55 protein-coding genes and 1 riboswitch (2 of these 56 cut by a window edge) are annotated in these 56,885 nt (G+C 53.1%); of the genes, 31 read left to right on the top strand and 24 right to left on the bottom strand.

What is annotated here, in order from left to right; genetic code table 11:
• On the bottom strand, positions 1–371 hold the 5' portion of the coding sequence (locus tag CRO57_RS21600) for an IclR family transcriptional regulator (protein ID WP_097155602.1). Its footprint begins 313 nt before the window's first position; only the first 371 of its 684 coding nucleotides appear in the window; it begins with the start codon at positions 369–371; the stop codon falls past the left edge of the window.
• Positions 372–627: 256 nt separating this feature from the next.
• On the opposite strand from CRO57_RS21600, the gene CRO57_RS21595 reads away from it, so the two are divergent.
• Together CRO57_RS21595 and CRO57_RS21590 are read left to right on the top strand one after the other, a co-directional pair.
• Positions 628–1,821 (top strand): CaiB/BaiF CoA transferase family protein, encoded by a 1,194-nt coding sequence (locus CRO57_RS21595; protein WP_097155601.1) that lies wholly within the window; start codon positions 628–630, stop codon positions 1,819–1,821.
• Entirely contained in the window at positions 1,818–2,651 is an 834-nt protein-coding gene (locus CRO57_RS21590) for a citryl-CoA lyase (protein ID WP_097155600.1), read from the top strand. Before CRO57_RS21595 ends, CRO57_RS21590 begins: the two co-directional genes overlap by 4 nt.
• Positions 2,652–2,653: 2 nt before the next feature.
• On the opposite strand, the gene CRO57_RS21585 is transcribed toward CRO57_RS21590, so the two are convergent.
• From CRO57_RS21585 to CRO57_RS21570, 4 genes are all read right to left on the bottom strand, one after another.
• The gene (locus CRO57_RS21585) at positions 2,654–3,316 is read right to left on the bottom strand and encodes an HAD family hydrolase (RefSeq protein WP_097155599.1); all 663 of its coding nucleotides are present in this window, start codon (positions 3,314–3,316) and stop codon (positions 2,654–2,656) included.
• A 17-nt stretch (positions 3,317–3,333) separates the two neighbouring features.
• Entirely contained in the window at positions 3,334–4,401 is a 1,068-nt protein-coding gene (locus tag CRO57_RS21580) for an ABC transporter ATP-binding protein (protein ID WP_097155598.1), read from the bottom strand.
• A 22-nt stretch (positions 4,402–4,423) separates the two neighbouring features.
• Positions 4,424–6,601, bottom strand: coding sequence for an ABC transporter permease (locus CRO57_RS21575; RefSeq protein ID WP_097155597.1), 2,178 nt, complete (start codon positions 6,599–6,601; stop codon positions 4,424–4,426).
• A gap of 112 nt (positions 6,602–6,713) precedes the next feature.
• Complete coding sequence (locus CRO57_RS21570) at positions 6,714–7,733, bottom strand: ABC transporter substrate-binding protein (RefSeq protein ID WP_097155596.1); 1,020 nt, start codon at positions 7,731–7,733, stop codon at positions 6,714–6,716.
• 277 nt (positions 7,734–8,010) lie between these two features.
• Here CRO57_RS21570 and CRO57_RS21565 point away from each other — a divergent pair, with 277 nt between their 5' ends.
• Together CRO57_RS21565 and CRO57_RS21560 are read left to right on the top strand one after the other, a co-directional pair.
• The gene (locus tag CRO57_RS21565; RefSeq protein WP_097155595.1) at positions 8,011–8,748 is read left to right on the top strand and encodes a response regulator; all 738 of its coding nucleotides are present in this window, start codon (positions 8,011–8,013) and stop codon (positions 8,746–8,748) included.
• A 2-nt stretch (positions 8,749–8,750) separates the two neighbouring features.
• Positions 8,751–11,324: an ATP-binding protein gene (locus tag CRO57_RS21560; protein ID WP_097155594.1), complete on the top strand. Its 2,574-nt coding sequence runs from the start codon at positions 8,751–8,753 to the stop codon at positions 11,322–11,324.
• A 66-nt stretch (positions 11,325–11,390) separates the two neighbouring features.
• On the opposite strand, the gene CRO57_RS21555 is transcribed toward CRO57_RS21560, so the two are convergent.
• The 5 genes from CRO57_RS21555 to CRO57_RS21535 all read right to left on the bottom strand — a co-directional run bounded on the left by CRO57_RS21555 (position 11,391) and on the right by CRO57_RS21535 (position 15,736).
• Positions 11,391–13,364, bottom strand: coding sequence for a methyl-accepting chemotaxis protein (locus tag CRO57_RS21555; protein WP_097155593.1), 1,974 nt, complete (start codon positions 13,362–13,364; stop codon positions 11,391–11,393).
• 620 nt (positions 13,365–13,984) lie between these two features.
• Positions 13,985–14,311 carry a hypothetical protein gene (locus CRO57_RS21550; protein WP_097155592.1) on the bottom strand — a complete coding sequence of 109 codons (327 nt, stop codon included), beginning with the start codon at positions 14,309–14,311 and terminating at the stop codon, positions 13,985–13,987.
• Positions 14,308–14,541, bottom strand: a complete 234-nt coding sequence (locus CRO57_RS21545; protein ID WP_097155591.1) for a helix-turn-helix domain-containing protein — start codon at positions 14,539–14,541, stop codon at positions 14,308–14,310. Before CRO57_RS21545 ends, CRO57_RS21550 begins: the two co-directional genes overlap by 4 nt.
• Positions 14,542–14,548: 7 nt before the next feature.
• Positions 14,549–15,058 carry a hypothetical protein gene (locus CRO57_RS21540; RefSeq protein ID WP_141401309.1) on the bottom strand — a complete coding sequence of 170 codons (510 nt, stop codon included), beginning with the start codon at positions 15,056–15,058 and terminating at the stop codon, positions 14,549–14,551.
• A gap of 261 nt (positions 15,059–15,319) precedes the next feature.
• Positions 15,320–15,736 (bottom strand): nuclear transport factor 2 family protein, encoded by a 417-nt coding sequence (locus tag CRO57_RS21535; protein WP_097155589.1) that lies wholly within the window; start codon positions 15,734–15,736, stop codon positions 15,320–15,322.
• Positions 15,737–16,250: 514 nt separating this feature from the next.
• A riboswitch (cobalamin riboswitch) is annotated at positions 16,251–16,581 on the top strand.
• A 111-nt stretch (positions 16,582–16,692) separates the two neighbouring features.
• Here CRO57_RS21535 and CRO57_RS21525 point away from each other — a divergent pair.
• The 6 genes from CRO57_RS21525 to CRO57_RS21500 all read left to right on the top strand — a co-directional run bounded on the left by CRO57_RS21525 (position 16,693) and on the right by CRO57_RS21500 (position 21,478).
• Positions 16,693–17,085: a hypothetical protein gene (locus CRO57_RS21525; protein ID WP_097155587.1), complete on the top strand. Its 393-nt coding sequence runs from the start codon at positions 16,693–16,695 to the stop codon at positions 17,083–17,085.
• Complete coding sequence (locus CRO57_RS21520; RefSeq protein WP_097155586.1) at positions 17,082–17,864, top strand: ABC transporter ATP-binding protein; 783 nt, start codon at positions 17,082–17,084, stop codon at positions 17,862–17,864. Before CRO57_RS21525 ends, CRO57_RS21520 begins: the two co-directional genes overlap by 4 nt.
• A 116-nt stretch (positions 17,865–17,980) precedes the next feature.
• Positions 17,981–18,919, top strand: coding sequence for an ABC transporter substrate-binding protein (locus CRO57_RS21515; protein ID WP_097155585.1), 939 nt, complete (start codon positions 17,981–17,983; stop codon positions 18,917–18,919).
• A gap of 3 nt (positions 18,920–18,922) precedes the next feature.
• Entirely contained in the window at positions 18,923–19,981 is a 1,059-nt protein-coding gene (locus tag CRO57_RS21510) for a FecCD family ABC transporter permease (RefSeq protein WP_097155584.1), read from the top strand.
• A 135-nt stretch (positions 19,982–20,116) separates the two neighbouring features.
• Positions 20,117–20,932, top strand: a complete 816-nt coding sequence (locus CRO57_RS21505; protein ID WP_141401308.1) for a hypothetical protein — start codon at positions 20,117–20,119, stop codon at positions 20,930–20,932.
• 3 nt (positions 20,933–20,935) lie between these two features.
• Positions 20,936–21,478 carry a hypothetical protein gene (locus CRO57_RS21500; protein WP_097155582.1) on the top strand — a complete coding sequence of 181 codons (543 nt, stop codon included), beginning with the start codon at positions 20,936–20,938 and terminating at the stop codon, positions 21,476–21,478.
• A 10-nt stretch (positions 21,479–21,488) separates the two neighbouring features.
• Here CRO57_RS21500 and CRO57_RS21495 read toward each other — a convergent pair whose 3' ends face one another.
• Entirely contained in the window at positions 21,489–21,938 is a 450-nt protein-coding gene (locus CRO57_RS21495; RefSeq protein WP_425291295.1) for a helix-turn-helix domain-containing protein, read from the bottom strand.
• Between the two features lie 229 nt (positions 21,939–22,167).
• Here CRO57_RS21495 and CRO57_RS21485 point away from each other — a divergent pair, with 229 nt between their 5' ends.
• Positions 22,168–23,601 carry an MFS transporter gene (locus tag CRO57_RS21485; RefSeq protein ID WP_097155580.1) on the top strand — a complete coding sequence of 478 codons (1,434 nt, stop codon included), beginning with the start codon at positions 22,168–22,170 and terminating at the stop codon, positions 23,599–23,601.
• A 21-nt stretch (positions 23,602–23,622) separates the two neighbouring features.
• Here the strand turns inward: CRO57_RS21485 and CRO57_RS21480 are convergent, their stop codons facing one another.
• Genes CRO57_RS21480 through CRO57_RS21465 form a run of 4 tightly spaced genes read right to left on the bottom strand, consistent with a single transcriptional unit; the run spans position 23,623 to position 27,023 of the window.
• Positions 23,623–25,200, bottom strand: a complete 1,578-nt coding sequence (locus CRO57_RS21480; protein ID WP_097155579.1) for a DUF4153 domain-containing protein — start codon at positions 25,198–25,200, stop codon at positions 23,623–23,625.
• 35 nt (positions 25,201–25,235) lie between these two features.
• Positions 25,236–25,985: a polyprenyl diphosphate synthase gene (uppS, locus tag CRO57_RS21475; protein WP_097155578.1), complete on the bottom strand. Its 750-nt coding sequence runs from the start codon at positions 25,983–25,985 to the stop codon at positions 25,236–25,238.
• Positions 25,986–26,023: 38 nt separating this feature from the next.
• Positions 26,024–26,416 carry a transcriptional regulator gene (locus CRO57_RS21470; RefSeq protein WP_097155577.1) on the bottom strand — a complete coding sequence of 131 codons (393 nt, stop codon included), beginning with the start codon at positions 26,414–26,416 and terminating at the stop codon, positions 26,024–26,026.
• The gene (locus CRO57_RS21465) at positions 26,409–27,023 is read right to left on the bottom strand and encodes a hypothetical protein (protein ID WP_097155576.1); all 615 of its coding nucleotides are present in this window, start codon (positions 27,021–27,023) and stop codon (positions 26,409–26,411) included. The genes CRO57_RS21470 and CRO57_RS21465 overlap by 8 nt, the downstream gene beginning before the upstream one ends.
• Positions 27,024–27,313: 290 nt before the next feature.
• Here CRO57_RS21465 and CRO57_RS21460 point away from each other — a divergent pair, with 290 nt between their 5' ends.
• Together CRO57_RS21460 and CRO57_RS21455 are read left to right on the top strand one after the other, a co-directional pair.
• Positions 27,314–27,859, top strand: a complete 546-nt coding sequence (locus CRO57_RS21460) for a dihydrofolate reductase family protein (RefSeq protein ID WP_097155575.1) — start codon at positions 27,314–27,316, stop codon at positions 27,857–27,859.
• A 2-nt stretch (positions 27,860–27,861) separates the two neighbouring features.
• On the top strand, positions 27,862–28,407 hold the full coding sequence (locus CRO57_RS21455) for a TetR/AcrR family transcriptional regulator (protein ID WP_097155574.1): 546 nt from the start codon (positions 27,862–27,864) through the stop codon (positions 28,405–28,407).
• A 29-nt stretch (positions 28,408–28,436) separates the two neighbouring features.
• Here the strand turns inward: CRO57_RS21455 and CRO57_RS21450 are convergent, their stop codons facing one another.
• Complete coding sequence (locus CRO57_RS21450; RefSeq protein WP_097155573.1) at positions 28,437–29,498, bottom strand: LacI family DNA-binding transcriptional regulator; 1,062 nt, start codon at positions 29,496–29,498, stop codon at positions 28,437–28,439.
• A gap of 186 nt (positions 29,499–29,684) precedes the next feature.
• Between CRO57_RS21450 and CRO57_RS21445 the strand changes: the two genes are divergently transcribed.
• The 12 genes from CRO57_RS21445 to CRO57_RS21390 all read left to right on the top strand — a co-directional run bounded on the left by CRO57_RS21445 (position 29,685) and on the right by CRO57_RS21390 (position 40,113).
• On the top strand, positions 29,685–29,867 hold the full coding sequence (locus CRO57_RS21445; protein WP_097155572.1) for a hypothetical protein: 183 nt from the start codon (positions 29,685–29,687) through the stop codon (positions 29,865–29,867).
• Positions 29,868–29,889: 22 nt separating this feature from the next.
• A complete protein-coding gene (locus CRO57_RS21440; protein WP_097155709.1) occupies positions 29,890–31,035 on the top strand; it encodes a TRAP transporter substrate-binding protein in 1,146 nt (381 codons plus the stop codon).
• Positions 31,036–31,149: 114 nt separating this feature from the next.
• Complete coding sequence (locus CRO57_RS21435; protein WP_097155571.1) at positions 31,150–31,665, top strand: TRAP transporter small permease; 516 nt, start codon at positions 31,150–31,152, stop codon at positions 31,663–31,665.
• A gap of 12 nt (positions 31,666–31,677) precedes the next feature.
• Complete coding sequence (locus CRO57_RS21430) at positions 31,678–33,006, top strand: TRAP transporter large permease (RefSeq protein WP_097155570.1); 1,329 nt, start codon at positions 31,678–31,680, stop codon at positions 33,004–33,006.
• A 10-nt stretch (positions 33,007–33,016) separates the two neighbouring features.
• Complete coding sequence (gene hisD, locus CRO57_RS21425) at positions 33,017–34,324, top strand: histidinol dehydrogenase (RefSeq protein ID WP_097155569.1); 1,308 nt, start codon at positions 33,017–33,019, stop codon at positions 34,322–34,324.
• Positions 34,325–34,328: 4 nt separating this feature from the next.
• On the top strand, positions 34,329–35,087 hold the full coding sequence (locus tag CRO57_RS21420; RefSeq protein WP_097155568.1) for an SDR family NAD(P)-dependent oxidoreductase: 759 nt from the start codon (positions 34,329–34,331) through the stop codon (positions 35,085–35,087).
• Complete coding sequence (locus tag CRO57_RS21415) at positions 35,084–36,073, top strand: alcohol dehydrogenase catalytic domain-containing protein (RefSeq protein WP_097155567.1); 990 nt, start codon at positions 35,084–35,086, stop codon at positions 36,071–36,073. Before CRO57_RS21420 ends, CRO57_RS21415 begins: the two co-directional genes overlap by 4 nt.
• A 3-nt stretch (positions 36,074–36,076) precedes the next feature.
• The gene (locus tag CRO57_RS21410) at positions 36,077–36,367 is read left to right on the top strand and encodes a UxaA family hydrolase (protein WP_097155566.1); all 291 of its coding nucleotides are present in this window, start codon (positions 36,077–36,079) and stop codon (positions 36,365–36,367) included.
• 12 nt (positions 36,368–36,379) lie between these two features.
• Positions 36,380–37,561 (top strand): UxaA family hydrolase, encoded by a 1,182-nt coding sequence (locus CRO57_RS21405; protein WP_097155565.1) that lies wholly within the window; start codon positions 36,380–36,382, stop codon positions 37,559–37,561.
• 51 nt (positions 37,562–37,612) lie between these two features.
• Complete coding sequence (locus tag CRO57_RS21400) at positions 37,613–38,623, top strand: Ldh family oxidoreductase (RefSeq protein ID WP_097155564.1); 1,011 nt, start codon at positions 37,613–37,615, stop codon at positions 38,621–38,623.
• Entirely contained in the window at positions 38,616–39,671 is a 1,056-nt protein-coding gene (locus CRO57_RS21395) for a YeiH family protein (protein ID WP_210200966.1), read from the top strand. Before CRO57_RS21400 ends, CRO57_RS21395 begins: the two co-directional genes overlap by 8 nt.
• A 22-nt stretch (positions 39,672–39,693) precedes the next feature.
• A complete protein-coding gene (locus CRO57_RS21390) occupies positions 39,694–40,113 on the top strand; it encodes a universal stress protein (RefSeq protein WP_097155562.1) in 420 nt (139 codons plus the stop codon).
• Between the two features lie 69 nt (positions 40,114–40,182).
• Here CRO57_RS21390 and CRO57_RS21385 read toward each other — a convergent pair whose 3' ends face one another.
• The 4 genes from CRO57_RS21385 to CRO57_RS21370 all read right to left on the bottom strand — a co-directional run bounded on the left by CRO57_RS21385 (position 40,183) and on the right by CRO57_RS21370 (position 43,847).
• The gene (locus CRO57_RS21385) at positions 40,183–41,445 is read right to left on the bottom strand and encodes a TRAP transporter large permease (protein WP_097155561.1); all 1,263 of its coding nucleotides are present in this window, start codon (positions 41,443–41,445) and stop codon (positions 40,183–40,185) included.
• A 2-nt stretch (positions 41,446–41,447) separates the two neighbouring features.
• Complete coding sequence (locus CRO57_RS21380; protein WP_097155560.1) at positions 41,448–41,990, bottom strand: TRAP transporter small permease; 543 nt, start codon at positions 41,988–41,990, stop codon at positions 41,448–41,450.
• A gap of 2 nt (positions 41,991–41,992) precedes the next feature.
• Positions 41,993–42,967: a TRAP transporter substrate-binding protein gene (locus CRO57_RS21375; protein ID WP_097155559.1), complete on the bottom strand. Its 975-nt coding sequence runs from the start codon at positions 42,965–42,967 to the stop codon at positions 41,993–41,995.
• Positions 42,968–43,109: 142 nt separating this feature from the next.
• Positions 43,110–43,847 carry a GntR family transcriptional regulator gene (locus CRO57_RS21370; RefSeq protein WP_097155558.1) on the bottom strand — a complete coding sequence of 246 codons (738 nt, stop codon included), beginning with the start codon at positions 43,845–43,847 and terminating at the stop codon, positions 43,110–43,112.
• 94 nt (positions 43,848–43,941) lie between these two features.
• Between CRO57_RS21370 and CRO57_RS21365 the strand changes: the two genes are divergently transcribed.
• Positions 43,942–44,781 carry an amidohydrolase family protein gene (locus CRO57_RS21365; protein ID WP_097155557.1) on the top strand — a complete coding sequence of 280 codons (840 nt, stop codon included), beginning with the start codon at positions 43,942–43,944 and terminating at the stop codon, positions 44,779–44,781.
• Positions 44,782–44,801: 20 nt separating this feature from the next.
• Here the strand turns inward: CRO57_RS21365 and CRO57_RS21360 are convergent, their stop codons facing one another.
• Positions 44,802–45,488 carry an alpha/beta fold hydrolase gene (locus CRO57_RS21360; RefSeq protein WP_097155556.1) on the bottom strand — a complete coding sequence of 229 codons (687 nt, stop codon included), beginning with the start codon at positions 45,486–45,488 and terminating at the stop codon, positions 44,802–44,804.
• 115 nt (positions 45,489–45,603) lie between these two features.
• Here CRO57_RS21360 and CRO57_RS21355 point away from each other — a divergent pair, with 115 nt between their 5' ends.
• Both CRO57_RS21355 and CRO57_RS21350 read left to right on the top strand, forming a co-directional pair.
• Positions 45,604–45,894 (top strand): hypothetical protein, encoded by a 291-nt coding sequence (locus tag CRO57_RS21355; protein ID WP_097155555.1) that lies wholly within the window; start codon positions 45,604–45,606, stop codon positions 45,892–45,894.
• 406 nt (positions 45,895–46,300) lie between these two features.
• Positions 46,301–49,861, top strand: coding sequence for an Ig-like domain-containing protein (locus CRO57_RS21350; protein WP_097155554.1), 3,561 nt, complete (start codon positions 46,301–46,303; stop codon positions 49,859–49,861).
• Positions 49,862–50,047: 186 nt separating this feature from the next.
• Here the strand turns inward: CRO57_RS21350 and CRO57_RS21345 are convergent, their stop codons facing one another.
• Positions 50,048–50,788 (bottom strand): hypothetical protein, encoded by a 741-nt coding sequence (locus CRO57_RS21345; RefSeq protein WP_141401307.1) that lies wholly within the window; start codon positions 50,786–50,788, stop codon positions 50,048–50,050.
• Positions 50,789–50,896: 108 nt separating this feature from the next.
• The gene (locus tag CRO57_RS21340; protein WP_097155552.1) at positions 50,897–52,417 is read right to left on the bottom strand and encodes a cryptochrome/photolyase family protein; all 1,521 of its coding nucleotides are present in this window, start codon (positions 52,415–52,417) and stop codon (positions 50,897–50,899) included.
• A gap of 103 nt (positions 52,418–52,520) precedes the next feature.
• Here CRO57_RS21340 and CRO57_RS21335 point away from each other — a divergent pair, with 103 nt between their 5' ends.
• A complete protein-coding gene (locus CRO57_RS21335; protein WP_097155551.1) occupies positions 52,521–53,240 on the top strand; it encodes an SDR family NAD(P)-dependent oxidoreductase in 720 nt (239 codons plus the stop codon).
• A 29-nt stretch (positions 53,241–53,269) separates the two neighbouring features.
• On the opposite strand, the gene CRO57_RS21330 is transcribed toward CRO57_RS21335, so the two are convergent.
• Positions 53,270–54,163 carry a LysR family transcriptional regulator gene (locus CRO57_RS21330; protein ID WP_170956205.1) on the bottom strand — a complete coding sequence of 298 codons (894 nt, stop codon included), beginning with the start codon at positions 54,161–54,163 and terminating at the stop codon, positions 53,270–53,272.
• Between the two features lie 194 nt (positions 54,164–54,357).
• Here CRO57_RS21330 and CRO57_RS21325 point away from each other — a divergent pair, with 194 nt between their 5' ends.
• Positions 54,358–55,755 carry an aspartate ammonia-lyase gene (locus CRO57_RS21325; protein WP_097155549.1) on the top strand — a complete coding sequence of 466 codons (1,398 nt, stop codon included), beginning with the start codon at positions 54,358–54,360 and terminating at the stop codon, positions 55,753–55,755.
• Positions 55,752–56,885: the 5' portion of a cysteate racemase gene (gene cuyB, locus CRO57_RS21320; protein WP_097155548.1), read on the top strand. 297 nt of this gene lie beyond the right edge of the window; the window shows 1,134 of its 1,431 coding nt (coding positions 1–1,134); it begins with the start codon at positions 55,752–55,754; its stop codon lies beyond the right edge, outside the window. Before CRO57_RS21325 ends, cuyB begins: the two co-directional genes overlap by 4 nt.

The following is a 56,885-nucleotide window of genomic DNA, read 5'->3' as shown; positions in this document are numbered from 1 at the left end:
ATGGCGCGGATGGGTTCGCTGCGAAACAGGCAGATGCGGGCATTGCCTTCGCGCACATAATAGGATGCGGTCTCAAAGGTGGCTTCCGACAAACGCTTCAGCTCCGGTCGCAACAGGGTGCTGAGATCAAATCCCTGGCGATAGATGGCCCCGAGATGCCATGCGGATGGGCCAAGGCGAAAACGGCTGCCTTCGCTGCGGATCACATATCCATATTTTTCCAATGAGACGCCAAGACGCAGGATGGTGCTTTTGTAAAGCCCTGTTGTCTTTGAGATTTCTGCCAGGCTGAGCTCGGTCTTGTCTGTTCGAAAACAATCCAGAATGGATAACGCGCGTTCCACGGCCTCGACGCCCTTGCTTTCAGACATGCGTGATTGCTCCTACCGCGCATTCGAAGAAAAGTTGCAGACTTTTCGGACAAGAATTCGCGTCAAAATAAAGAACGAAAGCGCTGTCCTTGATTCAGTGATCATGTGCAGTGGTTTGGTTCTGGTTGACAATTTCTCCTCTTATGGCATATCGTTCTAATAAAGGCAACTACGTTCTATTTAATAGAACGATTTGTGGAAATCCTTTCACCCGGCATGGTTCGCCCTGCCGATTGCATGTCCTTGGAGAAGCAACATGGTCAAACCGCTTGAGAGCATTCGGGTGCTGGATCTGACCAATGTGCTGGCCGGGCCGTTTTGTTGTCATCAGCTGGTGCATTTGGGGGCAGAGGTCATCAAGGTTGAAGCAACCGGACGGGGTGATTTGGCGCGGCAATTGGGGGCAGATGCCGAGCTGAATGAGGCTGGCATGGGCGTGTCTTTTCTGGCGCAGAATGCGGGCAAGAAAAGCGTCACGATCAATCTGAAATCTGAGCGAGGCAAAGCTCTGTTCGGGCGGCTGGTGGAAAGTGCCGATGTGCTGGTCGAGAATTTTCGCCCCGGTGTGATGACCCGTCTTGGGGTTGGCTATGACCGGTTGAAGGAGATCAAGCCCGATCTGATCTATTGCGCCATTTCCGGCTTTGGACAGGAAGGGCCATGGATCCATCGCCCGGCCTATGATCAGATCATTCAAGGGGCATCGGGGGTGATGTCGATCACTGGCGATGAGAACAGCGCACCCTTGCGCGTTGGTTATCCGGTGGCGGATACGGTCGGTGGCATGACCGCGGCCTTTGCCATTGCGGCGGCGCTGAATGCGCGGCCACGCGGCGCATTTCTGGATGTTTCCATGCTGGAGAGCGTGCTTGCGACCATGGGCTGGGTGGTGTCCAACCATTTGATTGCCGGGGTGGAGCCAAGCGCCAATGGCAATGAGAACCCAACCTCTGCACCTTCTGGTACCTTTGCGGCCAAAGATGGGCTTTTGAACATTGCGGCCAACAAGGATGAGCAATGGGTTTTGCTCTCCGATCATCTGGGGCTCAGCGCCTTGCAAAGCCACAAAGACTATTTGACCCGAGAAGATAGAAAGTGCAATCGTCTGGCGTTGAAAGCCGAGCTGGAAAAGGTGCTCACCACTCGCTCGGCGCGAGGCTGGGCCAAGGAGCTGAATGCCATTGGGGTGCCTGCCGGGGCCGTTTTGAGCGTGCCGGAAATTTTGAAGCAGCCGCAGATATCTGAGCGCGGTTTTCTGTCCAGCTTTGAAAATGTGCCGGGCGTCGGGCGTGATATCGAGGTGGTGACGACGGGCATCAAGCTGGATGGAGAAGCGCCAAGTGTGGACGCGCCGCCGCCTTTGCTGGGGCAGGATAATGAAAGGATCTGGGCAGAGTTAGGCCTGTCCCCAAGCAAGATTGCCGCTCTGCAAGAGGAGGGCGTGATATGAGCAAGGCCGTTGTGCCCGGTCAGAATAATGATGTCTCTGACTGGTGGACCACATCCATCATTGATATGGCCCCGGGTCAGATCCGCTTTCGGGGCCATCCGATTGAAGAGCTGATTGGCAATGCCAGCTTTGCGCAAATGATCTGGTTGATGACACGTGGTGATTTGCCAGGTGCCCCGCAAGCCAAGCTCCTGGAATGTGCTTTGGTGGCAGCGGTGGATCATGGCCCGCAAGCGCCATCCATCGCTGCGGCTCGCATGGCGGTGACCTGCGGCCTGTCGCTAAACGGGGCCATGGCCAATGCGGTGAATATGCTGGACGATGTGCATGGCGGGGCAGGGGAGCAAGCGGTGGAGCTTTATCATTCCATTCGTGCAGCTGTTGTCGACGGCATGACTATCGAGGAAGCAGCCGCCAGCAAGATTGATGAGTGGCAGGCAACAGGCAGCAAATTCATTCCCGGCTTTGGCCATCGCTTTCATAAGCCCGAAGACCCCCGCGCGCCGCGTCTCTTGGGGCTGGTAGATGAGGCTGCAAGTGAAGGCTTTGTGAGCGGTGAGTTTGCTCAGATCGGGCGGGCGATCCAGAAGGTCTTGAATGATCGCAAAGGCAAGCCGGTGCCGATGAATATCGATGGGGCGACGGCGGTCATCTATGCAGAACTGGGCTTTGCCGGACCACTGGCACGGGGTCTGTTTTGTCTTTCTCGCTCCGTCGGGGCCATGTCTCATGCCTGGGAGCAAATGCAGCAGGGAGGTCGCAACAAGGGCCCGACCCCACCGGTCTATCGTTGGAGCTATGACGGCCCCAACCCGATTGAGCCCGGCTGAAACTATGCTCTGATTGTCTTGGTTAGCTCCAGAAAGCTCTCCGTTCTGTGGTGGCAGAAGCTGAAGGCAGGGCCGGTACAGCCTTCGCCGACGGCGAAGACGGGCATGCCAGCGTCATGGGCCGATCTGGCGCCGGGCAGGGAATCCTCAAAAGCGCAAGCCTCATGGGGGGCAATGTCCAAAGCTTGCAATGTGGTGGCAAAGGGCAGGGGATCGGGCTTGCCTCTCGGTAATTCTGCCCCGGAAATGACGGCCTTCACATAGTTCTCGATTTTCAGATCCGCCATGGCGCTTTCGATATAACGGCGTGGGGAGGAGGAGCAGATGGCAATGTGAAGGCCCTCGCGATGCAGGCTTTTCAAAAGCTCAGATGCACCTTCCACCGGCGTGCGCAATCTGGGCAGATGGATATCGGCGTAAGCTCCGATCTGATTGGCGATGTCTGTTTTTATCTCCTTGGGCAGTGGGGCCTCCGGCAGAGCGGTAAAGAAGTCTGCCAAACCACGACCGACGAAGGCATCCAGCAGATCTTTGGTCGGGGTGATGCCATATCGTCCCAGCACCTCGACCTTGGCCGCTTCCCAGACATGTTCGGAATGAATGAGGGTTCCGTCCAGATCAAAAATAGCGGCCTTGTAATGGTTGAATGTGATGTTGTTATCCATCTGCTTTGTCTGTTCCGTCAATCCATTGGTACGAGGCGCATTTTATCGGTCGGCATATCAATGCCGACGGATTGTCCGACGCTGATTGGCTGTGCCGTTGCTTGGGCAATGACGAATAATTCGCCGAGATCGCTCTGCACGCTATATTGGATCTCATTGCCAAGATAAGCGGCATAGCTGACCTCGCCGATAAAGGCAGCATCCCTATTTGCCGGGCGCAAGCTGACATGATGAGGACGCAGAACAGCTTTTGCCCGACCGCTCAGCTCCGTCTGGCTGGCAATGCGGAGCTGTTTATCGCCCAGTTGGATGTTCGTACCATCTTCATTGGAGCTGACAATATCGCAATCGATCAGGTTGGAATCGCCGATGAAGTCGGCAATGAAGGCGGAATTGGGCCGCTCATAGAGATCATGCGGCGTGCCTTCCTGGGCAATCTCGGAATTCTTCATGACAATGATGCGATCAGAGACGGCCATGGCTTCTTCCTGATCATGGGTCACATAGACGGCGGTGAGTTTCAGCTCCTGCTGGATCTGGCGGATTTTCTCGCGCACATGACGGCGCAATTTGGCGTCCAGATTGGAGAGTGGCTCATCCAGCAAGAGGACCTCTGGCTCCAGTACCACGGCGCGGGCCACGGCAACACGCTGTTGCTGACCGCCGGACAATTCGCTGGGAAGGCGCGAGCCAAAGCCTGTAAGGCCCACCATCTCCAGCCCTTGCTCTGCCTTTTCCATGGCTTGTCTTTTGGGCATGGATTGAACAGTCAGGCCATAGGCGACATTCTCTGCGACGCTCATATGCGGGAAGAGCGCATAGGATTGAAAGACCATCGAGACCTTGCGATAGGTGGCGGAGAGATGGGTGACATCCTCACCGCCGATGATGATCTTGCCGTTTGTGGCGCTTTCCAGCCCGGCAATCAGGCGCAAGGTTGTGGTTTTACCGCAACCACTGGGACCAAGCAGGGTGACCAATTGGCCGGGATCAATGGCGAGATCGAGTTTCTTCAGTGCGGTTACACTGCCATATTTTTTGACCACACCTTTGAAATGGACGGAGCCTTTTTTAAACTGTTCCATGATTATCTCCAGAAATCTGCTGTTAAACAGCGGCTTCGACGCGGTCGGAGCGGCGCAATTTACGTCTGCCGATGGCGAGTTGTAGCAACAGGATTGCGACGAGCATTGTGACGATGAGGACAGCCGAATAAGCGATAGCCAGACCGAATTCGCCATTTTCAACGCGGCCAACGATGAAGGATGTCGCCATGTTATGATCGGCACTGACCAGGAAGATTACCGCACTGACCGAGGTAATGGCCCGCACGAAGCTGTAGGTGAGTGCTGCCAGAATGGCCGGGCCAAGCAAAGGTGCGATCACTCGTTTGACAGTGGTGAAACTGTTGGCCCCAAGGGTGATGGAGGCCTCATCCAGACTTTTGTCCAGCTGTGACATGGCCGCGATGCCACCACGCACGCCCACCGGCATGTTGCGAAAGACAAAGACGATGATCAGGATGATGCTGGTGCCTGTCAGCTCGATGGGCGGGAAATTGAAGGCCATGATATAACTAACGCCGATCACCGTGCCGGGAATGGCAAAGCTGAGCATGGTGCTGAATTCAAAGGCGCTTTTGCCTGCAAATTTCTGCCGTACCAGAAGATAGGCCGTGGCCAGGCCAACCAGAGCCGTCAAAGGTGCGGCGATGGTCGAGATGGTCAGGGTGGTGAAATAGCTATCCCATGCCACACCGCTGAAGCGAATGCCATTGGTGAAGCTGATGGCGAATCCACGCAGATAATGATGCAGAGTGAAGCTGTGATCATAACCCCACAATTTCACGAAGCTGCCAAAGACAATCATGGAATAGACGATCGCCGTGAACAAAGCCCATGGCAGAGCGGTGGCATAACAGGTCCATTTCAGGCCTTTGCTAAGCGCAGCATGACGGCCGGAATCGGCTTTTCCGGTGACTGTGGCGTAGGATTTCTTGCCAAGCCAGGTGCGCTGAACCAGAAAGGCCGACAGGGTGAGTGTGAGAAGGGCAATGGCCAGAATGGCGGCCTTGGCCGGGTCCGCAACGGCGCCGACGATGGCGAAATAGATCTCGGTGGAAAGCACATTGAAGTTGCCGCCCAGCACCAAGGGGTTGCCAAAGTCGGCAATGGATTCGATGAATCCAAGAAGAAAGGCATTGGCAAGACCGGGACGCATCAAAGGCAGCGAGACATAGCGGAAGGTATGCCAGCGATTGGCATTCAGCGTTTGGGACGCTTCTTCCATGGAGGGGCTGATGCCCTCTACCACGCCGATCAATACCAAAAAGGCGATGGGTGTAAAAGAGAGAAGCTGGGCCAGATAGATGCCGCCAAAGCCATAAATCCAGCGAGCAGGTTCGATATTTAGCATATCGGCCATGAATTGGGTGAGGGTGCCTGTTCGGCCGAACAGAAGGATCAGAGCCAGACCAATCACGAAAGGCGGGGTGATGATCGGAATGATGGTCAGCACCCGCAGCAGCTTCTTGGCCTTGAAGTCGGTGCGGGTGAAGATCAGTGCAAAGGCCAATCCCAGCAGGGTTGTGCCTGCGCCCGTGGCAATGCCCAGCAGGACCGAATTGATGGCCGAACCACAGGAACCGCCAGCAAGGCAGCCAAGACCCCAGATCTTGCTATCAAAAAAGCGTGGGCCGAATTCCGCAATGGAGAAGCCGCCGCCTTCCATCTCGAATGCGCGAATGAGGATATGCAGAACGGGAAAGAAGACAAAGATGCCGACGAGGGTGATGATCAGGCCGATCAGGCCGACGATGAAAGCATCGCCTCGTCCCTTGCCCATGGATGAGATGCAAGTGGTCAGGATGAAGAGAAGCGCCAAGAGTGCTATCATCGCACCGGCACCAAATCCGACCTGACCTGATGCACCGCCAAGAGGTTCTAAAATAGCAGAGAATGCTCTTGGTCCGGCGCGCACAACGGACAAGCCCTGTATCGCGGTAAGCAACAGCCCGGCCAGGGCAATAGCACCCATGGCACGGGCTTTGCTCACCACATTGAGAGAGGTAAATAGCAGCGCGCCGATCAAGCCAAAGGCGATCAAAGGCGGCAGAAGATAGAGCTTGCCATAAGTGGCAACCTGCAAAAGGGCTGGAGCGGTATCGGCATCGGGATAGATGCCGATCCAGTCAAAGGACCAAAAGGGATCGTCCAAACTGTACCATGGGAACAGGCAATAGCCGATCAGTCCCACAATCAGCCAAAGGCCGCTTGTGCGTGACATGTTTCTCTTCCTCTTTATCGAGCTTTTCGGGCGCATTATCTGTTCAGGGCGTCACGAATGGCGCCCTGAACTTTGCGTATCAATAGCTGGAGGTTTATTGGATCAGCTTGACTTAGCCTTGCGGCTTCACGTCCTTGTCCCAACGCTTCAAGAGACGCTTTCGGGTTTCGGATGCGCCATAGGTGGCAAAGTCATAGTCGATCAGCTTGATGGTCTCCAAAGCTGGAGATTCTGGAGGAACGGTCGCCTTGCTGTTGGATGGTACGTTATAAACACCCACCTCCGGGCCGCGAGACTGGGCTTCAGCACTGAGCACGAATTCCACCCACTTCTTGGCGGCATCGACATTGCGTGCACCCTTGATGATGCTGACGCCGCCCACTTCATAGCCGGTGCCTTCGCAAGGAGAGACGATTTTCAAAGGGAAACCAGCCTTGGCCAGCTTGACCATGTCATGCATGAAGCCGATGGAGATGCCGGTTTCGCCACGGGCTGCCGCCTTGGACGGAGCAGAACCGGACTTGGTATATTGGTTCACATTTTCGCCGATATCAGCCAGCAGCTTGAAGGCATCATCTTCACCAAAGAGCTGCACCAGAGTTGCCAGTTCCGTATAGGCGGTGCCGGAGCTGTTCGGGTTGGCCACCTGAATTTCGCCTTTATAAGCTGCGTCTTTCAGATCGTGCCAGCATGCAGGTGGTTTGACGCCTTTTTTCTTCAGGACGTCTGCATTGTAAGCGATGCCCAATGCACCAGCATGAATGCCGATGGTCTTGCCACCGGAAATGTCAGCCATGTTCATGGCCCAGCCCAGCAGATCTTGTGGCTCCAGGCCAGATGGCTGCGTCAGATCTTCGGCTGCGGCGATGAGGTGCGGATCGCCGGTACCTCCCCACCAGACATCAATCTTTGGATTGCCCGCTTCGGCGCGAACCTGAGCAAGGGTTTCTCCTGTTGATTTGCGCACCATGGAGACATCAATGCCAGTTGCCTCTTCGAAATTATTGGCCATCAGATCGCACCAATCCTGCTCGTTGGAGCAGACGACGCTGAGTTTGCCAGCCGCAAGCGCGCTGCCAGCATACAGGCCGAGGGTCAAGGTGGCGACACCAAGCAACATCTTGTTTTTCATATGATCCTCCCGATCAAGAAATTATGCGCCTTGACCCTAGCTTCATCCTTGCTGTTCCTGCGAGCATTTGGCGGTTAACAATTCTACGCTTTGGCACTTTTAATGTTAAGAATGTTACAAGTGTTACCGAACCGGGCGGAAGTTGAAACCAAATTGCTGACGACAGGCTGCGGAGATTGATGCAAAATGGATCAAAATCTGCTCGTCTGGAGGACAGTACCCAAGATTTTTCCATATATCGGGCCATTTTTCGGGAGGAAGTGAAGTGGAAGATTTCATGGAAAGGAAGCCTCGTATTGCCATCATCGATGATGATGCGGCCATGCGGCAATCCCTTTATGACCTTCTCTTTGAAAATGGCTTCGAGCCCGTACCTTTGCGCGGCAGTCAGGATTTCTTTGCTCTTGGCGATGATGTGAAGCTGGATCTGGCTTTGATCGATCTGCGGCTGGATGGGGAATCCGGCCTGACCCTGACGCGATCCATTCATCAGAATTTGGCCTTGCCCATTGTCATGCTGACAGGTGTTGGCGATGACACCGACAAGATTTTGGGGTTGGAAACCGGGGCTGACGATTATATTTTGAAGCCTTTCAATCCTCGCGAACTGGTGGCCCGGGTACGGGCCGTGTTGCGTCGCAAAGGGCATCCAATGGCGCAGGTTATGGCCGCACCGGTGGCCGATGCTTCTACTGACAGTATGCAATTTGGTGACATGATGCTGGACCGCGAACATCGCCAATTGTTTGATGCAGCGGGTGAGGAAGTGCATCTGACCAATTCCGAATATCGTCTTTTGGAATATTTTCTCGTCCACCCCAATGAGATCATTCCCCGACCACGTCTGCTGGCCGAGATTGGCAGCGATCTTTCCAATTATGTAGACCGCACCATTGATGTGATGATCCTGAGACTCCGCCGCAAGATCGAGAGTGTGCCCTCCAAGCCGATGCATCTGCAAACCAGACGTGGCCAAGGCTATATCTTCGTCACCGATGTCGAGACAGAGGCCTGATCATGGCTTTTCTTCGCCATCTGGATGTCAAAGGTCGGCTCTGGATTGCCTTGGCCCTGTTGACCCTTTCGACCATTAGTGTCGGCATGATCGGCTGGTATTCGCTGGATCGGGCTGATAGTCATCTCCAGGTGCTGCATCGCCAGACTTTGGCACAAGTGGCGCAATCTTTGGAATTGTCCAAGCAATCCTCGGGCATCGCGACCTCCGCGCCTTTCCTACTCAATTATCGCTCGCAATATCTGATCGACCGCGAAGGCAAGGCATTGATTGAGACGCTGGAGCATGTGGAGAGCAATTGGCCGTCGTTGCGCGATGGATCATCGTCTGCTGTTTACGCCTTTGAGTCCGAGATCACCGATGCCATTGGTCGGATGCGCAAGGCGGTGGAAGACCTGATTGGTGCGGCCAATGGACAGAATGAAGAGCGCAATATCACCCAAGGCCGTCTGGAAGAAATTCGCAAGCTTGAACGTGAATTCTATGGCCGCTCGACTGATCCGGATCTGGCGGCCTCCTCTCGCCAGACATGGTTTTCGCTACAAGCCATGAGCAATGCGCTCTCCGGTGCTGCACATTCCAAGAACCTTCTGGGTGTGGGGGAATATCACCGCCGCTATCAGGCGTTGCGGGCGCGAATGAAGGCGGTATTGCTTTCTTCTGAGCCTCAGGGCTTTGTGAATGAGCTGGAAAATATGGCTGCGGGGTCGCAGGGGTTGTTCGAGATCCGCCGGCGGGAACTGACCCATCGGTTGGATGCGCAAAATGCGCTGTTTCGCATTCGCCAGCAGGCGGTTTTTATCAGTGATCTCTCGGCGCGCTTTGCCAAGAATGCCGAGGATTTTCTCTCTCGTGGGCGGTTGGAAACATCCAGTCAGCTCAATGTTACCAAAGTACTGATTGTGCTGAGCGGCCTTGTCAGTATCAGCATTGCGCTGGCTTCGGCTTTTTTTGTTTCGCGCTATATCACGGCCAATATCGAGGCGATTACCGATGCGATGGCACGGTTGGCGCAAGGGGATCGAAGCTCCAAGCTGACCTTGAAGATTTCGGCCAATGATGAGATTGCCAAGCTCATTCAATCCTTTCGCATGTTCCGCGCCAATACCTTGCGGCTGGACCGAAGCAACCGTCAGCTGAACCGAAAGAATGCCCTGTTTGAGCGGGTGTTTGACAATATTACCGACGGCGTGGCGATAACGTCCGATGAGGGACATATGGAAGCGGTGAATGCCAGCTTCCGCACGGTGCTGAAATTGCCTGCCCATCAGCCCCTTCGCAACAAAACGCTGGAAGAAGTGCTGTCCAGTTCCGTCTTTGCTGCGGATATGCATAAGTTTGATAGTCAGCAAGGGCTCGGGGCTTTCTCCAATCTGGTGGGGAGTGATGGTTCGATCGTTGAGATGCGTTATTCGCCTTTGGCTGATGGCGGCGGTGTCTGGCTGTTTTCCGATGCGACCGAACGCAGGAAGGTTGAGGAGCGCCTGACCCAGATCCGCCATATTGAAGGGCTGGGCAAGGTTAGTGGCGAGGTGGCCCATGACTTTGGCAATATCCTCTCAAGCATCACCGCCAATATTCATTTGTTCGAGCAACATGCCCGAGATGAAGCATCGGCCAAGTTCGTTGACCGCATCAGCAATGCGACCGAGATGGGAACGTCTCTGGTGCAGCGACTTTTGGCTTTTGCCCGCAAGCAGGCTTTGTCGCCGGAATTGGTGGATTTGAATTTTCTGATTGATGGTCTGTCAGATCTGATCGGCATTGGCCTGAAAGATGAGGTGGAGCTGGAGATCAATCTTGGCTCCGAGGCGCTGATCGCCAAGGTCGATCCGGGGCAGATGGAAAATGCCATTCTCAACCTCTGCCTGAACAGCAATCAGGCGATTGATGGGATCGGCAAAATCACCCTGACCACAAAGCGCGATGTGCATGGCAATGCGGTGATTGAAGTCTCCGATAATGGCGTCGGCATGAATGAAAGCATTCAGGAGCGGGCGTTTGAGCCCTTCTATTCCGATCGCTCTGATGGCTCATCCGGCACCGGACTGGGCCTTGCCATGGTTTATGGCTTCATCAAGCAATCTGGTGGTGATATCGAAATTGAAAGTGCGCCCAATAAGGGCACTGCCATCCGAATGATCTTGCCGCCGATTGCGGAAGACACCGTAAGCGAGCCATTGCCTGCCGGGCTTTGCCGGGCTTTGGTGATTGAAGATGACGCAACAGATCGGCAAGCCGCCCTGAGGATCCTTGGCAATCTGGGTATAGAGGCGCATTCAGTTGCCAATTATGAGGAGGCTGAGAAAGCCATTCGTTCGGATCTTTCCTTCGACCTGCTGCTCTCGGATTTGCATCTGGACAATGGCAAGGAAGCCTGGCCCTTGGTTCAGCTCTGTCTTGATCAACGGACTGGTACAAACATCATTGTTGTTTCTGGCCATATGCCCAAGCATCACCCTTTCTCAAAGGATATGATCGACAATCCTGTCATCTGTCTCGACAAACCTCTGCGTGAGGAGCTGATGCGGGAGGTGATTGTGGCACAAGCGGGTGGTCAGGATTTTTCATCCTGAATAGTGATGCAATAAAAAAGCCGCCTTAAAAAAAGGCGGCTTTCTGGATTTGGTGGCGTGTTTTTATCACGCTGCGCGGATCTTGTTGACGAAATTCTGAACCGTGTCACGCAGTGCGGTGGATTTGCCGGAAAGATCCTGAGCCGCAGACAGCACTTTCGAGGCGCTTTCCTCTGTGTCATTGGCACCATTTGTTACCAGAATGGTGCTTTCGCTCACTTCCTGGGTGCCTTTGGCTGCTTCGTTCACATTGTGCGCGATTTCGCGGGTAGCATCGCCTTGCTGGTCCACAGATGTCGCAATTTGAGAGGCAATGTCATTGATCTCCACAATCACATCGCCAATGCCACGAATGGCGCTGGCCGTGTCGTGCGAGACTGTCTGCATTGCGTTGATTTGTGTTGCAATTTCATCTGTTGCCTTTGATGTTTGATCGGCAAGAGACTTGACCTCGGATGCGACAACCGCAAAACCTTTGCCTGCTTCTCCGGCACGGGCTGCCTCAATGGTTGCATTGAGGGCAAGCAGATTGGTTTGGGCCGCAATGTCATTGATGAGGCTGACGATCTGGCTGATACGCTCGGTCGTGGAGACCAGACTCTGCACCGTCTCGTCGGTCTGCTGGGCCGCACCACTTGCGCGCTCGGCAATTTCACGTGACTGGTTCACACTGCGGCCGATTTCAGAAATGGAGGCAGCCAATTCTTCTGATGCTGCGGCAACGGAGCGGACATTGATGGAAGCTTCTTCTGAAGCTGCCGCCACGGTTGTCGCGCTTGAAGCAGAGGATTCAGCCGTTGAATTCAGATTTTCAGCAGTGACTTCCAAATCGGATGACGATTCCGAAATGGTCACCAGAATATCCTTCACTTCGCCATCAAATTCATGGATGAGGCGTTCGACCAGTTCGACACGCGCTTGTTTGTCTTGTTCTGCGGCGCTCTGCTCGGCGCGCAGGCGCTCTTGTTCGATGGCATTTTGCTTGAAGACCAGAACGGCATTTGCCATGGCGCCGATTTCATCTTCGCGATCCACACCCTCGACCTGAACGTTGTTATCGCCATGGGCCAGTTGTCTCATGGCAGAGGTAATGTTGCGGATTGGATTTGCAACAAGTTTGGTCAGGAAGAAGCCAAGTACACCGATCATGATGATTGCGGCGAGTGTGGTTGCAATTGCTGCAGACAGACGGAATGTGGCGAGGTTCGCATAAGCCAGTTTCTTGTCCATGGATAGAGCAACATACCAGTCTACCGGCAAACCCTGAATCGGGATGAAGGTGATCAGGGATTGACCGTCAGTTGCTTCTACCTCTGTCATTTTCGCGCTTATGGCGGGCGTATTGACTGGGTAGGCATCCGCCAGAGTCTTGTCGACCAGATCCTTGTTATTATGGACCAGAATTTTGCCTTCGCTATTCACCAGGAAGGCTTCTCCCTTGCCATCAAGATCGGTCTGGGCAAGCATGTTGACCAATGTATCGAGATCGAAATCGGCTCCTATGACGCCAAGCAAAGTGCCGCCGGATTGCACCGGAGCTGCGACGGAAATGATAAGCCGGTTTGTGGAGGCATCGGCATAGGGATTGGTCAGGACAGAGTGATTTTTCGCGACCGCTCCCTTGTACCATGGACGTTTGCGCGGATCATACCCTTCCGGTAGATCGGCCTCCGGCCACATATGCATGGCACCTGTTTCCTGCACGCCAAGGTAAGTGGCGTCAAAATTGTCGACATAGGTCTTGTTGTTGAAGAGAGATTTCGGGTCCTTGCCATCTTCCAGCACAGCTGCGAAATCCGCTGCAGAGGTGATCATCATGATCCGGCCCTGCAACCAGTTATTGATGCTGTTGGCAGTGGTTTTGCCTGTATTGTCCATCAGTGCGGCAACTTCATGCCTGATGGAGTCTCTCTGCAGAGAATCGTTGTAGAAGGCAAACAGGGCGAAAACCACTAACACTGTTGTAGCAGCGATGGCCAAGACCTTTGTCAAAATTCCTTTTGACAATTGAATTTCAGATTGTGCCGGATTTATCGACATAGTTTTTCCTGGAATTGGGGGACATATACATTATGAGTAAATCAAAGTAAGTAAAAATATGACTAATATTTATTCTGTTGTTTACCCTGTATTTCATGCTTATTTTTGTGATTTGAATGTCTGTTTTAATATTCGTAGTTTATGATGTTATGGATCAATAAAAACGCTTTTGGCGTGTATTGTTCATGCATTGCAACAAAATTGTATACAGAGAATTTGTAACCTAATATTCCTCTTCAAAAGAAGATCAAGCAATCTGTGTTTTCATGGGTTGCGATTATTTTCAAATACTGGGAATTGTTGTCCTGTCAAAGCTCTATGAGCTCTGGTTTTTTATTTTGTTATTGATTTATAACAATATTTTTAATTCCATATTTTTCTTCTGGTCCTGGCTTGCCAGAACAAACGCACCTGCATGGAATTGGAAATTGTGACGGGCAGGATAGTCTGCCAGTGGGAAGCAGGCGCAAAGAATGAGAGCCGTAGAAGCGGAAAATGGCAGGATAAACGGGCCTGTCGTCCGGGCTATTGCGGCTAAAGCCGATTTATCGGGCTTGTGTGTCTGGGGCGGCGGGGCATGGAGCCTGAAAGTCTTGTTTAGAGACTTTTAAATCGGGCACTTATACACATCCCTTTTGTCGGAAGATCTGATTGAGCTGTTTGAGAGATTGATCAGCGTCGTGTTCATCGAGATCATTGATCATGCCTGATATCGTGGAAGCTGTTTTGTCTTCATCGGTTTTACTGATGATCATATCGATATCGTCGCCGATGCCGTCAATGAGGGCATCTTCCTTGCGTTGTTCCTGACGTCCAATATTGCGGGCAAGTTCCGTGCAGCTCATATAGCGAGCGTCTTCCAGGCTATTGTCCGAGGATGTACAGGCGCCGAGTGTTGTCATGGCGATGACAGGGCCGAGAAGAATGAGCCGGTTGGGCATGTTCATTCCTGGTTTTCCTTGTGTTTTTCAGGTTTATGGATGTTCACCAACAAATCGCCAGGCTGGCAATCCAGAAATTCGCAAATTGCTTGCAAGGTGTTGAAGCGGATGCCATTCACCTTTCCAGAGCTGAGCAGAGACAGATTGGAGGGTGTGATGCCAACATATTCAGCCAGTTCCCGTGCGGTCTTCTTTCTTTCCGCCAGAAGTATTTTTAGACGGACTTCAATGGGCATTCCGACCTCACACAATTGTTTTGTTATCGTCTTCAATTTCCTGGGCACGGGCCAGAGATCTTGAAAGCGCAAGGAAAACAATTGCAACAGCCAATAGAATGACTTCCGTGTCAAGGACATTCCATCCATAGGGGATTTGATATTTGGTCTTGGCATTGAGTGTCAGCAAGATCGGCATGATCGTCCAGATCAAGGCCGTGCCGACCCAAAAACCAAGCAACCCCCAGGCGGCATGTCTGAGTTTTCGGGAGAGATAAAAGAACGGGTTCAGGTGAGTTGGGCGCAGCATTTGGCTCATTTGCAAAAATGCCCATCCTAAAAAAACGAGTGTCATTGCCATTGTGGTGAAACCGACCGCAATCACCCAACCTGTCAGGTCAGGATATGGTGCTGGAAGATCAAAGAGATCGAAAATCAGTTCCTTTTCACCAATCCATGCGAACCCCCACCCAAGCAGGATGAGCAGGGCCAGAGCCAGCCATAACACGACCATTACCATTCGGGCTAAAATCGCCATGAGTCACCTTATCTTTGACCAATTCATCTTTTATATTGGTTTATATGATAATTTGTTTCTGTAAAACAGAAATTTTTTGTCAAATTTATGACATACAGAAAAGCCTTTTCAGAAACTTTCTCTGCTTTGGGGACTGACAGCATGAGGGTAAGGGAAGCCCAAGGCAGTGATGATGCGGCCTTGCTTGCAAAGTTTGATCTGTTTTGGTTTTGAGTGCCGGGAAGGAAAGCTCTCTGTGTCGTTCAGGCGGGAGGGCTGGTTTCAGACAAAATTCTGCGGTGATTTCAGGATGCCCCTATGGATCATCTTGTGCATCTCCTCTCCTTCGAAATAATGCTCTTCGATGATCTTGTCATCCTGCCAGCGCTGCCAACATACGCCATCGATCCGAAATGTCTTGCCCTCATGAGTGGTGAAGGATGTTCGATTGCGAAAGGCACAGACGCTTTTCTCCGGCGAGATCACCAGATCAAGAATCCTTCCGTCAATGGAGCGCGCTGATGCGATATAGGGTTCCTGTTTTTCGCGGCAGGCCTTTGCCCCTGTGGCGAAGACCAGACCATTGGCAAACATGATGCCGTCTGATGCAAAATATCGATCAAAGGCCTCCAAGGGTTTGCCCTCATTCAGAAGGGCGATTTGCTCTTTCACATGTGTTTGAAATTGCTCGCTTGTCATTTGCAATATTCTCCCCGGTTAAGAGAAACATAACAAGAACATTTGAGTCGGGCAATCGAATTCATTCCATGTGATTTTTTATTGCCGGATCTGTTTGGGGTTTGCGCATCGCGAAATAGAGGCAAAGGGCACCGATCAGCCAGGGCCAGATTGAAAGCGTATAGAATTCAGGGTCCAGAAAGCTGCTCCAGCGGATGCTGCAAGACTGCGCACTGGTGACATAGGCACAGCTCATGGACGAGAGGAGCGCCCAGATTATGACGGGCCCGAAGAGAAATACGAAGCTCAGAAAGTATAAAAAGAACCTCAACATGATATATCCCGATCTGTTTTTGCTTCATTTGACTATAGAGGAAAGCCAAATGTCTTGCCACTTGGTGGGCTGGTTTGCTCTCCGTACCTGCCTTGATCTCAATCATTGGTGGATTGTCTGTTATGTCATTGCTTTTATTCTGAGAAATCTTCTGTCCACATCTCATGCCAAATGAGGGGCTTGCTATTTCTGAACTTGCTGCTCATTATTCATGGCGATGGTTCTAAGAGGCCAAGCGGGCCTCTGGATGAAAAGGGAACACGGTGCGGTGTAGATCCAAAGCACTTTTGACGATTGCTGAATCATAAGAAATGCTTTGAATTTTATTCTATCGCGAGGCCTTGTCCGAAAAGTACTGCAACTTTTCGGGGACGCGCTGTAGACGCCAATTCCGTGACTGCCCCCGCAACTGTAGGCGGAGAGCAAGACCAGAAGACCACTGGATGCTGACCCAATCGTCAGTGAAGATCCGGGAAGGCTGGTTGAGCGTTGACCCGCAAGTCAGGAGACCTGCCATCTTCTTGTTCACTCAACCCGGGCGGGGTGCCTCGGAAAGGAGCCTGAAGATGCCAAATCTGGCCCATATATGTGCCTTTGACATGATCGGTCTTGCTTCCGCCCCCGCATTTGCGCGGAGGGCGTTATGGACCGGCATATTTCTTACCCATTCTCATCTTCCATTCCCTGTCGACATACCGGTAAGGTATGCGAGGCCAGCTATGTTTTTGCGCTGACATTGGCGCAGTCGGTCGGCAAGGCTCATGCCATTGTCGGTGATGATTTTTCGACTTCGGGCTTTGCTGAAATCAGATGCAGCGATCAGCCCTGCACGATTGGCTGGCATTGCAGCAAGGACGAGACCTTTGTCTTTGGCGATGTCGACATGGATCAGGATCTGGATGAATTGCTTGGTCTGGCCCGGCAAATTCTGGGCTCGCCGAACAGTGCCAAAGGCCCCCCCCGGCCGGTGGAAGTGCCTGCCTTCATGCTGGCTCTGGAAACCCAGGATGTGCTGAATAGAGTATTGGCTGCATGAGTTCCTCTGATCTGGTGGTGGAGAATGTGAGCTGGGCTCCCGGCTCACGCGCTCCCTATGTGCTGCATCCGCTTTCTTTCTCGTTGGATGCAGGCAAGACCCTTGGCATTATCGGGGCCAATGGCGCGGGCAAATCCACCCTTTTGCGTTTGCTCTATCGCTATAATCGTCCGCTGTCCGGCAATATCTATGTCGGTGGCGAGGATCTTTGGTCGCTGCGGCCAAGGCAGGCGGCCCGCCGGGTGGCAGCTGTGTTGCAGGAACAGCCAACAGACTTTGCGCTGACCGTGCGTGAGATTGTTGCCCTTGGCCGCACGCCGCATCAGCGTGGCTTTGCCTCGTCCGGTGCGCGGGACAGTGACATCATTGATGGTTCATTGCAGCAGATGGGTTTGCAAGGGTTTCAGGATCGTTTGTTCGGCTCGCTTTCTGGTGGTGAGCGGCAACGAGTGATGGTGGCGCGGGCTCTGGCCCAACGGCCACAGCTTCTCATACTGGATGAGCCAACCAACCATCTGGATATCCGCCATCAGCTGGAAATTGTCTCGCTGATCCGGGAGCTGGATCTGACCATCGTCACCAGTTTGCATGATCTGAATATGGCAGCTGAGGTGTGCGATAGCGTCCTGTTGCTGAAGGACGGGCAAATGCTGGCCTATGGCGACCCGTTTGAGGTGCTGTCAGAACAGCATGTCTCCTCTTCTTTCTCGGTCTCGGCGCGCCTTGAGCATCTGAGCGTCAGTGACCGTTCTCATTTCACTTTTCATCTGCCTTCTTAATTCGCTTCTTGCGATCTCGGAGATCGTATGGAGCGAATTAAGACTTTGTTTTGAAACGAATTCTTGTCCGAAAAGTGCTTCAACTTTTCGGGAACACGTTATAAAAGGAACACCCCATGAAACTTCTTGCTACAACTGCGCTTGCGCTCACCCTTCTGTCCGGTGCGGCCATGGCCGAGACCAAGGTTCAGTCCTGTGATCGCTCTGTGAGCTTTGATACTCCGCCACAGCGCGCCATTTCCAACGATGTCAATCTGACCGAGATGATGCTGGTGCTTGGCCTGCGCGACCGCATGGCTGGTTTCACCGGTATTTCCGGCTGGAAAACACTGGATGAAGAAATGCGTGAAGGCATCAAGGAACTACCTGAGCTGTCCCCAAAATATCCAACCAAGGAAGTGCTGATCGGTGCCGATGCCGACTTCTATTTTGCTGGCTGGAATTACGGCATGAAGGTTGGCGGTGAAGTGACGCCAGAAACCCTGGAGCCATTTGGCATCAAGGTTTACGAGTTGACCGAAAGCTGCATCCATATTGGCGAGAAAGCCAAGGTTTCCATGCAGGATATGTATAATGATCTGCTGAATTTGGGCCGTATCTTTGATGTCGAAGACAAGGCGCAGAAACTGGTTGATGGCTACAAGGCTGAATTGGACGAGTTCAAATCCAAGCTGAAAACCGCTGACACCCCATTGCGTGTCTTTGTCTATGACAGTGGTGAAGATACGCCATTCACTGCAGGCAAATACGCCATGCCGACAGCCATGATCGAGGCCGCAGGTGGCCGCAATGTCATGGATGATGTGGAGAAGAGCTGGACCAAGGTCGGCTGGGAAAAGGTTGTCGAGGCCAACCCGGAAATGATCGTCATCGTCAATTACGGCAAGGTCACCGCCGAAGAAAAGCGCGCCTATATGATGAACAATCCTGCCTTTGCCAATCTCGATGCGGTGAAGAATGATCGCTTTGTTGTTCTGGATTATGTGGAAGCAACGCCCGGCCCTCGCAACATCAAGGCCATCAAGAAATTGGCCAAGGCTTTCCGGGGAGCTTAAGGAATGACCGAGGCAGTTGAGAGGGGTTTTCCGCACCATAAATCGACTTACCAGTCCCGGCTGAAATTGTCCCTGTTGCTGGGTGGTTTGCTGTTGATTGCCTCGGTTTCGGTCTCAATCAGCGTCGGGGCCGTGTCAATCCCCACTGGTACGGTATGGAGCATACTTGCCGGTCGCGCCTTCCCCGAGCTGGTTGAGCCATTCTGGTCCAAAGGGCGAGAGGCCATTGTCTGGGATATTCGTTTCCCACGGGCGCTTCTAGCCGCCATGGTCGGGGCCGGACTTGCGATGGTCGGTGCCTGTTTGCAGGCCGTGACCCGCAACCCGCTGGCCGATCCGCATCTATTGGGCATCTCATCCGGTGGAGCCTTCGGGGCTATCCTGGCTTTGCTTCATACCGGGTTGTTTCTAGGGCTTCTGACCGTGCCTTTGCTTGCCTTTGGCGGGGCATTGCTGGCGACGCTTTTGGTATTGCTGATCGCCAAATTTGCCAGCTCCACCAGTGCAGACCGATTGGTTCTCACCGGTGTTGCTGTCTCCTTTGTCATCATGGCCTGTGCCAATATCCTGATCTTTCTCGGTGATCCACGGGCCACCCATACGGTGATCTTCTGGATGCTGGGTGGGCTCGGTTTGGCGCAATGGTCGCATCTGGTCTATCCGCTGATCATCCTGATACTGTGTGGCATCTGGTTGGGTATGCAGTCAGCTAAGCTCAATGCCATGACCATTGGCGATGAGACCGCTACCACCCTCGGCATTGAGGTGGAGCGCTTCCGTCTGATCATCTTTGTGGTCGGGGCGCTGATCACCGGCGTGATGGTGGCATTTTCCGGTATGATCGGCTTTGTGGGATTGATGGTCCCTCACATCGTGCGCGCCATTGTGGGCGGTGATTATCGCCGGGTGTTGCCGCTGTCTGCTTTGTTCGGAGCTATCTTTCTTGTCTGGGCCGATACCGTTGCCCGCATCATCATGGCCCCGGAAGACATGCCCATCGGCATCGTCACCGGCTTCATCGGCGGCCTCTTCTTCATCTGGCTGCTTGGCCGCTCGAGATAGGGAGTGAGAGATTCAGTCGAAGCTCGGATCTGCAAATGAATAAGCCCCTCTCATTTCTAGGGCGGCTTTTCTATTTTTGTTTGTTAATTTATTTGTCTCAATCTATGGTGGAGAAAAATTGAGAAAGGTGTGAATGTGAGTAAATTTTGGAGACCAGAGCGGCGGAACAGACGCATTGGCACAAAGAGTTCGGGTTATTCCCAGTCGAATGATATGCGCATTCCCTCCAGCTGGTGCGACAAAACCGGCAAGCTCACATTGTTCCACGAGCTGCTTGAGCGACCCTATGAGATGGAAGCCATCATTTATGGCTGTGATATTACCATCCTGTATGAGACACCCAAGGAAGGCTTTTCTTATGGATGCTCTCCGGCTGATGTTATCAAGCTCTTGAAACTGGTGGCAATCGATGTGCCTCCGCTGCCTGATATCATTGTTTTCAGGCAACCGACCAGAAAGCAGCGCCAGCAAAATCCTGTATGGGGGCGGTTCTTCTATTATTCCGAGTTTGGCAAACATAAAGGCTCGGCGATTGTGCTGGAAGCGCAAAAGATTGGAGATAGTCTCATCTGGCCAAGGCGCATGAGCTTGGAGGACCGGGATGAGTATAATCGTCTCAATGACGACGGGCATCGCTTTGTAGAGACCAAGCGGGATTTTCGCGCGGAGCTGACCGAAGATGCCATTCGCAGCACTTTGCTGTTTCGCACATTCTTGCACGAGTTGGGACATTGGGCGGATTATTCCTATAAAGTCATCTTTGGAAACTCGGCAATTGATGGCGAGTATGACAACGATACTGCTGAGGATTTGTATTTCGCCAGACCCACATCCGAGCGGGAAGTCTATGCCCATGCCTTTGCGGATAAATACCGTAAACGCTTGAAAAATGCGGGTGAGATCCCTTTTGCCCCAGAACCATTCGAGCTGCCTGAGAGAATGCAGGAGTAGACAATGCCTGAATTTGCAAGAGACCTGAGTGTCGAAACAGGTATTGGAGTAGCCCGTATCACTGGTTCCGTTAGTGCTCATGATCTTACTGATGAGCAGATTTCATTCAAGGCCTTTGAGTTTGAGCCAAACCTTCCGGAAGGTTATGACGTTAGAAAGTGCTCGGCCATTCTTTTGGTCGTTGAGGGTCTGATTGCCTTGGATGAAGTGAAGATGGACCTCTCAATCGAAACCAAAGCTTTGGCTTCTCCATGCTCAGGGCAAGGTCTTGATGCTCTGGAATGGGGTGAGAATGGATGTTCGGTGACTGTGGGAACTGAAGATGAAGAGTGTTTGAGTCATCGCTTTCCGGGGCTGAAGCTGAAAAACAAACTGGCTATTGAATATGGCGAACAATCAATGAAATTGCGGCTGTCCAATCTGGGTAGATGTCGCAGTCCATCGTTCCATTTCATCTTGGCAGAGAATGATGATCCAGAAACAGTTGAAGCCTCGTCATGGTATGCAGTGGATCAACCCCACAGCCTTCTCTTAGAACAACAATGATGTGATCTTCCTACCGTTTCATGCTGGTGGTGCGGGCAGCGACGTCCATTAAGCGTTGGAATTTGGGGCAATCCATATGAGTGTCGGCCGGGCAATCGGCGACATGGCGGATGGCATCGCGCAGTTTGGTCAGGCTGCGGATCTGCTGATCCAACGCATCGGCTCGCAAATGCAGTTCGGCTCTAGGCAATTGCGGGGTGCCATCGTCGGCAAACATGCCCTTGATATCTTCCAGCGAAAAACCTGCCAACTTGCCCAACGAGATCAGCGCCAGCTTGGTGACGACCGGTTGGTCGAACTGACGGCGCAGGCCATTGCGTCCCACGGACTGGATCAATCCGATTTCTTCATAATAGCGCAGGGTCGAAGGCGGAATTCCACTTTCCTTGGATAACACACCGATATCGAGCAATTTCACCGATCCCTGCATCATGGTCTTTTTGCGCTCTGACTTTGTCAATGCTCGCCTCCGGTTCTCATTTTTTGAGCGAATTCTTATGCGAAAAGTCTGCAACTTTTCGGGAACGCGCTTTAGCTCCACCTATGTTGCGATCCTCGGCATCACATTTCCGCGTCAGATCACAAAAATCCTCATGATGCATATGAGATCGGGAGGATCCTCTTGACTTAAAGTTGACTTGAAGTGGCAGAATATCTCTAGATAGTTTTCAAAACAAGAGATTTTCCCCATGAGTCCTATAGCGAGCGACATTACGCAAGCCCGATTGCCCTTGCCCATTTTGATCAGTCTGTCTGCTGCGACACTGACGGCCTCCCTTGGCATTTCGGTGGCATCGGTTCTGTTGCCTGCGCTTTCCAATGTCTTCTCGGTCAGTGTGTCCGATGTGCAATGGGTGGTGCTTGCCTATTTGATGTCGGTGACGGTGACCATCGTCTCTGCCGGGCGGTTGGGGGATCTGTTTGGTCGCCGCCGCGTGCTTCTCTGGGGGCTTTCTCTCTTCATCCTTGCCTCTGGTCTTTGTGCCATGGCACCCAGCCTTGGCTGGCTGATTTTGGGTCGCTCCGTTCAAGGATTTGGTGGGGCTATCTTGATTGCCTTGCCCATGTCTTTGGCCCGGGATCGTATACCCGCCGAGCGCCTTGGTGCCGCCATGGGACTGATTGGCACTACCTCTGCCGTGGGGACGGCTTTGGGACCATCACTTGGTGGTTTGTTGCTCAGCTGGGGGGATTGGCGGATGGCTTTCTGGCTCTTGGCCGGGATTGCTGTGTTGACATTCCTTCTCTCTCTCAGTGCCTTGGCAAGAGATGAAGAAGGCCACAAAAGCTCATTGAAAGATCTGGATTTGTGGGGGACTCTCGTGCTGGTGGTTGCGCTTGTTGCCTATGCGCTGGCCACCAGCGGGGGTGTGGCAGTGCTGCCTCTGGATATGGGCGCTCTTGTCTTGCTGACCTTGGGCGCACTGGCTTTGTTTGTCTTCATCGAACGGTCAGCCACATCTCCTTTGGTGCCCATGACCTTGCTGATGGATCGCACAACCGGGATCGGTTTTGCCATGAATTGGTTGGTTGGCACCATCATGATGTCGACGCTGGTGGTTGGGCCCTTCTTTCTGGCTTTCTCGTTGGGGTTGAACGAAGCATTGATTGGTTTGGTTCTGGCTGTCGGGCCCGCAGTGGCAGCTTTGGCGGGTATTCCGGCTGGCTGGCTGGTGGACCGCTTTGGCGCTGATCGGGTGATGATCTTTGGCTTGCTTCAAACCATGATCGGCCTGCTTTGTCTGGCCTTCCTGCCGCTTGTCTTTGGCGTGGGCGGATATGTGATGGCTTTGATCTTGCTGACCCCGGCCTTTCAGATGTTTCTGGCGGCCAATAACACATCTGTGCTGATGGATGCACCCTCTGATCAGCGCGGGCGATTGTCCGGATTGCTTGGCCTGTCGCGCAATCTGGGCCTGATGACCGGAGCTTCTGCCATGTCCAGCCTGTTCGTCATAATGCTGGGAACAGGAGATGCAGCAGAAGCCCCGGCAACAGATGTTGCCCATGCCTTTTCCATGACCTTCAGTGGGGCTGCTATATTGGCAATGATCACGCTGGGACTGGCTGCTTACGGCGCAATGGGTAAGCGCTCTCGTGCGGCACCCGGACCAGCGAGCTGAACCGGGGAACTTGGTGGGGTGTTATTCAGTGTCTGAGATCAGGCGGGCGCGGCGGAAATTCCATTGTCTCCAATTGGCCTGCTCCCGTTTGATCTCTCTCTCGAATCCATTGATCCAGATTGATAGGTTGGCGGGATGCTGTCCGTGCCAGTTCAGTCGTCTTTTGACGTCTGCATAGTCGGGATTAGACTCCAGATTTCTGAGAGCTGGCAAGGCGTATGGGCCCAACTCCACCAGATAACGAGCATCGAGATGTTTGTCGGGGTCGGCTTTTGCCGCTTCGATATTATGGTTGGCAATGAAAAGCGGGAAATTGGTAAGGCTTGCACCATAGAGTATCACAAGCGTGGCGATGATATTGGCATTGATCAGCCAGCGAGCGGAGCGCTTGCGTAGGAGCTTGATGAGGATGAGGACCAGCCCGGTTAGCACCAGTGCCATCCAGATAAGCAACCAGAGGCGCAAATATGTCAGGCTATAGGCATCGATATAGATTTTGAGGCGCAACATGGCGAAACAGACAAGCAGCATGGTTTGTGTGACCCATAGATAGAGCAGAGGCCGGATCAGGACTGGCTTGTCATTGCTCTTTTCAGTGCCGTCTTCCGGGCTATCCTTTGAGCTGTCTTTCGGGCTGGCTTTCGAGCTGTCAAAGGCAAGGATGAAAGCGGCAGCCAGCAATGTTGCCATGATCAGAGCATAAGCGCCCTGATGGGCAAATTCCGAAAAGCTGTAACCAGCTGGCAATTCATAGCCATTGTTCAGCAAGTGAATATCACTGGCATTTTGCAGGATGAAGAGCAGATTGAACAGCGCCAGTGAGAGCAAAGTGGATTTGTCATTCAGGCTATAAGTTTTGAGAATTTCAATGATCTTTGAGGGTTGGGATTTTACCTGTCTCGTTGCCGGGCGATAGAGCTTGCGGGACAGGTGCAGGAAGGGCCAGATGAGGATCAGATAGAAACCCCAGACCAACAGGTGGGTGAGGCTGGATACCTGAAACCAGTGTCCCGGGTCCAGACTTTTCAGCCATTGATCCAGCAGTGGATTGGCACTTTGAAAAATGGCCAGAAAGATCAGGGTGAAGAGGATTGGTACCAGCCATGTCCGTTCCAGACCGCGCAAATTGATGCCTTTGCCCTTGCGGCGAGAGGCACGCGGCAGGCGGGCCAGATCTTGAAACAGGCGCAAGGGTATCCGCCAGACAAAGCCCCAGATGGCATCAAGCCATGAAAGAGGATCTTTGCGGCTGGCATGATTGGCGGCAAAGGTCAGAATGATCAGCCCGATCATGGCAAGCAGGAAGGAGAGCGGGGTCAGATCTTCGATTGCTGGGAGCAGTGCCAGCAAAAAGAATATGATTACGCTGCTGTTGATCTTGTGATTGCCGTGCATGTTTCGGCCTGTGAGAAGAACTGCAATGCCGAGCGCAAAAAAGGCCGCAGGAACAGTCAGGCCGATCTCCTGATCATGGAAGAACCAATCAAATAACAGAATAAGAATTGGAGCCAGCAATAGGGCGTGCGTGAAGCGCCGATGATTGCTGATCAGGCGAAAAGGAGAGGGTTTCTGGAGCAAAGTGCTTGTGGTTTCAGTCATGTTTCAAAAATCTTGCAGATAATCAAGGAAGGTGTTCAGGGCTTGATTGCCCCAAAGCGACGGTCGCGATGGGTGAAAGTCTCAATGGCGTCTGCGAGTGCCTGTCCGTCGAAATCGGGCCAGTGAATGGGCGAGAAAAGAAACTCTGCATAGGCGCATTCCCAGAGAAGGAAGTCCGAGAGGCGCTGTTCGCCAGATGTGCGGATGAGCAGATCTACCGGCCAGGCCTGATCGATGCCGCTCAAGGCACGGGAGAGACTTTCTTCGGTGGCGTGGGGCTGAGCGGCAAGTGCGGTGAGGATTTGATGGCGGGCGGAATAATCCAGTGCGATGCGAACGACCAGCTTCTTGCCCTGGCGGGATCTATGTTCGGCCAACTCGATCTGGCGGCGCAGTTTTTGAGGGATGCGATCTCGCCTGCCGATGAAGACAAGGCGAATGCCCTGCCGGATGAAGGTGTCAATCTCTGCTTTCAAATAGCGCTCCAGCAGTGAGAAGAGATGATCGGTTTCTTCTTGCGGTCTCGCCCAATTATCGCTGGAAAACGCATAAAGGGTCAGCATGCCAATCTTCAGGGACGGGGCTTTTTCGATGACCTTGCGCACCGCTTCGACGCCCATCTTGTGGCCATAAAGGCGCGGCATTTTACGCTGGGTTGCCCAGCGGCCATTGCCATCCATGATCAGGGCGACATGCAGACCGGATGGTTCCTTGCTCGAGTTTGGTGAAGGGCTGAAAGCTTCGGGATCAAAGCGCTTTACATCTAATTGCAAATTACTTTGCATTACAAAGTATCCTTGTAAAAAAAGGGAGAAAGCCTGTTCTAGACAGGCTTTGGCACAGGGGTGGGAGAAGGAGATTGGGGCATGTCGTCAGATGGGTTTGTTTCCATCAATTCGGTGGCGTTTTTGACGACCTGTTCCAGCACCGCCAGATAATCCAGAAAGCGCTGTCGGCCCTCGTTGGTCAAGCGGCAGGTGGTGTGAGGACGGTTCTTGACGAAGGTCTTTTCGATCTTGACGATATCGGCTTCGCTCAGCACCTTGAGATGGCGAGACAGATTACCATCGGTCAGGCCGCATAGTTTCTTCAGATCACCAAAGGCCAGTCCCTTGGGGTGGGCGACCAGAGAGGTGAGCAAGCCAAGGCGCGCCTTTTCATGCAGGACCCTGTCCAATCCATCAAAGGCATAAGGTCCGTCTGGTTGATCAGTCATTCTCGATGGTTCCTTGAGCAAAATGAAGAAGCCCTGCAAGCAGAAACTGGCCGATGATGAAGGGAATACCCATCATCAGGGAATCTGCGGCGCCGCTTTTGGCTCCGATGATCAGCACAACGACGCCAGCGAGGAAATACCAGGCTGCGGCAAACATGATTTGCTGTGGCAGAGCCTTTTGTGAGGCAAACAGCCCAAGGGCGACCAGTATTTGCCACAGGCCAGGCAACAGCCAGAGATCGGATGGTGTGAAAAGCAGAATGACTGCGCCAATGGCGGTTCCGGCAAAGCCGATAGGCATGAATTGCAATAGCATATTCTGCACCATCTCATCCGCTAGGCCGCCATGTATGCGCCGAGATCGGGCGCGGGTTTCATAGGCAATCATCAGGAAGGACAGAATGGCCACCGTCACCCAAAGGAACAGCATGGTCTGCTCTGATGATGCCAATAATTCGGGCCAGAGCAATTGCCCTGATAAGGTACCAAGCGCCAGAAAGCCCGAAATGGCGATGACGGCTGGCCCAAATCCCTGAAATATTGTGCCAGCGGCCATCTGGCTGCGTATGTCGGCAATGTCTGCCAGGGCCTGGTTCAAATCATGCATTACAATCACTCATTCAAATGATTTTGTTTTGAAACGAGTTCTTGTCCGAAAAGTCTGTAATTTTTCAGGAACGCGTCAAAACACTTTGTAACGCAAAGTACTTTGGATCTGTGGCTATAATATGTCAACCAGCTTCTGGGGATGGAATTGCATGCCAGTCCTGATTTTCTTTGGTCTTGTCAATGATCTTTGATTTTATTATACACTGTATAAATCTATCCTTTTCTGATGCGTGTTCTTGTTAGAAAAATGCTGAACCTTTCTAGCAAACGCGCCATACGGAGTTCGGTATGACAAGCGGACATATCATGATGGCCATGTCTCTGGATGGCTTTGTGGCGAGGTCAGATCACACACTTGATTGGTTGAACAAGCAGCCAACAGAGGGGGAAAATCACGGGTTTGAGGCATTTTTGGAGAGTGTCGATGTGATCGTGATGGGGTCGGGCTCGTTTCGTACAATTCTTGGTTTTGCTGGCTGGCCCTATACCAAGCCGGTGATTGTGCTGAGCCAATCCATGAATGATGCGGACATTCCCGAGCATTTGAAAGACAAGGTTGAGATTTCTTCGGAAAGCCCGATTGAGCTGATAGCAAGATTGACCGAGCTTGGCCATGGACGGGTTTATGTGGATGGCGGGGCCATCATCCGCTCGTTCTTGACGCTCGATTTCGTCAAGAGCATGAAGATTACGATTGTTCCGATCCTGATTGGTGATGGCATTCGCATGTTCGGTGAGCTGGATAGAGATATCGATCTGAGCCTTGAGAAAGTCGAGCCGTTTTCTTCCGGTCTCGTCACCCTGACTTATCGTCTTCCCGAAGAGCCCGGATAATCATGAGCCGATCTATCATTCCCGGTCGTCCGTCCAAAGCGGCGCAAAGCCTGACCAAGCAAGGCATTCTTCATACGGCATTGCCGCTGGTGCAGGAATATGGCATCGAGGCCATTTCCTTTCGGCTATTGGCCGAGCGTTTGGGCGTCACCGCCATGGCGGTCAAATATCATGCGGGCAGTCGGAAAGAGTTACTGGCTGGCCTGGTGGATATGGCTTTTGCGAATACACTTGTTAGAACAGAAGCGAGCGAGCCAACTGACCGCGTACGGATCATTCTGCAGGCCTATTGTGCGCGGGCGGTGATCAACGCCAATTTGCTGCGAGCGGTCCTGGAAGATACTTCGCTGATGTGCGAGGAAATGCACACCATCACCCAGATGCTGCGAGCCGAGGCGCAAGCTTTGGGGGAGCAGGATGATGTGCTGGTCTTTCTGCTTGTCGATTATACTCACGGTTGGGTTCTGTCGGCTTCTTGCGGTAAGGATAATCCGCTGACCATGAAAGATTATCTGTCCGGTCTGGATTGGATTCTCAAACGCGCTTGAGGTTCATGATGTCGTATTTGCCATCCGGCTTACGTTTCGGATTTGGGAACCGGGCCAAGCGACTCCCTCAAGATTGTTACGGCTTCCAATTCGATACTTTGGTCCGGATTTTGGCCATTTCTCAGAGCGACCAGCATCTGTGCTGCTCCTTTGCCCATTTTTCGATGGGGAACATGGACCGTTGTGAGCGTAGGAGTGACGATTTCTGCTATTTCTATGTCATCAAACCCGGTGATTGATAAGTCATCAGGGACTTTAAGGCCCATCTTACGGGCTTGAACCATGGCACCTGCAGCCAGCACATCGTTGCCGCAAATGACAGCCGTTGGCTTTTGATCGGATTGCATCAGGGTTTTCAGAGCCTCTGCACCATTTGTAATGGAATAGGTCGTCTCGATAACATGAAGTGTCTTTGGATCCAATCCATGCGCTTTCATGGCATTCAACAGACCTTCATATCTCTGTTGCGCGCGATCATTGCCATTGCGCTCTGCGGTGATGAGTGCCACGGATCGATGCCCCAGTTCCAGAACCTGAGTGACGAGGGATTGCATGGCCCTGCGGTTGTCAAACCCGATTGAAAGCATCGGTTGATCCGGGTCATAAACCCAGGCAATGACATAGGGAACCTGCTGCTTTTCCAGAAATTCATATATTTGCGGTGACCGGTCGAAGCCAATGAGAAGCAGAGCATCAGCGCCACGCGCAACAAGGCCGCGTATCTGCTCTTCTTCCAGTTCGGGGCTATAGGAGGAGCTGGAGACGAGCAAGGTGATCCCGCAGCGTTGCAGTTCTTCCTGAAATGCTTGAAGGCCACGCGCAAAAATCGCATTTTCCATTGTGGGAACGATTGCGCCAAATGTTCTGGTGCGCTTTGCAGCGAGGGCTTGAGCTCCGAAATTGGGTGCATATCCCAATGACTTGACTGCATCAAGCACGCGCTTTCTGGTTTTGTCTGAAACGACCGAGGGATTGTTCAGGCATCGTGAAACGGTTGCTGTCGAGACACCGGCAGTCCTTGCCACATCTTCCAAAGTGGGCGAAGCTGCGGTTTCATGACCGTTCGACGAAGAGATTGGTGCCTTTTTCATTTATAATTACTTATCACATGGCCTGACGCGGGGGAATCTGATTATGGGCTCAACTCCCAAGGATGACTCGATGTTTTCAAAAACGCTATAACAAAAAAAACTTGCATTGCAAATTGTAAGCGCTTACAGTGCTGCAAAATGTAAGCGCTTACAATTGCGCAAATAGACTTCAGGAAAGGATCTTCGATGTTTATTTCTGCATCCATTGCGCTGTTTCTGGTTTTTATAGCCAACGTTCTGGCAGGCGCATTCGGGAATGCACAATTCCTGAGTGAAACGGGAGAGATGCTTGTCCTTGTTGGCGCATCGCTGGCCTTTGTGGTCGTGATGTTGAAGCAGGAGGCACATTCGAAGAATAGAAATGACTGACATGACCCATAGGGAGGAAAAAATGGATCGTGACAAACTGGAAGTGATTTCGGCAACACGCCGCAACTTTCTGAAATTGACAGGAAGCGGGGCCTTTACAGCGGCGCTGGTTGCCGGTGCTGCAGGAACATTATGGTCGGAAGAGGCGGCCGCACAAACTGCCAAAGAAGAGAAAAGCCGCGAAAAGGCTGCAGATCATGTCATGACTTTGGCGACAGCTTATGTATTGGGCGCATCCCGCAGCTATCCAATCATGCAGCTGGATCTGAAAGAGAATATTCAAAACGCAACCAACGGCAAGGTCTATGTGAAACTGGCTCCTGGTGGTCAATTGGGAGCAGGTGGTGCTCTGGCTACCGCTGTTCAGACCGGCACAATCCAGTGTGCCCAGCACTCCCTGTCCAACTTTGCACCATTTGCAAGCGCGGTTGATCTGATCAACATGCCATATTTCTGTGGCTCCAATCAGCGTTTCACCAATCTGGTCTCATCGGATGCATGGAAGTCGGAAGTCCATCCAAAAATTGAAGCCTCAGGATTCAAGGCGCTGTTTTATGTGGTCATTGACCCCCGGGTTGTTGCTGTGCGCAAAGGTGGCAAGAAGGTCATCACACCTGGTGATCTGGATGGCGTCAAATTCCGCGTTCCCGGTTCCAAGATGCTGCAGCAATATTATCGCATGGTTGGTGCGAACCCGACACCTGTTGCCTGGGGTGAAACACCGTCGGCAATCAAGCAAGGGGTTGCCGATGCTCTCGATCCTTCCGTGGGTGCATTATATGTGTTTGGCTTCAAGGATATCCTGAGCCACGTGACCTTTACCCAGGCTGTACCGGACAGTCAGGTCTTCTCGATGAATCTGGAATGGTTCAACAGCTTGCCTGAGGATGTTCAGGCCGGAATCGAATGGGCTGGCGAGATGACCACGGCACAGAATCTTGCAAAAGTACCGTCTGCGCGTTCCTATGCGATGTCGGAATTGGCTAAGGCCGGCGTGGAGTTCCACAGCCTCAGCGATGATCAACTCAGCGAATGGCAGGCCGCAGGTGGCTATCAGCGCTCCGAGTGGGATGAGTTCAAGAAAGAACTTGCTGGCTCCATGGATGTATTTGCCAAACTGGAAGAAGCCGCAGGCACAATGGGACGTTACTACGTCCACGATGCTTGATACGCACGGTTGATAAAGGGGCGTCGCATTTCAGCCGACGCCCCAAGCATCTGATCAAACTATGGAAACTCGACTGCCGCATGCCTTTGCATCGCCGGTACAGGGGAGGTTTGTATGCAAAGGGTTCTTGAAGAACTCAACCGGAATGCTGAACGTTGGTTGTTGCTCGTGTTCTACACGGTGCTCGTAATCACCATGTTCATCGAAGTTCTTCGGCGTGAGTTGCTGTCCTACTCCTCCATCTGGGGAGAGGAGATTGTTCGGTACGCGTTTATCTATCTGGTTTGGATCGGGGCGGCAGCGGCGGTGCGCGAGCGGGGTCACATCCGCATCGATGTCATCATGCATTATGTCAGCCCTCGCCTTAAGGCCCTGATTTATCTGTTTGGCGATCTGGTGATGGTCGCAGTGTCGATTGTCGCGCTTTACTATTCGTTTGAAACCGTTCTGGTTTCCGCAAAATTCGGCTCCGTGACTGACGGACTGCGTATCAGTCGCGTCTGGTTTCTGATGGCCGTGCCCTTCGGCTTTGCCCTTGTGTTGCTGCGTCTCTTTCAATCCATCCTCCGCGACATAGCGGACCTTCGTGCGGGTCGTCCTGTCTACGAAGGCGACAAACTATTCGATTAAGGAGTAGACGCAATGCTTTGGAATCAACTTGAGCAAGCCGTGGTCCTTGGTTGGGATTTTTATGGCCCCGTTATTCTGTTTATCGTTCTTATCGCATTGGCCGTTCCGGTCTGGGCCGCCATTGGTGCCTCCGCGATCATGATGCTTGTCTGGTCGGAAGCGCTGCCTCTTGGTTTGGTGGGAGAGAAGCTGTTTTCGGGGATCGACTTCTTTGCGCTGACCGCCGTGCCGCTTTTCATCCTGACCGGGGATGCGCTTGTGCGCACCGGTCTCAGTCGAAAATTCCTCGATGTTGCTGAGGCCCTGACCAAGTTCACCAAGGGTGGCTTCGGCTCGGCAACGGTTCTGGTTTGCGGTATGTTTGCTGCAATTTCAGGCTCGGACGCCGCAGGGGCCGCCGCGGTTGGCCGCATGACCATCGACCGGTTGGTGGAATCGGGCTATCCGCGTCCCTATGCCTGCGCACTTGTTGCTGCGGGTGCCTGTACCGGTATCCTGATCCCGCCTTCGATTGCCTATATCATCATCGGTCTTGTTCTGGGCATTTCGGCATCCACCTTGTTTCTGGCCGCCCTCATACCAGGTGTCGCAATTCTGCTCTCAATCCTTGCGACAAACATCATCATGAACCGCCTATATAATTGGGAGAGCGGCGGAAATATCAGCATGGGCGAGTATTTCTCGCGGCTGGGCAGTACTCTGAAATCCGGTTGGTATGCGTTCCTTGTGCCGGGGATCATCTTCTACGGCATCTTCTCTGGCAAATTGACGCCGACCGAGGCGGGTGCCACGGCTGTGGTGGTCACCATCATCATGGGGTTCCTTCTGAAAACCCTAAGCTTGAGCGACTTTCCGGCAATGCTGGTGAGCTCGGCCAAGGTGAATGGGGTGATCCTGCCCATCATCGCCTTCTCTGCCCCTCTGGCTGAAGCGCTGGCTATCATCGGTGTGCCGCAAGGCTTTGTCGCAGCGGCCACGTCTGTCAGCGATGACCCGCTGATCCTGATCATGATGATCGTTGGCATTCTGATCGCGGCTGGCTGCGTGATGGAAACCACTCCGAATATCGTGATCCTGGCCCCAATTCTGAAGCCGTTGGCCGACAATATCGGCATGAACGAGATCCAGTTCTGCATCATGATGATCACCGCTCTGGGTGTGGGTTTCATCACACCACCGCTGGGTCTGAATCTGTTCGTGGTAGCCGGAATAACCGGCGAGTCGATCCTCAAGATCGCCTACCGGGCAATTCCCTTTGTCATCTTCATGCTGATCGTCACGCTGTTCATCGCCTATGTGCCGACGATTTCTACCATTCTTCTTCCAGACATCTACAAATAGGAATGTAATCATGTCGAGAGAATATCTCAAAAAAGCCCCCCTTACAGCCAAGAGTGATGCCTCGGAGACCAAGAAGATCGTCAGGACCATTCTCGACGAAATTGAGGCCGGTGGCGACAAGGTAGCTCTGGATTACGCCCACAAGTTCGACAAGTATGAGGGAGAAATCATCCTTTCGGCCGAGACGATTGAGGCGGCCAGTGCGAAGGTGCCGGAGAAGCTCAAACGGGACATCAAGTTCAGCCACGCCAATGTGAAGCGATTTGCCGAGGCACAGCTGGGCACTGTGAAGGATTTCGAGGTCGAGGTCATTCCCGGATTTGTTGCCGGACAAAAGGCGATACCGGTGGATGCTGCTGGATGTTACGTGCCCGGTGGACGATATAGCCATATTGCAAGTGCGATCATGACCGTTACAACGGCGAAGGTGGCAGGCTGCAAGAATATCATTGCCTGTTCACCGCCACGCCCCGGCGTCGGCATTGCTCCGGCCATCATTTATGCGGCTCATATTTGCGGTGCAGACAAGATTCTGGCCATGGGCGGGGTTCAGGGCGTTGCAGCCATGACCTATGGATTGTTCGGATTGCCAAAGGCCAATATTCTGGTTGGTCCGGGCAACCAGTTCGTGGCCGAGGCCAAGCGCATGCTGTTCGGGCGTGTGGGTATCGACATGATTGCGGGTCCGACCGATAGTCTGGTTCTGGCAGACAAAACCGCTGATCCGATGATTGTTGCCGCCGATCTGGTGGGGCAGGCCGAGCATGGATACAATTCTCCGGTCTGGCTGGTTACGGATGACCGGCCACTGGCCGAAGAAGTCATGCGTCTGGTGCCCGGTCTTATCGATGATCTGCCGGAAGTGAACCGTGACAATGCCACAGCGGCCTGGCGCGATTATGCGGAGGTTATCGTCTGCTCCGATCGTGAGGAAATGGCACAGACCTCGGATGAATATGCCCCCGAACATCTGACCGTTCAGGCTGAAGATCTGGATTGGTGGCTGAACCGTCTGAGCTGCTATGGCTCTTTGTTCCTGGGTGAGGAAACAACCGTTGCCTTTGGTGACAAGGCATCGGGGACCAATCACGTGCTGCCGACATCTGGTGCTGCCAGCTATACCGGCGGGTTGAGCGTGCACAAATATATGAAGATTGTCACATGGCAACAGGCGACCAGAGAAGCATCGCGCCCGGTAGCCGAGGCGACTGCGCGCATCTCCCGTCTGGAAGGCATGGAAGGCCATGCACGCACGGCGGATATTCGCCTGCAGAAATATTTCCCTGATGAGACCTTCGATCTTGCCGGGGAGGCCTGATCCAATGATCCCTGGTGATCTTTTCAGTGTTGAGGGCAAAGTCGCCTGTGTCACCGGTGCCAGTTCAGGACTTGGCCGTCATGCGGCCACTGTCCTGGCGCAGGCCGGGGCCAGTGTTGTCGGGGTGGCTCGCAGAGCCTCCACGTTGGAGGACTGGCGCAACAATACCGATGGTCGCTGTGCTGCGGTTGGTGGGGATGTTGCCGAGCGTGATGGATTGCCGGCACTGATCGAGCGGATCAAGGAGCCATTCGGATCTCCAGATATCGTGGTGCATGCCGCCGGTCTGAATACACGGGAAGCTGCCGATGATGTGACAGAAGCGGGATGGGACGCGACCCTTGCGGTCAATCTGTCTGCTCCTTTCTTTCTCAGCCAACGGTTGGTACCAGCCATGCGTCAACGGGGCTGGGGACGCATCGTGAATTTTGCATCCCTGCAGTCTTATCGGGCATTTCCCGGCGGGATTTCCTATGGCGCGACCAAAGGGGGCATTACCCAGATGACCCGTGCCATGGCTGAGGCCTGGTCTGCTTCCGGCATTCTGACCAATGCCATCGCACCTGGCTTTTTCCGAACGGAGCTGACGGCCAAGGTCTTTGATGATCCTGAGCGGGCTGCACGCAATGCGGCACAGACCTGCATTGGTCGCAATGGTGAACTTGCAGACCTTGATGGTCCGCTTCTCTTTCTGTGTTCGGACGCATCGAAATATGTGACCGGCCAGACCCTGATGCTCGACGGAGGCTTCACAGCAAAATGAAAGCACTTGTCTATACAGGCGTTGAGACGCTCGCCTATCGTGATGTGCCAAATCCGTCTCCTGATGTGGGCGAAGTTCTCATTCGGGTGGAGAGCAGCGGCATTTGCGGATCGGATATGCACGCCTATCTGGGCCATGATGACCGCCGTCCTGCGCCGTTGATTCTGGGGCATGAAGCCGCTGGCGTCATCATCGGCGGTCCACGGGATGGGGAGCGGGTTACAATCAACCCGTTGGTCACCTGCGGCACTTGCCCGGCATGTGTTGCCGGACGAGACAATTTATGCTCGACTCGACAGATCATCTCGATGCCACCGCGTGAAGGGGCATTTGCAGACTTTGTTACCATGCCCGAGACCAATCTGGTCAGTGTTCCCGATGCGGTTTCTTTGGACAAGGCTGCGCTTGCGGAGCCGCTCGCCGTGAGTTGGCATGCTGCGCGACTGGGGCTGGAAGCTTTGCACCCCTGGGCGGATCGTCGTGCGGTTGTCATTGGTGGTGGTGCCATCGGACTGGCGGCGGCTCTTGCACTCAAGGCGATGGAAATTGACGACATTGTGGTCATCGAGCCCAACGATGTACGCAGGGCTTATCTGAATGATCATTGTGGCGTTGAGGCCAAAGCAGAAGCCGAAGGTTTATTCGCGGTGGTCGTTGATGCCGTCGGATATGCGGCAACCCGCGCCATGGCCTCACAACTGGCGAGCCCCGGTGGCGTCATTGTTCATATCGGGCTGGGGGAAGATGTCGGAGGATTGGATATCCGGCGGATGACCCTGCAAGAGATCAGTTTTATCGGAACCTACACTTACACTGCAAAGGACTTCCGCGACACCGCACAAGCGATGTTTGACGGACGTCTTGGTGCACTCGATTGGACGGAAATTCGACCCTTGTCCGATGGAAACACCGCTTTCCGCGATATTCGGGCCGGACTGATACCGAATCCAAAAATCATCTTGAAACCTGCCATCCAAGGAGACTGAACAATGGCTGAAATCCCCCACCTTTTGGTACACGAGCACGCGGACAATGTCGGCGTAGTCGTGGTAGAGGGTCTGACCGCCGGCACCGACATGCTGGTCTGTGTCACACATGACAATTCGACTTTCCGTCTCACGTCTGGCGCTGATGTTCCCATCGGACACAAGATTGCGCTGAAAGATTTCAGCGAAGGCGATACTGCCATCAAATATGGCGAAGACATCGGAAAAATCATCGCTGACATTCCCAAGGGCGCGCATGTTCACGTCCATAATTGCAAAACCAAGCGCTGGTAAGGAGTCGCTCCGATGGCATCGAAATATTCCAATATCACTTTTCAAGGCTTCCGGCGCGAAAATGGTCGTGTGGGCGTGCGCAACCACGTTCTGATCCTGCCGGTTGACGATATCTCCAACGCCGCATGTGAAGCGGTTGCCAATAATGTCAAAGGCACATTGGCAATTCCTCATGCCTATGGCCGTCTGCAATTTGGTGAAGATCTGGATTTGCATTTCCGTACCATCATCGGTACCGGTGCGAACCCGAATGTTCATTCGGTTGTGGTCATCGGTATCGAGCCGGGTTGGACCAAGCGTATTGCTGATGGCATTCGCAAAACCGGCAAGGAAGTGGCCGAATTCTCAATCGAACAGAATGGTGATTTCGAAACCATTCGTCGTGCTTCCTGGGCGGCAAAAGACTTCGTGCACAAAGCGACCGAAGTGCAGCGCGAAGAATGCTCGATCAATGAGCTTTGGGTCTCTACCAAATGTGGTGAAAGCGACACCACCACCGGTCTGGGGTCCTGCCCGACTGTCGGCAATATGTATGACAAGCTGCTGCCGGAAGGCATTACCGGTTTCTTCGGCGAAACTTCCGAGATCACCGGGGCCGAGCATATCTGTCAGAAGCGTGCAATCAACGAAGAGGTTGGCGAGCGCTGGTACAAGATGTGGAAGGCCTATCAGGATGATGTGATTTTTGCGCACCAGACTGATGATCTGTCAGACAGCCAGCCCACGAAAGGCAATATCGAAGGCGGTTTGACCACCATCGAAGAGAAGGCCCTCGGTAATCTGGAGAAAATCGGTCGGACCTCACAATTCATCGATATTCTCGAGCCAGCCGAACAGCCTGAATCTGGCAATGGTCTGTATTTCATGGACAGCTCTTCTGCTGCTGCTGAATGCGTCACCCTGATGGCAGCTGGTGGAGCCGTGATCCATACCTTCCCAACCGGGCAGGGCAATGTGGTGGGTAACCCGATTGTTCCGGTGATCAAGATCACGGCCAATCCACGTACGGTGCGGACCATGAGCGAGCATGTGGATGTGGACGTGTCCGGCATTCTGCGTCGTGAGCAGACAATCGATGAAGCAGGTGATGCCCTGATTGAAATGATCCGTCGCACCGCCAATGGCCGCAACACCGCCGCTGAGGCTCTGGGCCATCGTGAATTCTCCATGACCAAGCTCTATCGCAGTGCTTGATGCAAAATTGGGCGGTGTCTTGTGCATCGCCCTTTTTCAAGGAATATCGCCATGGACCATATGGAACGCATAGGACTGGTTGAAGCAAAGGCGCTTGTTGCCTCTGCATTGATGGCCCAAGGCATATCTGGAGAGCATGCGGCCTCTGTTGCGCTGGCGCTGATCTCGGCTGAAGCCGAGGGACAGACCGGGCATGGTTTCTCCCGACTGGAAGATTATGCAGCGCAAGCGCGTTCGGGCAAGGTCAATGCCAAAGCGTACATCACGTGCCGCAATACCAGCCAGACCGCGTTGTTGATCAATGCGGATTTCGGCTTTGCCTATCCTGCCCTTGATGTGGCGATTGCACGTGGGGCGGATGTGGCGCATTCCTATGGATCCGCCACCATGTCCATTACCAATTCTCACCATTGTGGTGCGCTATCGGTGCAGGTGGAAAAGCTGGCGAGGAAAGGCCTTGTCGGATTGATGGTTGCCAATGCGCCAGCAGCGATTGCGCCATGGGGTTCCTCTACCCCTGTTTTTGGAACAAACCCGATCGCCTTTGCCGCTCCAAGGCGAGATGCTGCGCCTCTGGTGATCGATCTTTCGCTCTCTCGTGTGGCGCGTGGCAAGGTCATGCATGCGCGAAAAACCGGGCAATCCATTCCTTCCGACTGGGCGCTTGATCGGGAGGGAAATCCCACAACCGACCCTGAAGCTGCCTTGTCAGGATCGATGCTGCCAGCGGGTGATGCCAAGGGAACCGTGCTGGCCTTGATGGTCGAAATTCTTGCATCGGTTTTTACCGGTGCCAATTCCAGTGCAGAGGTTTCATCCTTCTTCACTCAGGATGGACCACCACCGGGATCGGGGCAATTTCTTCTGGCGATCCGTCCTCATGATATGGATGCCTTTGCTGATCGGATGGAAGCTGTCTTGCAGGTCATTGCCAATCTTGAAGGGGCTCGCCTGCCGGGCACCCGGCGAGCTGATGCAATCAGGCAGGCCGAGGAGAACGGTATCCTTGTTCCTCGGCAATATGTTGAGTTGGCACAAGAACTGGCCAGCCGTCATGCCTAATTCAGAGGACAATATGGAAAAAGCCGCTTATCACAGCGCTCTGTTTGATCGTGTGACACCCTTGATGCCCGGACTGTTGATTGCAGGCATCATTGCCCTTGCCAGTCAGTTCATCGCCGAACATTACGGTGCACCAGCGATGCTGCTGGCATTGCTCTTTGGTATTTCGCTTAATTTTCTCGGACGTGAAGGGCCGGGCAAGGCCGGTATAGAGTTTGGGTCCAGGCCATTGCTGCGGCTCGGAGTTGCTCTGCTTGGTGTGCGGATCAGTGCAGATCTGCTTATCCTGCTTGGCTGGCAGGTTGTGTTGCTTGTGGTTTTGGGCGTCATCGCGACCATCACTTTCGGTCTGGTGATTTCGCGCTTTTTCGGGTTCAGTTATCGATTTGCGTTTCTTTCCTCCGGAGCGGTTGCCATCTGCGGGGCGTCTGCTGCCATGGCGATTGCGGCCATCCTGCCAAAAGACGAACGTTCGGAAGAGCATCTCATCTTCACCGTGGTGGGTGTAACCTTGCTCTCGACCCTTGCCATGATTGTTTATCCAATTCTTGGTGCCGTGCTCGGATTCGACGACCGTGTGACCGGGATTTTCATTGGTGCCACTGTGCATGATGTGGCTCAAGTGGTCGGAGCAGGATTTTCGGTGTCCGAGGAAACGGGGAATGTGGCGACCCTGGTCAAGCTTCTCAGAGTGGTGATGCTGGCTCCCATCGTCGTGATTGCGGCGCTTGTGATCCGGTCCTTGTCAAAAACCAGCGAGGTGGATGGCAAGCGGCCTCCTCTGGTGCCGGTTTTCGTGCTCGGTTTCATTGTGCTGGCTGCTTTGCGGACTGCGGGATGGGTGCCTGAGAATGTTGTTGAAGCAGCCTCGCAAGCCTCGCGTTGGTTGCTGCTGACCTCCATCGCTTCGGTGGGGCTTAAAACCATGCCGAAAGAAGTGATGAATGTGGGCTTTCCAGCTGTCGCCCTGCTGGTTGCGGAAACGGCTTTTCTGGCGGTGCTTGTCGGCATTGCCCTTGGTGTTTTGGACTATTCAACCGTCAATTGATTGAACATGTATGGAGCAGATCATGTATAAACATATTCTAATTCCCGTCGCTCTGGATCATGAAGGCATCGTTTCCAGCAAGATTGCAGTTGCGCGCCGCCTGCTTGCAGAAGGGGGCAAGATCACTCTTCTCACCGTGCTTGAAGAGATTCCGGGTTTTGTGGCCGAGTTTGTCGATAGTGGCTCGGAAAATCATCTCACGTCACGGATCAAGGAGAAGCTGGAGGCTGCCGCAGATGGTGCGAAAGATGTCTCCACTCAAACAGTGTCAGGGAAGCCGGGTGTGCAGATTGCGGAATTTGCCCGGCAAAACCAAATCGATCTGATTGTTGTCGGATCGCACAAGCCGGGCGTGAAGGACTATTTTCTTGGCTCAACGGCCTCGCGTGTGTCGCGTCGTGCTCCTTGTGCCGTTTTCATTCTGCGCCCGGATGATGATTGACCCTTCCAGGATCGATTATCAATCCTGCAGCCTGCCATCCGGAGATCTCCCCCGGATGGCAGCTTTTGATCAACCGCCTAGCCATGTGGCTGTTTGCGGGATGAAGGCGACGATCATCAAGGTCACGAACATGGCCAGGATGAACCATTTGCAATAGCCCATGACATTTTCGACCTTCAGGCCGGTGACCGAGCAAACGGTCAATAGAACTGAGGCGACGGGTGGGGTCTGCTGGCCAATGCCGAGATTGAGGCAGACAATCACGCCAAAATGCACCGGATCGATGCCCATTTCCTGCGCCAATGGCAAAAGCATCGGCACCACCACGATGATGGCGGCAGAGGCATGCAGGAACATCCCCAAAAACAGCAGGAAGACATTGATCAGCAACATGCGCAGCACGAAGCTCTCGGTCAGTCCACCAAGGCCGGAGGCAATCTGCTGCGGGATCTGCTCATTGGCGAGGAATTGCCCCAGCACTGCAGAACCTGCAATGATCATCATGACCACCGATGTCTGGCGCACGGTGATGGAGCCAAGCTCATAGACGGCTTTGAGATTGAGATCCCTGCGAATGGGCCAGCCATAAAGAAGGGCTGCGACCACACCAAGGGTTGCAGCCTCGGTTGGGGTGACAAAGCCGCCAATCAGACCACCAACCACCAGCACAGGAATGAGCAAAGGCACCAACGCGCCGATGAAGGCTTTGTTCAGGCGCTTCATCTCAAAGCGTTCATCCACCGGATGGCCTTCCTTGCGTGCGAAGATGTAGGACGTGACCATGAAAGCCCCGCCTAGCAACAAACCTGGAATGATACCCGCCACGAACAGATCCTTGATGGAAGTATTGGTGGTGACGCCATACAGCACCATGGGAATGGAGGGCGGAATGATGATGCCAAGCGTTGCACTGGTGGCTGTGACCGCAGCGGCAAAGCTTTTCGGGTAACCCTGCTTTTCCATGGATGGCACGAAGATTTTGCTCATGACGGCAGCATCGGCGACAGCAGAGCCGGACATCTCGGCCATGAACATGGAGGTCACCACATTGACATGGGCAAGGCCGCCGCGCATCCAGCCGACAAGGGCGCGGGCCAGCGAGATGATGCGCTCGGAAATGGAGGTGGCGCCCATCAATTCGCCCATGAAGATGAAGAGCGGAATGGCGAGCAGCACCACCTTGTTTGCGCCGGAAAACATCTGAATGGGAGCCATGATGAGATCGATATCGGAAATGGCCATGGCAATGGCGGCCGAGATCATCAGGGCAAAGCCGATGGGGGTGCCAATCAGGATCAGCATCAGGAGAAGAAGAACAACAATCCAGGCCATGGTCAGCTTCTTTCGTTATCCTGCATGGTTTGGCTCAGAAACCGCTGGATGGTGGCGATGAACAATAGAACAGCGGCAAGGGGCATGATGAGCATGAACCAGCCTTGGGCAATTTCCGCAGTCTCGATCTCTGTTGCGCCAGCGACGCGGATCATGCGGATGGATTGCCAGAAGAGCAGCACCAGAAAGCCGCAAATGAGAGCGGTGTTTATGCCGCGCAGGATCTTGCGCCAGACTTTCGGCAGGCTTTCCTCGAGCAGTTCAAAGGCGATATGCCCTTCGCGGCGCATGGTCAGATAGGCCCCGAGAAAGGCAACCCAGACCAGCAACAGACCGGGCACTTCATCGGCTGTGACCACGATATTGCCCAGCAGATCGCGCACCCAGAAATAGAACGGGCGCATGGCTTCATTGGCCTTGGCCCAATCGCGCATCAGGCCAAGCACCAGATAGCGATTGACCACATTGAGAAAAACGAAGGCCGAGGAAATGGCGAAGGTGAACACCGCCATAGCCTCAACGATCTTGTCCAGAAGACGCAGCATGATTATTTGGCCGCGTTGCGGATGATGGTCAGATAATCATCACCCTGGCTTTTGACATAGGTGTCATAGCTCTTGGCTGTGGCCTTCTTGAAAGCATCCAGATCAACGTCATTGATCTTCAGCTTGCCTTTCATTTCTTCGAAATATTTGGCTTCCAGACTGGCGGAAGCGTCGTAAGCCGCGTCGGTGATTTCCTTGCCAACTTCAGTGAAGACCTTCTTCTGCTCATCGGTCAGGCTGTCGAAGAAGTCGGTCGAAGCCAGCAGGAAGGATGGCGTATAGACATGGCCGGTGAGGGAGAGATGCTTGGCGACCTCGAAATGCTTTTGCTCGTAAAAGCCATAGGTTGCGGCTTCTGCGCCATCCACGACACCGGCTTGCAGTGCAGTGAAGGTTTCACCCCAGGAGACTTTCTGCGGGGTTGCGCCCATCTGCTGGAAAACGCCCTGACGGAATTTGCCGCCGGAAATGCGGATCTTCAGGCCTTCCAGATCGAAAGGTTCGCCGATGGCGCGCTCGGTATTGATGACATGACGGAAGCCATTTTCATACACGCCGATCACTTTGACCGAGCCAACCTCTTCGATGCGGGTGCGGATGGCGTCTTCCAGTCCGGCTTTCATGGCACGTTTGACATGGTCGCGATCAGAAAAGAGCCAAGGCAAATCGAAAACGCCAAGCTTCTTGTCCAGTTTCATCACGCCCGATGCCACATTGATCATTTCAAGGGAACCGGCCTGAACATTGGTCATCAGGTCCTTTTCCTTGCCCAGCTGACCACCGGGGAACAGTTTGAATTCAAACTGACCGGGCAGGCGTTTTTCGACCTCGGCTGCGAACAGTTCGGACTGTGCATGCAGGGGCGAAAAGGATGACACATGGCTGGCAATGCGCACTTCAATCGGTTTGGCGAAGGCAGCACTGGACGACAGGACCGCGGCGAGCAAGCCGAGGCCCAGAGATTTGACGAATTTCATAATTTCCTCCCGGATTTTAATGAGTCTTTGTTTGGAGCCGCATTTCCTGCCCTCTCCCCCTCCCAAACCACCCGAAATGGTACCCTCGTGGGCGGTTTGGGTGGGGGAGAGGGCTTGGCTCAGGACTTTGACATTTTGGAACTCAGCGAATTTCGGTGTGATAGTGGAAGAGGTCAGCTCGTCCCCGAGAGCGACGCCATTCCATGGGGGTTCCGTCATAGCCTTTGGCCAGACGGTCGATCATCATGACCGGTGTTCCGGTCTCGATCCGCAAAAGGCGCGCGGTCTGTTCGCTGGCGGCTTCGGCAGTAAGGGTTTCTTCGGCCTTTGCGATCAACTGGCCGCAGGCCTCGTCATAGACGGGGTAAAGCAGATTGCCAACTTCCCCGGTCGGGATGTCCAGAAAGGCTTCAAAGCGATCAAGCGGTAGCCAGATTTCCTCGGCAATGATCGGCACATCATCGATCAAACGCAGACGGCTCATGGAAATGGCAGAAGCGCCTTCCTCGATTTTCAGTTGACGGGCAATGTAAGAGGGGACATTTTCCGTCACCCGGCGCAGAATGCGGCCTTCTGGCACGGCGCTGGTGCCGTCCGATGAGCGGAAGCGAAAGAAGCGAAAGAGCGAGCTGTCAAAGCTGGGGCGGCGGACAAAGGTGCCGCGGCCATGAAAGCGCTCGAACAATTCCTCACTGACCAGCAGATCCAGTGCCTTGCGCACGGTGCCGGGGGCCAGTTGATAGGTCTGGGACAATTCATTGTCTGATGGCACGCGGTCGCCGGGGCGCAGGCGGCCTTCGGTCACGTCGCGACGCAAGACATCTGCCAGACGCTGATAGATGGGAAGTCTTTGATCACCAGATAATTCTTGAGCAGTCATGTTCGTGCTTGCCTTTCTGTTGCATCTATAGTTCTATATAGAAGTAGATAAGTCAAGCCGGAAAATTGACCGGTCATTTTGAAGGGGCATCAATATGGATCAGGGACGTGCGGCGGAATGGCTGTCGAATTTGTCAGGCGCCAATGCTCTCATGGGCGGATTGGCTGGCCGATTTGACGGGCACGCGCATATCTTTCGCTCTGATCTACCCATGGCGAGCCCGCGCCGCTATACGCCTGATTATCACGCAGAACCAAAGACTTATTGCCAACATCTGCAAGAGCATGATCTGGATGGGGCCATTCTGGTGCAGCCCAGTTTTCTGGGTGCTGACAACAGCTATATGCTGGATCAAATGGTGCAGATGGACGGCAAGGATGGTCTGACTTTCCGCGCTGTCGTGGTGCTGGACCCGCAGGATAAAAGCCTTGATCGGGCCGCGTTGGAAGACTTTTCTGCACGTGGGGTTATTGGTTTGCGCCTGAATGTGGTTGGCAAAAGCGATACTGAGGTCGCTGATTTATCAGATTGGGAAAGTCTGGTCCGTTTGGCTGATCAGCTTGGCTGGCATGTGGAGCTGCATTGTGAAGGCCCGCGTCTGGCAAAGCCTTTGTCACAATTGCTATCCTGGAGCCAGCAGGTGGTGGTCGATCATTTTGGCCTGCCAGATGCAAGCAACCCTCTGTCTTGTGACGGGATGGCGGCGATGACCTACGCACCAGCCGAGCAGTTATTCGTCAAATGCTCCGCACCTTATCGTGTCTTTCCTGATCTCTCGGTTGCGCAAGCCGCAGAGCAGATCAAACCCGTCTTCACCCATCTGGCTGAACATCTCGGCCCCGAGCACCTGCTCTGGGGCAGCGACTGGCCCCACACCCGGTATGAAGCAAAGCAATGCTTTGCGGACAGTGTGAACTGGATGACTGGGATGTGAAGCGTCTCAGATTGGCTCGTTTATTCCGATTTTGATAATTCGGCGATGAAATCCTCAATCACCTGTGAGGCATCTTTGGGGTTGGCCTGGAGGAGGAAGTGCGGCCCTTTGATGTTTTGGATTGAGCAAGAGGCTTGGGCGAAGCCTTTGGCCATTCTTTTGGGCACCAGCCAGTCATTGCTGGCTTGCAGATAAAGCATCGGGACGTTGATCTCATGCAATTGCTTGGTGACATTGACCTGCAGGACTTCATGCAAGCGTTTGGACAATGTAGCCGGTGGAACTTTTTCCATAGTATCGCAGAAGAGCGCGGTAAAGGTTTTGCTTGCCCATGGTCCCATTAAAAGCGGTTGCGCGTACTTTGATAGAAGTCTTGATCGAGTTGGCATGACGCAAAGCAGATGAGCGAGAAAGGCAGGGGCTGGGCGAGGGGATTTGGCAAAGGTGGCAACAAAGATCACACCCTTCAAGTGAGCGGGCTTTCCTGCAGCAATCATGGCGGCCAGCGGTCCGGAAAAAGACTCGGCAATCAGCACGAACTCTTCTTCTGGCAGGCGCTCTGCTATCCAATCTGTCAGATCGGAATAGCGGGTGAGGTCTGCGGGGTAAGACAGCACAGACACCTCATGTTTCTGGCCAAGCTCTGCCTGAAACTCAGCTAACAATGCGCCAGTGCCATCCAGTCCGGGGAGCGTGAGAATTTTCATGGTTGTAGTTTAGTTTGCTATTCTTACAAGGTCACCAATTGTAAGCGATTTCCCAATTTCCAAATTGTTGATTTCAGCTTGTCTGGTTTGATTTTACGATGATATCATTTCTCGTATGAATGGTGCTCCTAAATATATTCTTTATTGTCCGATCATGGATGAGAGCCGTCTGGATGCTTTTGTCGAACAGTGTTTGGCAGAGAAGGTTTCGCTATTGGCGATCTTTGGCCCTGATAGCAGGCGGATTGAAGACATTGTCGATGAAATCATCGTTGGGGACGGAAGCAAGGAGGATCGGTTCATGTGTACTACGTCACATCCTGATGAATCATTCGAGGATGTTCTGGCTTTCGTTCAAATCTGTGATCAGGAGCAAGCAGGCGATATTATTCATGCTCGCCTGTAATGGTGCCCTGACCTAATATCGGTTGATGAATTCGCGAATGGTCGTATCACATCTGATCCTGCCGATGCTGAAGATTCTGATCTGGGCCGTGCCAAGATGACGCATCCGAGTGTTGTTGATCCAGTTCGAGACGGCGGAACAGCCAAGATTTCTTGCCTGAAGCTGCTTTGATTTTTGCAAGTATATCGGATCTTGTTTGATCCATTTTGCCATAGGCTCCTCTGTTCTCATTCAATTTTCACCCAGGTGTTTTTAGCCTTTACCCTTCTTTAACTCTGCCATGAGGTTTCCTCGTTCGGCCATCAATCTGGCATGGCCATTGCTGCCATTGAGCGAATGACTTGTGCCGGGAGATGTCTTCAGATCCTCCGGGCCTTTCTAACGCGCTCTATGGGGGAGAATTGGAATGACGGGAAATACCAAGGGAAGTTGGGACGATCTGAAAGCATGGCCGTTGATTGGTCTTCATGCCATTGTGACACAGGATGGCAAGGTGCTGACATTTGGCACTGACAGCCGTGGCATGCAGGGCGGGCAATTCATCTATGATGTTTATGACCCTGTGACCGGCACCCATCAGACGCTGGCCAATACCACGCCGACGGATATTTTCTGCTCTGCGGCGATCATTCTTCCTGGAACGGACAAGATCCTGATTGGTGGTGGGGACCGCCGTCCGCTCGGTGGGACGAACAAGGGCGTCAGTGATGTCAATGAATTTGACAGCAGTGATCTTTCTCTGGAGGCATCAGCGGTCGGGGACATGCATTTTGCCCGCTGGTATCCGTCCATGGTGTCGCTGCCAACCGGGCAAATTGTCATTCTGGGTGGCACCGATGAAAATGGCCGCGGTGTTTCTACCCCGGAAATCTTCACGCCCGGTGAAGGCTGGCGCAAGCTGGATGGGGCGACTGACACGGATCTGGGGGCGGCCTCTCTCTATCCTCGTGCTTTTCTGAACAAGGACGGGCAGGTCATCTATTTTGCCACATCGAAGGGCAATGACAACAAGATCGAAGTCATGTCGCTGGACCCGTCCGGCAATGGCAGCCTGACCGAGATTGGTACGCTTCCCTTTGCTTTTTCCTGGGATGCTCCGGCCATCATGTATGAAGCCGGAAAGCTGCTGGTCATGGCGTCCAATGGTGATCTGTGGACCATGGATATCAATGGTCCGACACCTGTTTTTGAGAAATCCGGTGCGCTCAGCCAGGACCGTAACTGGTCTGATCTGACCGTGCTGGCCGACGGAACCGTTCTGGTCAATGGCGGTACATCGGTGGGCAACAAGGAATCCGGCGCGGATAAAACCGCTGCCATCTGGGATCCGGAGACCGGCACGATCACCTATGGTGCCGATGAAGACCAGCCGCGCCTCTATCATTCCGCGACGGTTCTGCTGAATGATGGCACGGTGCTTTCCCTTGGTGGTGGCGCTGCCGGATCTGCAGAAAACAATTATCTCGACAGCCAGATCTATCGCCCGCCTTATCTGTATAATGAAGATGGTACACTGGCAGATCGTCCGGTCATTTCCGGTGTTCCTGACAGCCTGAAGCCGGGCCAGACATTCACGATCACAGCTGACAATGCCGCCGATATCGCCAAGTTGACCTTTGTGAAATCCGGTGCTGCGACCCATTCCTTCAATATGGAAGCCAGAATGGTAAAGCTGGACTTCAAGCTCGGCCCCAATAACACTATTGAAGTGACCCTGCCGGAAAATGCCAATGAGGTTTCCGCCGGTAGCTGGATGCTGTTTGCCTGGAACAAGGCTGGCGTTCCATCTGTTGCGCCGATGGTCTCGGTGGAGCCGACCCAGCCTTTGTTTGACGGCACAGGGGATCTGCGCGCTGAATTTTTCAGCATCCCGGCCAATGTCACCAGTCTGGACCAGATTGATTTTGAAAATGCCAATCCGGCGCATGTCGAACAGCTGGACAAGCTCGATTATAGCGGTAGCGAGGCCTATTATACCGGCGGTCCGAAAGATGATTTCGCCATGCGGGCCACGGGTGATTTCGATGTCGCCCGGGATGGCTCACATACCTTCTATTTTACCAGCGATGATGGAGCCAGACTCTATATCGATGGCAAGCTGGTCATTGATAATGATGGCATGCAAGCTCCGACACAGAAAACCGTCACGCTGAATCTGGATGCCGGTCTTCACAAGATTGAAGTGCGCTATTTTGAAGGCGGCGGCCCTGGCAGGCTGGACCTTGACTGGTCTGGTCCCGGTTTCAACCGCAAACAGATGACGTTTGATGGCGCTGTTGACAATCTGCTTCTCAATGGTTCTTTCGAGATGGGGCCGTCGGGGCTGAACAAAGCCCCTCATGGCTGGACAATTGAAGGCCCGACAGGGCGTCATATTGATCCTGCCCGGGCATCTGATGGGGAGGCATCCGTTGCCCTTGGCGGTTGGAGCAATCAATATGGTGGAAGTTCCATCAGCCAGACCGTCAAAACCGAAACAGGCAAGACCTATATCCTGACATTTGATGTGGGTCAGGCCAAGGGATTGGACAGTGTTGCCGCGAAACTCAAGATCGAGGCTCTTGGAGCGGGTGGTGCTGATTTTGTGCAAACAATAAGCGGGCCTTTCACAAGTGCCGACAAGAAATATTTCACGTTCACTTTTACGGCTACCAGTGACAGCACCACCATCAAATTTTCGGATACGACATCGGGGTCTGGCGCGAATTACGATATTGATCTGGACAATGTGAGGCTGATCCCCGACGCGGAGGCCAATGCAAACAAGGCCCCGGTTGCTCAGGATGATAGTGGCAGCACCAAGATGGATGATGCGCTCACTCTTGATGTTCTGGCCAATGACTCGGATCCGGATGGAGATATATTGTCCATAGCGTCCGTGACCAACCCGGCCAATGGCAGTGTCAGGATCGACAATAACGGAACAGCCAATGACACATCTGATGACAAGATTGTCTATACGCCAAATTCCGGATTTGTCGGTGAGGATAGCTTCACCTATGTGCTGAGTGACGGCAAGAAGACCACCACGGCAACGGTGACGGTGACTGTGACGGCCAAGGGCATTACCGTACAGGATGATCCTGCCGAGACACAATATCTTGGTGGAACCGAGTATAAGGATACCTTTGTCATCAATGGCAAGTCTTCGGACTATAATTGGGCACCGTCCGATGATGGTGAGGGCATGCTGGTCTGGAACAACAATGGCTTTGATATTCTTTATGATTTCGAGGCCATTCAGTTCTCTGACAAGAGCGTGGATCTAACAGGTGACAAGGTCGGTCAGATCAATGTCACAGATATTGCTGGTGAGGAGCAGTATGTTTCCGGTACGGTCGGGACAGATACCTTCATCATCAATGGCAAATCCACCGATTATCAATGGGGGCCGAGTGATGATGGCCAAGGCACCATGATCTGGAATGATCAGGGCTTTGACATCCTTTATGATTTCGAGACTATCCAGTTTACCGACAAGAGTGTGAAGCTGACCGGTGACGGGTCTGAAGCCATGAAGGTGAAGGATGAAGCTGGCATCGAGGAATATATTGGTGGCACTGCCGGCAATGACGTCTTTGTCATTGATGGGGCGTCCAAGGATTACAATTGGGCAAAATCAGATGATGGAGCAGGTATTCTGATCTGGAATGATGCAGGCTTTGATATTGTCTATGACTTCGAAATCTTGCGTTTCAATGATACGGAAATCGATCTGACCGCCAGCAATGTGGGGCGGACCATCGTGACGGATAATCCCGATGAGCTCGAATATGTCAGTGGCACGGATGGCAAGGATGTCTTCGTGATTGACGGCACCTCATCGGACTGGAACTTTGCCCGAACGGAAGATGGCAATGGCGTCGCGGTTTATAATCAGACCACGAACAAAGTCGATTTCCTCTATGGCTTTGAAGAAGTGACCTTCAATGACCAGACAGTGGTCATTCAGGATGAACTGGCCTGATCAAAATCGGGGTAGAAGAAGAAAATGAGTGTCTCCCTCTGGCATGATGGTGTCTTTCCATCTTGCCAGAGGGGCTCCTATCACATCTAGAGCATATTTCTGAAAAGTGTGTGCGGTTTTCGGACAAGAATATTCTTGGAAACAATGGCTTGGCCATTTTGGCGCCAAATCTACCAGATTTTTGATCTAGCGAAGCGGGATAAGGGCAATGCCTTTGCGACCGACCGAGAGATCCCATCCGCCCAGCCAGAGCGCATAGACGATGGCGAGACATTTATCTCGAGCAGGTTCATGATAGAGGCCAGTGATCCAGCGACCGGCTTGATAATAATTGCCCGCCGCTACGTAAAATGGCTCTGTCAGAAACAGATCTGCAGCAAGCATTTCGAGTTTTTCTTCAGGATGTGGTTCGAGTAAAGATCCTTCAAACAACTCATGAAGATCATGTTCGATTTCGAGTGCGTCAAGGGCTGTTTTGTCGTTCATCTCAGCGATGATTATGTTGTTCCAGTCTGCTTCGAAATTGATATGGCAGTTATTTATGGTTTCGGTCAGTTTTCCGGCCAAATCCATGGCTTTGGCTGGTGGAATGGGGGTGTTTTGCGTGTTGTAAAATTGCTCGAACCGTTTGGTCAATTCATCACCATGTGGCAACAGGGATAGACAAGCAGCACGGGTGCCTTTTGTGATTTCGCAAAAGCCGAAGATCAACCTGTAGTCACAATTGGGATCGTCCGGGATCTGGCTGTCTTTTGCCGCATTGTCCGCGCTGGCCTGACCGGGATCCTGATTGAAGAGATCATGCCAAGCCAATTGCCATGTGCGGTGCTGAGCTTTGATATAGTTGTTTTGGCGCTGTCTTGTTTCTTCTTTTGTTTCCTGTTTGGACTTTGATGACATTAGTCCAAACAGTTTTTTGATTATCATCTCACGCTGCCCTGTCTGTTCCAACGCCCCAAATACTCCACTTGAACCTAGTGTAGTGAGGTCTGGTACTCAAGGAAATTGCAACGTTGCTTCGTGGGAGTATAGCTATCATAGTGTTTTGAAGAAACGTCTCGCATCATCCGCTATGGCCTGATGTTTTTGTTCGCTCATGCGGTCATAGCTTCTATACATCATGGCGATGCGCGGGTTGTCTTGCAGTTTGTCGCGATTGCGGGCGAGGAAATCCCAATAGAGATAATTGAACGGGCACGCATCAGCGCCGTTTTTCTTGCTCACCTTGAAGCGGCAGGATTTGCAATAGTTGGACATCTTGTTGATGTAAGCTCCGCCTGCTGCATAGGGCTTGCTGGCCAAAAGACCACCATCGGCATAGAGGATCATGCCCGAGACATTTGGCAGTTCGACCCATTCATAGGCGTCGGCATAGACGATCAGGAACCATTCATTGACCTGCTTGGGCTCGATCCCGGCCAGAAGGGCGAAATTGCCCAGAACCATCAGCCGCTGAATGTGATGGGCATAGGCATTGGCCCTGGTTTCCAGCACACATTGGCGCAGGCAATTCATCTGGGTGTTTGCAGTCCAGTAAAAAGCAGGCAGATCGTGCTTGGCCTCAAGGAAATTGGTTTGCCCATAATCGGGCATTTTCAGCCAATAGATGCCGCGTATATATTCTCGCCAACCAAGGATCTGGCGGGTGAACCCTTCCACGGCATTCAGCGGCGCGCGACCTTCATGCCAAGCGCGTTCGGCCGCTTTGATGCATTCCATGGGGTGTAACAAGCCGGAATTGAGATAGAAGCTGATATGGGAATGGAACATCCATGGTTCTCCCTCAATCATGGCATCCTGATAATCACCAAAATGGGGCAGGCGCTGGGCGATGAAACGGCCCAGCACTCTCAGTGCGTCTTCGCGGGTGACGGCAAAGGCAAAAGGCTCCAGATCACCAAAGTGATCGGCAAAGCGTTCGGCCACCAGCTTCAGCACCTCTTTTGTGATGTCATCGGGGGCGAAGCTGGCAGGATCTGGAATGCTCAGCCCGCTTGATGGCGGCTTTCTGTTTTCTGCATCATAATTCCATTGCCCACCAACTGGTTGATCGCCTTCAATTAGCACGGAATAATGCTTTCGCATCTCGCGATAGAAATATTCCATGCGCAATTGCTTGCGGCCCCTGGCCCAATTGGCAAAGCCATCAGGCGAGCAAAGAAAGCGCGTATCCGGGCGGATCTCAACAGGCAGATTGAAGAGGCTTTCCCAGCGTAGAAATTCTTCCAGCAAACGATACTCGCCGGGAAAGGTTACGACGATGCGCTCTATTGCATGACGCTTCAGGGCACGGCTGACCTCAGCTTGTAGCGAGCCTGAATTCTCCGGATCATCCAGCTTTACATAGTCCAGCTGATAGCCGTTCTCGGTCAGGTCCCTGGCAAAATGGCGCATGGCCGAGAAGAGAAAGGCGATCTTCTTCTTGTGATGTTTCACATAGGTCGCTTCATCCCAAACCTCACACATCAGGATGACATCCTTGGCTGGGTCGCATTCCTCGAGTGCCGATATGGACGGGCTCAATTGATCTCCTAAAATCAGTCGCAATGTGGTCATGAAAAGGCTCGATGTGATCTGGTTGTTTGCCTGTACGTATCAATTATAAATACGCATCATACAGAAGGGCAGATCATGCCCTGCACAGCTGATTGGAGGCAGGATGATCAGGAATATCGCAGTGATTGGAAGTTCCGGGGCCATCGGGTCGGCGATGGTCAGGCAATTGGCGCATGTCTATCCGGATGCGGTGCTGCATGCTTTTTCTCGCTCGGGCTGCGCGCAGTCTGGCGGTGGCATCGTCGGTCATTCCCTTGATATGGAAAGTGAGGATGGGATTGCTGCTGCGGCTGAGATGGCGAGCAAAGATATGCCCCTTGATCTGGTCTTCGTTGCCATCGGCATGTTGCATGATCGGGAGGTCCAGCCGGAAAAAGCCTTGCGCGATCTATCGGCTGAAAAGCTTCAACGGCTCTTTTTCGTCAATACAATTCTGCCTGCGTTGCTGATGAAGCATTTTTTGCCAAAACTCAATCGCAAGGAGCGGTCCGTTTTTGCCGCTTTGTCTGCACGGGTGGGCAGCATATCGGATAATCGTCTGGGGGGCTGGTATTCTTATCGGGCGTCCAAATCCGCGCTGAACATGATCATCAGGAATGCCGCTATTGAGGTGGGGCGACGCAACAAGCAGGCGGTTATTGTCGGCATGCATCCGGGCACCGTGGATAGCGCCTTGTCCCAGCCCTTCCAGAGCAATCTGCCAGCAGGGCAGCTTTTCACGGCTGATCATTCGGCGGTCAAAATGCTGGACGTGTTGCTGAGTCTTTCCTCCGATCAAAGCGGCAGATGTTTCGCCTGGGACGGTCAGGAGATCGCACCATAAGTCATTTGTCTGTTTGGTTGGGGGTGGGTTTATTTTTGTGCCAATCGCCAAAAGCGCTCCAGTTCCGGTCTGGCCCGTTCGATGGAGCGGTATAGTTTGACATCGATCTGTGTCTCATAGGCTGGCTGACTTACCTTGATCAATATGCCCTCTGCAAGCTCCCGTTTGACGACCCCTTCAGGCAAAAATGTGATGCCATGACCTTCCAGACAGGCATATTTCAGCGCTTCTGCGACCGAATTTTCATAAGTGGGCGTGATCCTGTCTTCAAGATTGCCGCGTTGTATGCAGACCCGCGATATCTGCCCAAGAAATGTATCGGGAGGATAGGACAGAAATGGGGTCTGGTTTTCCGTATCGAAATCATATCTGGCTTTGCCGTGGGTTTCTGTAGCGCTTACTGCGATGATCCTGTCCCGTGCGATTGTGGTTGAAGGATATCGCTCCTGATCTGATATGGTTGGGACAGAGGGGTGAGAATAACACAGCATGAAATCTGCGTTGCCATTGAGAATGGTTTCTGCGCAACCGGAGAAATTTTCGGCAATCAGCCGCGATTTGATCGGTCCCAAATGGCCAATCATATGCTTCAGCCAAAAGGGAAAAAATGAAATTGCCAGGGCGTGAAGGGCAACGAAATCAAGCCTTTCTGCCTCGCGCCGTGTGGAATTTCTGATATCGTTTCTGGTCAGTTTCAAGGCGTTGATCGTATCAATGGCCGTCTGCTTGAAGGCCACACCCGCTGATGTAAGTTCTACCGGGTGAACATTTCTGTTGAACAGGGGGGTTCCAACCCAATATTCGAGGTTTTTTATCCGCCGTGTGAATGCGGACTGGCTGATGTTTCGCGCATCTGCTGCGCGGGCAAAAACACCCGCCGATGACAGAGCCAGAAAATCTTCCAACCATTCAATCTCCATCATATGTCTCCGTTTTAGCTGGTGCGCCTTGCCTTTATTCATCTCATGATTTCCTGTCCATTGCAAAATATGCAATGCCCATGCGCGAGATGTGATGGTGTTGTGAAACATGTGGGGTTAGCGTTTGGGCTCATGAGCGAACACAAACTCGGCCAGCATGTTCTGTCTGGCTGTCGAGGCTGGTGACGGAAATCACGATGACTGCAATGAGAATGGAAACAGATGGTCTTGGAACCATTGAGATAGCTCCTGATGCTGTGTGGGGAAGCCAGACACAGCGTGCGCTGGAAAATTTTCCGATCACGGGTGTATCGATCAGCCATTATCCGGAGCTGATCGTGGCACTGGCCGCCGTCAAGAAGGCATGTGCTCTGACGAACAGGGATCTTGGACGGTTATCAGCTCGCAAAACCGAAGTCATTGCGAAGGTTTGCGACGAAATTCTTGATGGTCATCATCATGAACATTTTGTTGTTGATGTCATGCAAGGGGGGGCTGGAACCTCGACCAACATGAATGCCAACGAGGTGATTGCCAATCTCGGATTGAGAGCCTTGGGAGCCGATATTGGAGACTATGGTCAGCTGCATCCCAATGATGATGTCAATCGATCCCAATCGACCAATGATGTCTATCCGACTGCAATCAGGCTTGCGGTTCTGGCCCGTATCAATCCGCTCCGGGATGCGATGCGCACTCTGAGCAGAGCTTTTCATGAAAGAGCTGAGGTCTTCGACCCGGTCATGAAGGTCGGGCGGACGCAGCTGCAAGATGCTGTTCCCATGTCGCTTGGAGCGGAATTCAGGGGATTTGGAACCACGATTGATGAAGATTGCGAGCGTTTGGATGATCTGTCCCGCTTGCTGATGGAGGTCAATCTGGGGGGGACCGCCATCGGCACCGGCATCAATGCTCCAGAACGGTTTGGTGAAACGGCAATTGCCCATCTGTGCGAGATTACCGGCCAGCCTCTGGTTCCTGCCGCTGATCTCATTGAAGCCTCTTCCGATCTTGGAGCGTTTGTGATGTTTTCCGGAACATTGAAGCGGATCGGTATCAAGCTTTCCAAGATTTGCAATGATATTCGTCTGATGTCGTCCGGACCAAGAGCCGGGATTGGCGAAATTCTGCTGCCGCCTGTGCAGGCCGGTTCGTCCATCATGCCTGGAAAAGTGAACCCGGTCATTCCGGAAGTGGTCAATCAGGTATGTTATCAGGCGATCGGCAATGATCTGATCGTCACCATGGCTGCGGAAGCGGGCCAGCTTCAGCTCAATGCGATGGAGCCAGTGATCATTCACAAGGTTCTGGAGACCATGGGCTCTCTGACCAATGCCATGACGGTTCTGTCGGAACGCTGTGTGAAAGATATTGTTGCCGATGAAGAACGCTGTCGGGCCCTGCTTGAAAACAGTCTTGTGAAGGTAACGGAGCTGGCTCCGGTGATTGGATATGAGGCTGCGACCAAGCTGGCAAAATATGCCCAGATCAATGGGCTGAGCCTGCACAATGCTGTGGAACCTGCGCTATCGGATGATCAGGCCAAAGTCTCTTTGGAGCATTTGACCTTTGGCCATACAGGAGGGGTGGCATGATCCCCGGCAAGCCTCTTCGGCTGGGTATTGTCGGTGGGCTGGGGGCGCTCGCGGGCGCTGATTTGCTGCACCGAATAGTGGAGACAACCCCGGTCAGATCGGAAGGGGATCATCGAGAGCTGGTCTTCGAGCAGAAGCCACTGCGTGAACCTGTCATCCCGATGATGGAAAGCTACAATCCCGTCCATCGAAAGCTTCATGTTTTCGATACCTTGTCGCGAATGGAGCGGGAGGGATGTGATGCGGCGCTCCTGCCTTGTTTCATCACCCATTGCTTTTTGCAGGAGTTGGAGGACGAGCTTGATCTGATCCTGATCAGCATGACTGATGCGATCGGGGATGCCATTGATGCCCTTGCTGAAAAACCGTCGAAAATCGGTGTTCTGACGACGCCCTTTGTGCGGAATAGTGGCCTTTTTGAGCGGTTGTTTGGTCAGGATGTAGCGGTGGTTTATCCGTCAGAGAAGATGGAGCTGGCGGTCATGAATGCGATTTATGGGCCAAACAGCTTCAAGTCCGGCAACAAGGGGCCGGATATTCTTGTGCCGATCGAGCAGGCGCTTGCGGATCTTGCAGCGCAAGGTGCGGAGGTTTTTGTCCCTGGTCTGAGCGAGATGCCCTTGTTGTTCGATCTGCTCTCGTTCCCCGAGGGCATGATTGCCATCAATACGGCAACCCTCTATGCGCGTCATGCGCTCAAGGTCAGTGATGTCGAGCGCAGGCGGCGTTTCAAGGTGGGGGTGGTTGGCGGCGTGGGGCCTGCTGCCACCGTGGATTTCATGGCGAAGCTGGTTGGGGCGACGCCTGTTTCTCGGGATCAGGATCATATCAAGATATTGGTTGAACAGAATCCCCAGATACCGGACCGAACAGAAAATCTGATCCATGACGGAACGGATCCGACCATTGCCCTTTATTCAACCTGCAAGAAGCTGGAACGCGGTGGTGCCGATGTGATTGCGATACCGTGCAATACGGCACATGCCTATGTGAACTGGATGCAGCGGCATCTGAATATTCCGATTGTCAGCATTCTTTCGACCACAACGGAGTATATCGCACAGAAGCTGCCCGAGGCGCGTCGTGTGGGTATTCTTGCGACAAACGGGACCATTCACAGCGGCTTGTAT

It is taken from the genome of Cohaesibacter gelatinilyticus (assembly GCF_900215605.1).
In the GTDB taxonomy this organism is placed as follows: domain Bacteria; phylum Pseudomonadota; class Alphaproteobacteria; order Rhizobiales; family Cohaesibacteraceae; genus Cohaesibacter; species Cohaesibacter gelatinilyticus.
This window is presented reverse-complemented; position numbering and strand designations above follow the sequence as displayed.

Coding starts and splice junctions, on each gene's coding strand:
- CRO57_RS21595 (WP_097155601.1), top strand. CDS start 628: ATGGTCAAACCGCTTGAGAGCATTCGGGTGCTGGATCTGACCAATGTG.
- CRO57_RS21590 (WP_097155600.1), top strand. CDS start 1,818: ATGAGCAAGGCCGTTGTGCCCGGTCAGAATAATGATGTCTCTGACTGG.
- CRO57_RS21585 (WP_097155599.1), bottom strand. CDS start 3,316: ATGGATAACAACATCACATTCAACCATTACAAGGCCGCTATTTTTGAT.
- CRO57_RS21580 (WP_097155598.1), bottom strand. CDS start 4,401: ATGGAACAGTTTAAAAAAGGCTCCGTCCATTTCAAAGGTGTGGTCAAA.
- CRO57_RS21575 (WP_097155597.1), bottom strand. CDS start 6,601: ATGTCACGCACAAGCGGCCTTTGGCTGATTGTGGGACTGATCGGCTAT.
- CRO57_RS21570 (WP_097155596.1), bottom strand. CDS start 7,733: ATGAAAAACAAGATGTTGCTTGGTGTCGCCACCTTGACCCTCGGCCTG.
- CRO57_RS21565 (WP_097155595.1), top strand. CDS start 8,011: ATGGAAAGGAAGCCTCGTATTGCCATCATCGATGATGATGCGGCCATG.
- CRO57_RS21560 (WP_097155594.1), top strand. CDS start 8,751: ATGGCTTTTCTTCGCCATCTGGATGTCAAAGGTCGGCTCTGGATTGCC.
- CRO57_RS21555 (WP_097155593.1), bottom strand. CDS start 13,364: ATGTCGATAAATCCGGCACAATCTGAAATTCAATTGTCAAAAGGAATT.
- CRO57_RS21550 (WP_097155592.1), bottom strand. CDS start 14,311: ATGAACATGCCCAACCGGCTCATTCTTCTCGGCCCTGTCATCGCCATG.
- CRO57_RS21545 (WP_097155591.1), bottom strand. CDS start 14,541: ATGCCCATTGAAGTCCGTCTAAAAATACTTCTGGCGGAAAGAAAGAAG.
- CRO57_RS21540 (WP_141401309.1), bottom strand. CDS start 15,058: ATGGCGATTTTAGCCCGAATGGTAATGGTCGTGTTATGGCTGGCTCTG.
- CRO57_RS21535 (WP_097155589.1), bottom strand. CDS start 15,736: ATGACAAGCGAGCAATTTCAAACACATGTGAAAGAGCAAATCGCCCTT.
- CRO57_RS21525 (WP_097155587.1), top strand. CDS start 16,693: ATGGACCGGCATATTTCTTACCCATTCTCATCTTCCATTCCCTGTCGA.
- CRO57_RS21520 (WP_097155586.1), top strand. CDS start 17,082: ATGAGTTCCTCTGATCTGGTGGTGGAGAATGTGAGCTGGGCTCCCGGC.
- CRO57_RS21515 (WP_097155585.1), top strand. CDS start 17,981: ATGAAACTTCTTGCTACAACTGCGCTTGCGCTCACCCTTCTGTCCGGT.
- CRO57_RS21510 (WP_097155584.1), top strand. CDS start 18,923: ATGACCGAGGCAGTTGAGAGGGGTTTTCCGCACCATAAATCGACTTAC.
- CRO57_RS21500 (WP_097155582.1), top strand. CDS start 20,936: ATGCCTGAATTTGCAAGAGACCTGAGTGTCGAAACAGGTATTGGAGTA.
- CRO57_RS21485 (WP_097155580.1), top strand. CDS start 22,168: ATGAGTCCTATAGCGAGCGACATTACGCAAGCCCGATTGCCCTTGCCC.
- CRO57_RS21480 (WP_097155579.1), bottom strand. CDS start 25,200: ATGACTGAAACCACAAGCACTTTGCTCCAGAAACCCTCTCCTTTTCGC.
- uppS (WP_097155578.1), bottom strand. CDS start 25,985: ATGCAAAGTAATTTGCAATTAGATGTAAAGCGCTTTGATCCCGAAGCT.
- CRO57_RS21470 (WP_097155577.1), bottom strand. CDS start 26,416: ATGACTGATCAACCAGACGGACCTTATGCCTTTGATGGATTGGACAGG.
- CRO57_RS21465 (WP_097155576.1), bottom strand. CDS start 27,023: ATGCATGATTTGAACCAGGCCCTGGCAGACATTGCCGACATACGCAGC.
- CRO57_RS21460 (WP_097155575.1), top strand. CDS start 27,314: ATGACAAGCGGACATATCATGATGGCCATGTCTCTGGATGGCTTTGTG.
- CRO57_RS21455 (WP_097155574.1), top strand. CDS start 27,862: ATGAGCCGATCTATCATTCCCGGTCGTCCGTCCAAAGCGGCGCAAAGC.
- CRO57_RS21450 (WP_097155573.1), bottom strand. CDS start 29,498: ATGAAAAAGGCACCAATCTCTTCGTCGAACGGTCATGAAACCGCAGCT.
- CRO57_RS21445 (WP_097155572.1), top strand. CDS start 29,685: ATGTTTATTTCTGCATCCATTGCGCTGTTTCTGGTTTTTATAGCCAAC.
- CRO57_RS21440 (WP_097155709.1), top strand. CDS start 29,890: ATGGATCGTGACAAACTGGAAGTGATTTCGGCAACACGCCGCAACTTT.
- CRO57_RS21435 (WP_097155571.1), top strand. CDS start 31,150: ATGCAAAGGGTTCTTGAAGAACTCAACCGGAATGCTGAACGTTGGTTG.
- CRO57_RS21430 (WP_097155570.1), top strand. CDS start 31,678: ATGCTTTGGAATCAACTTGAGCAAGCCGTGGTCCTTGGTTGGGATTTT.
- hisD (WP_097155569.1), top strand. CDS start 33,017: ATGTCGAGAGAATATCTCAAAAAAGCCCCCCTTACAGCCAAGAGTGAT.
- CRO57_RS21420 (WP_097155568.1), top strand. CDS start 34,329: ATGATCCCTGGTGATCTTTTCAGTGTTGAGGGCAAAGTCGCCTGTGTC.
- CRO57_RS21415 (WP_097155567.1), top strand. CDS start 35,084: ATGAAAGCACTTGTCTATACAGGCGTTGAGACGCTCGCCTATCGTGAT.
- CRO57_RS21410 (WP_097155566.1), top strand. CDS start 36,077: ATGGCTGAAATCCCCCACCTTTTGGTACACGAGCACGCGGACAATGTC.
- CRO57_RS21405 (WP_097155565.1), top strand. CDS start 36,380: ATGGCATCGAAATATTCCAATATCACTTTTCAAGGCTTCCGGCGCGAA.
- CRO57_RS21400 (WP_097155564.1), top strand. CDS start 37,613: ATGGACCATATGGAACGCATAGGACTGGTTGAAGCAAAGGCGCTTGTT.
- CRO57_RS21395 (WP_210200966.1), top strand. CDS start 38,616: ATGCCTAATTCAGAGGACAATATGGAAAAAGCCGCTTATCACAGCGCT.
- CRO57_RS21390 (WP_097155562.1), top strand. CDS start 39,694: ATGTATAAACATATTCTAATTCCCGTCGCTCTGGATCATGAAGGCATC.
- CRO57_RS21385 (WP_097155561.1), bottom strand. CDS start 41,445: ATGGCCTGGATTGTTGTTCTTCTTCTCCTGATGCTGATCCTGATTGGC.
- CRO57_RS21380 (WP_097155560.1), bottom strand. CDS start 41,990: ATGCTGCGTCTTCTGGACAAGATCGTTGAGGCTATGGCGGTGTTCACC.
- CRO57_RS21375 (WP_097155559.1), bottom strand. CDS start 42,967: ATGAAATTCGTCAAATCTCTGGGCCTCGGCTTGCTCGCCGCGGTCCTG.
- CRO57_RS21370 (WP_097155558.1), bottom strand. CDS start 43,847: ATGACTGCTCAAGAATTATCTGGTGATCAAAGACTTCCCATCTATCAG.
- CRO57_RS21365 (WP_097155557.1), top strand. CDS start 43,942: ATGGATCAGGGACGTGCGGCGGAATGGCTGTCGAATTTGTCAGGCGCC.
- CRO57_RS21360 (WP_097155556.1), bottom strand. CDS start 45,488: ATGAAAATTCTCACGCTCCCCGGACTGGATGGCACTGGCGCATTGTTA.
- CRO57_RS21355 (WP_097155555.1), top strand. CDS start 45,604: ATGAATGGTGCTCCTAAATATATTCTTTATTGTCCGATCATGGATGAG.
- CRO57_RS21350 (WP_097155554.1), top strand. CDS start 46,301: ATGACGGGAAATACCAAGGGAAGTTGGGACGATCTGAAAGCATGGCCG.
- CRO57_RS21345 (WP_141401307.1), bottom strand. CDS start 50,788: ATGATAATCAAAAAACTGTTTGGACTAATGTCATCAAAGTCCAAACAG.
- CRO57_RS21340 (WP_097155552.1), bottom strand. CDS start 52,417: ATGACCACATTGCGACTGATTTTAGGAGATCAATTGAGCCCGTCCATA.
- CRO57_RS21335 (WP_097155551.1), top strand. CDS start 52,521: ATGATCAGGAATATCGCAGTGATTGGAAGTTCCGGGGCCATCGGGTCG.
- CRO57_RS21330 (WP_170956205.1), bottom strand. CDS start 54,163: ATGATGGAGATTGAATGGTTGGAAGATTTTCTGGCTCTGTCATCGGCG.
- CRO57_RS21325 (WP_097155549.1), top strand. CDS start 54,358: ATGACTGCAATGAGAATGGAAACAGATGGTCTTGGAACCATTGAGATA.